At 62.6% G+C, this 55499-nt stretch carries 58 protein-coding genes and 3 pseudogenes (1 of these 61 running past the window's edge); 33 read left to right on the top strand and 28 right to left on the bottom strand.

Translation table 11 applies throughout. The features are described 5' to 3' along the window. Positions 1–20: 20 nt before the first annotated feature. Together RX328_RS20775 and RX328_RS20770 are read right to left on the bottom strand one after the other, a co-directional pair. Positions 21–1196 (bottom strand): DUF2336 domain-containing protein, encoded by a 1176-nt coding sequence (locus RX328_RS20775; RefSeq protein ID WP_213245672.1) that lies wholly within the window; start codon positions 1194–1196, stop codon positions 21–23. A 273-nt stretch (positions 1197–1469) separates the two neighbouring features. Then, complete coding sequence (locus RX328_RS20770; RefSeq protein WP_213245674.1) at positions 1470–2495, bottom strand: transglycosylase SLT domain-containing protein; 1026 nt, start codon at positions 2493–2495, stop codon at positions 1470–1472. Positions 2496–2769: 274 nt separating this feature from the next. On the opposite strand from RX328_RS20770, the gene mddA reads away from it, so the two are divergent. From mddA to RX328_RS20755, 3 genes are all read left to right on the top strand, one after another. Continuing rightward, positions 2770–3555, top strand: a complete 786-nt coding sequence (mddA, locus tag RX328_RS20765; RefSeq protein ID WP_249725973.1) for a methanethiol S-methyltransferase — start codon at positions 2770–2772, stop codon at positions 3553–3555. A gap of 134 nt (positions 3556–3689) precedes the next feature. Further along, positions 3690–4307, top strand: a complete 618-nt coding sequence (locus RX328_RS20760; RefSeq protein ID WP_213245676.1) for a TetR/AcrR family transcriptional regulator — start codon at positions 3690–3692, stop codon at positions 4305–4307. Between the two features lie 4 nt (positions 4308–4311). Then, positions 4312–6429, top strand: coding sequence for an alpha/beta hydrolase (locus RX328_RS20755; RefSeq protein WP_213245678.1), 2118 nt, complete (start codon positions 4312–4314; stop codon positions 6427–6429). A gap of 21 nt (positions 6430–6450) precedes the next feature. Here the strand turns inward: RX328_RS20755 and hisI are convergent, their stop codons facing one another. Together hisI and folE are read right to left on the bottom strand one after the other, a co-directional pair. Beyond that, on the bottom strand, positions 6451–6879 hold the full coding sequence (hisI, locus tag RX328_RS20750; RefSeq protein WP_213245680.1) for a phosphoribosyl-AMP cyclohydrolase: 429 nt from the start codon (positions 6877–6879) through the stop codon (positions 6451–6453). A gap of 30 nt (positions 6880–6909) precedes the next feature. Beyond that, positions 6910–7647 carry a GTP cyclohydrolase I FolE gene (folE, locus tag RX328_RS20745; RefSeq protein WP_213245684.1) on the bottom strand — a complete coding sequence of 246 codons (738 nt, stop codon included), beginning with the start codon at positions 7645–7647 and terminating at the stop codon, positions 6910–6912. Between the two features lie 244 nt (positions 7648–7891). Between folE and RX328_RS20740 the strand changes: the two genes are divergently transcribed. Further along, entirely contained in the window at positions 7892–8341 is a 450-nt protein-coding gene (locus RX328_RS20740) for an iron-sulfur cluster assembly scaffold protein (protein WP_213245686.1), read from the top strand. Positions 8342–8485: 144 nt separating this feature from the next. Here RX328_RS20740 and RX328_RS20735 read toward each other — a convergent pair whose 3' ends face one another. After that, positions 8486–9427 carry a hypothetical protein gene (locus RX328_RS20735; RefSeq protein ID WP_213245688.1) on the bottom strand — a complete coding sequence of 314 codons (942 nt, stop codon included), beginning with the start codon at positions 9425–9427 and terminating at the stop codon, positions 8486–8488. A gap of 292 nt (positions 9428–9719) precedes the next feature. Between RX328_RS20735 and yidD the strand changes: the two genes are divergently transcribed. After that, entirely contained in the window at positions 9720–10016 is a 297-nt protein-coding gene (gene yidD / locus RX328_RS20730) for a membrane protein insertion efficiency factor YidD (protein WP_213245690.1), read from the top strand. A gap of 34 nt (positions 10017–10050) precedes the next feature. Here yidD and RX328_RS20725 read toward each other — a convergent pair whose 3' ends face one another. Then, the gene (locus RX328_RS20725; RefSeq protein ID WP_213246312.1) at positions 10051–11265 is read right to left on the bottom strand and encodes a hypothetical protein; all 1215 of its coding nucleotides are present in this window, start codon (positions 11263–11265) and stop codon (positions 10051–10053) included. A 2-nt stretch (positions 11266–11267) separates the two neighbouring features. Next, entirely contained in the window at positions 11268–12638 is a 1371-nt protein-coding gene (locus tag RX328_RS20720) for an APC family permease (protein ID WP_213245692.1), read from the bottom strand. A gap of 294 nt (positions 12639–12932) precedes the next feature. Between RX328_RS20720 and RX328_RS20715 the strand changes: the two genes are divergently transcribed. Further along, a complete protein-coding gene (locus tag RX328_RS20715) occupies positions 12933–14243 on the top strand; it encodes an alpha/beta hydrolase (protein WP_213245694.1) in 1311 nt (436 codons plus the stop codon). A gap of 23 nt (positions 14244–14266) precedes the next feature. Further along, positions 14267–15595: a hypothetical protein gene (locus tag RX328_RS20710; RefSeq protein WP_213245696.1), complete on the top strand. Its 1329-nt coding sequence runs from the start codon at positions 14267–14269 to the stop codon at positions 15593–15595. Positions 15596–15744: 149 nt separating this feature from the next. On the opposite strand, the gene RX328_RS20705 is transcribed toward RX328_RS20710, so the two are convergent. The 3 genes and pseudogenes from RX328_RS20705 to RX328_RS20700 form a co-directional block, all read right to left on the bottom strand. Continuing rightward, positions 15745–17463: a TonB-dependent receptor gene (locus RX328_RS20705; protein WP_317258789.1), complete on the bottom strand. Its 1719-nt coding sequence runs from the start codon at positions 17461–17463 to the stop codon at positions 15745–15747. 6 nt (positions 17464–17469) lie between these two features. Then, a pseudogene (locus tag RX328_RS43775) lies at positions 17470–17670 on the bottom strand (TonB-dependent receptor plug domain-containing protein); the annotation flags it as partial. Between the two features lie 493 nt (positions 17671–18163). Beyond that, positions 18164–19297: an MFS transporter gene (locus RX328_RS20700; RefSeq protein WP_409410716.1), complete on the bottom strand. Its 1134-nt coding sequence runs from the start codon at positions 19295–19297 to the stop codon at positions 18164–18166. Positions 19298–19584: 287 nt separating this feature from the next. On the opposite strand from RX328_RS20700, the gene thrS reads away from it, so the two are divergent. Further along, positions 19585–21630 carry a threonine--tRNA ligase gene (gene thrS / locus RX328_RS20695; protein ID WP_213245702.1) on the top strand — a complete coding sequence of 682 codons (2046 nt, stop codon included), beginning with the start codon at positions 19585–19587 and terminating at the stop codon, positions 21628–21630. On the opposite strand, the gene RX328_RS20690 is transcribed toward thrS, so the two are convergent. Beyond that, on the bottom strand, positions 21627–21998 hold the full coding sequence (locus tag RX328_RS20690) for a type II toxin-antitoxin system HigA family antitoxin (RefSeq protein ID WP_213245704.1): 372 nt from the start codon (positions 21996–21998) through the stop codon (positions 21627–21629). The two genes, thrS and RX328_RS20690, sit on opposite strands and share 4 nt — an antisense overlap. A 214-nt stretch (positions 21999–22212) precedes the next feature. Between RX328_RS20690 and RX328_RS20685 the strand changes: the two genes are divergently transcribed. Next, entirely contained in the window at positions 22213–22776 is a 564-nt protein-coding gene (locus RX328_RS20685; RefSeq protein ID WP_213245706.1) for a nitroreductase, read from the top strand. A gap of 152 nt (positions 22777–22928) precedes the next feature. Here RX328_RS20685 and RX328_RS20680 read toward each other — a convergent pair whose 3' ends face one another. Beyond that, positions 22929–25412 carry an EAL domain-containing protein gene (locus RX328_RS20680; protein ID WP_213246313.1) on the bottom strand — a complete coding sequence of 828 codons (2484 nt, stop codon included), beginning with the start codon at positions 25410–25412 and terminating at the stop codon, positions 22929–22931. Between the two features lie 246 nt (positions 25413–25658). Further along, positions 25659–26732, bottom strand: a complete 1074-nt coding sequence (locus tag RX328_RS20675; protein WP_213246314.1) for a hypothetical protein — start codon at positions 26730–26732, stop codon at positions 25659–25661. A gap of 235 nt (positions 26733–26967) precedes the next feature. Between RX328_RS20675 and RX328_RS20670 the strand changes: the two genes are divergently transcribed. Further along, positions 26968–28023, top strand: a complete 1056-nt coding sequence (locus tag RX328_RS20670) for a patatin-like phospholipase family protein (RefSeq protein WP_409410710.1) — start codon at positions 26968–26970, stop codon at positions 28021–28023. 85 nt (positions 28024–28108) lie between these two features. Here RX328_RS20670 and RX328_RS20665 read toward each other — a convergent pair whose 3' ends face one another. Next, on the bottom strand, positions 28109–28537 hold the full coding sequence (locus tag RX328_RS20665; protein WP_213245708.1) for a CBS domain-containing protein: 429 nt from the start codon (positions 28535–28537) through the stop codon (positions 28109–28111). A gap of 179 nt (positions 28538–28716) precedes the next feature. After that, positions 28717–29514, bottom strand: a complete 798-nt coding sequence (locus RX328_RS20660; protein ID WP_213245709.1) for a rhomboid family intramembrane serine protease — start codon at positions 29512–29514, stop codon at positions 28717–28719. 269 nt (positions 29515–29783) lie between these two features. Between RX328_RS20660 and RX328_RS20655 the strand changes: the two genes are divergently transcribed. The 6 genes from RX328_RS20655 to RX328_RS20630 all read left to right on the top strand — a co-directional run bounded on the left by RX328_RS20655 (position 29784) and on the right by RX328_RS20630 (position 34196). Beyond that, positions 29784–30077: a GIY-YIG nuclease family protein gene (locus tag RX328_RS20655; protein ID WP_213245711.1), complete on the top strand. Its 294-nt coding sequence runs from the start codon at positions 29784–29786 to the stop codon at positions 30075–30077. 509 nt (positions 30078–30586) lie between these two features. Continuing rightward, positions 30587–31141, top strand: a complete 555-nt coding sequence (locus RX328_RS20650) for a PAS domain-containing protein (protein ID WP_213245713.1) — start codon at positions 30587–30589, stop codon at positions 31139–31141. Between the two features lie 230 nt (positions 31142–31371). Beyond that, the gene (locus RX328_RS20645) at positions 31372–32148 is read left to right on the top strand and encodes a transporter substrate-binding domain-containing protein (RefSeq protein ID WP_213245715.1); all 777 of its coding nucleotides are present in this window, start codon (positions 31372–31374) and stop codon (positions 32146–32148) included. Between the two features lie 16 nt (positions 32149–32164). Then, a complete protein-coding gene (locus RX328_RS20640; RefSeq protein WP_057843872.1) occupies positions 32165–32827 on the top strand; it encodes an amino acid ABC transporter permease in 663 nt (220 codons plus the stop codon). 3 nt (positions 32828–32830) lie between these two features. After that, the gene (locus RX328_RS20635) at positions 32831–33481 is read left to right on the top strand and encodes an amino acid ABC transporter permease (RefSeq protein WP_213245717.1); all 651 of its coding nucleotides are present in this window, start codon (positions 32831–32833) and stop codon (positions 33479–33481) included. Next, a complete protein-coding gene (locus RX328_RS20630; protein WP_213245718.1) occupies positions 33468–34196 on the top strand; it encodes an amino acid ABC transporter ATP-binding protein in 729 nt (242 codons plus the stop codon). The genes RX328_RS20635 and RX328_RS20630 overlap by 14 nt, the downstream gene beginning before the upstream one ends. Positions 34197–34204: 8 nt before the next feature. On the opposite strand, the gene RX328_RS20625 is transcribed toward RX328_RS20630, so the two are convergent. After that, on the bottom strand, positions 34205–34978 hold the full coding sequence (locus RX328_RS20625; RefSeq protein ID WP_213245720.1) for an enoyl-CoA hydratase-related protein: 774 nt from the start codon (positions 34976–34978) through the stop codon (positions 34205–34207). A gap of 155 nt (positions 34979–35133) precedes the next feature. On the opposite strand from RX328_RS20625, the gene RX328_RS20620 reads away from it, so the two are divergent. The 5 genes from RX328_RS20620 to RX328_RS20600 all read left to right on the top strand — a co-directional run bounded on the left by RX328_RS20620 (position 35134) and on the right by RX328_RS20600 (position 38796). After that, positions 35134–35421 carry a hypothetical protein gene (locus RX328_RS20620; RefSeq protein WP_213245722.1) on the top strand — a complete coding sequence of 96 codons (288 nt, stop codon included), beginning with the start codon at positions 35134–35136 and terminating at the stop codon, positions 35419–35421. A 63-nt stretch (positions 35422–35484) separates the two neighbouring features. Beyond that, complete coding sequence (locus RX328_RS20615; protein ID WP_213245724.1) at positions 35485–36648, top strand: CynX/NimT family MFS transporter; 1164 nt, start codon at positions 35485–35487, stop codon at positions 36646–36648. Positions 36649–36744: 96 nt separating this feature from the next. Beyond that, positions 36745–37362: a PilZ domain-containing protein gene (locus RX328_RS20610; RefSeq protein WP_213245726.1), complete on the top strand. Its 618-nt coding sequence runs from the start codon at positions 36745–36747 to the stop codon at positions 37360–37362. A 330-nt stretch (positions 37363–37692) separates the two neighbouring features. Beyond that, complete coding sequence (locus tag RX328_RS20605; RefSeq protein ID WP_213245728.1) at positions 37693–38322, top strand: transglutaminase-like cysteine peptidase; 630 nt, start codon at positions 37693–37695, stop codon at positions 38320–38322. A 261-nt stretch (positions 38323–38583) separates the two neighbouring features. Next, positions 38584–38796 (top strand): hypothetical protein, encoded by a 213-nt coding sequence (locus tag RX328_RS20600; protein WP_213245730.1) that lies wholly within the window; start codon positions 38584–38586, stop codon positions 38794–38796. Positions 38797–38885: 89 nt separating this feature from the next. Here RX328_RS20600 and RX328_RS20595 read toward each other — a convergent pair whose 3' ends face one another. Continuing rightward, positions 38886–39203 carry a hypothetical protein gene (locus RX328_RS20595; protein WP_213245732.1) on the bottom strand — a complete coding sequence of 106 codons (318 nt, stop codon included), beginning with the start codon at positions 39201–39203 and terminating at the stop codon, positions 38886–38888. A 90-nt stretch (positions 39204–39293) separates the two neighbouring features. Further along, the gene (locus RX328_RS20590) at positions 39294–39749 is read right to left on the bottom strand and encodes an Hsp20 family protein (RefSeq protein ID WP_213245734.1); all 456 of its coding nucleotides are present in this window, start codon (positions 39747–39749) and stop codon (positions 39294–39296) included. A gap of 253 nt (positions 39750–40002) precedes the next feature. Here RX328_RS20590 and RX328_RS20585 point away from each other — a divergent pair, with 253 nt between their 5' ends. Both RX328_RS20585 and RX328_RS20580 read left to right on the top strand, forming a co-directional pair. Beyond that, positions 40003–40890 carry an alpha/beta hydrolase gene (locus RX328_RS20585; protein ID WP_213245736.1) on the top strand — a complete coding sequence of 296 codons (888 nt, stop codon included), beginning with the start codon at positions 40003–40005 and terminating at the stop codon, positions 40888–40890. A gap of 154 nt (positions 40891–41044) precedes the next feature. Next, entirely contained in the window at positions 41045–41551 is a 507-nt protein-coding gene (locus RX328_RS20580; RefSeq protein ID WP_213245738.1) for a hypothetical protein, read from the top strand. Positions 41552–42025: 474 nt separating this feature from the next. Here the strand turns inward: RX328_RS20580 and RX328_RS20575 are convergent, their stop codons facing one another. After that, positions 42026–42178 carry a hypothetical protein gene (locus tag RX328_RS20575; protein ID WP_213246363.1) on the bottom strand — a complete coding sequence of 51 codons (153 nt, stop codon included), beginning with the start codon at positions 42176–42178 and terminating at the stop codon, positions 42026–42028. A 350-nt stretch (positions 42179–42528) separates the two neighbouring features. On the opposite strand from RX328_RS20575, the gene RX328_RS20570 reads away from it, so the two are divergent. Genes RX328_RS20570 through RX328_RS20560 form a run of 3 tightly spaced genes read left to right on the top strand, consistent with a single transcriptional unit; the run spans position 42529 to position 43405 of the window. Continuing rightward, complete coding sequence (locus tag RX328_RS20570; protein ID WP_213245740.1) at positions 42529–43026, top strand: hypothetical protein; 498 nt, start codon at positions 42529–42531, stop codon at positions 43024–43026. Continuing rightward, on the top strand, positions 43014–43241 hold the full coding sequence (locus RX328_RS20565) for a hypothetical protein (RefSeq protein WP_213245742.1): 228 nt from the start codon (positions 43014–43016) through the stop codon (positions 43239–43241). Before RX328_RS20570 ends, RX328_RS20565 begins: the two co-directional genes overlap by 13 nt. After that, on the top strand, positions 43238–43405 hold the full coding sequence (locus tag RX328_RS20560) for a hypothetical protein (RefSeq protein WP_213245744.1): 168 nt from the start codon (positions 43238–43240) through the stop codon (positions 43403–43405). Before RX328_RS20565 ends, RX328_RS20560 begins: the two co-directional genes overlap by 4 nt. A gap of 102 nt (positions 43406–43507) precedes the next feature. On the opposite strand, the gene RX328_RS20555 is transcribed toward RX328_RS20560, so the two are convergent. The 3 genes from RX328_RS20555 to RX328_RS20545 all read right to left on the bottom strand — a co-directional run bounded on the left by RX328_RS20555 (position 43508) and on the right by RX328_RS20545 (position 46342). Next, positions 43508–45175, bottom strand: coding sequence for a PAS-domain containing protein (locus tag RX328_RS20555; RefSeq protein ID WP_213245746.1), 1668 nt, complete (start codon positions 45173–45175; stop codon positions 43508–43510). 233 nt (positions 45176–45408) lie between these two features. Next, positions 45409–45939: a gamma carbonic anhydrase family protein gene (locus RX328_RS20550; RefSeq protein ID WP_057843886.1), complete on the bottom strand. Its 531-nt coding sequence runs from the start codon at positions 45937–45939 to the stop codon at positions 45409–45411. A gap of 73 nt (positions 45940–46012) precedes the next feature. Next, positions 46013–46342, bottom strand: coding sequence for a DUF6949 family protein (locus tag RX328_RS20545; protein WP_213245748.1), 330 nt, complete (start codon positions 46340–46342; stop codon positions 46013–46015). 238 nt (positions 46343–46580) lie between these two features. Between RX328_RS20545 and RX328_RS20540 the strand changes: the two genes are divergently transcribed. Further along, entirely contained in the window at positions 46581–47294 is a 714-nt protein-coding gene (locus tag RX328_RS20540) for a hypothetical protein (protein WP_213245750.1), read from the top strand. Between the two features lie 111 nt (positions 47295–47405). Here RX328_RS20540 and RX328_RS20535 read toward each other — a convergent pair whose 3' ends face one another. Beyond that, positions 47406–47624: a DUF3126 family protein gene (locus RX328_RS20535; protein WP_025590201.1), complete on the bottom strand. Its 219-nt coding sequence runs from the start codon at positions 47622–47624 to the stop codon at positions 47406–47408. A 107-nt stretch (positions 47625–47731) separates the two neighbouring features. Further along, complete coding sequence (gene cysE / locus RX328_RS20530; RefSeq protein ID WP_213245752.1) at positions 47732–48559, bottom strand: serine O-acetyltransferase; 828 nt, start codon at positions 48557–48559, stop codon at positions 47732–47734. Positions 48560–48860: 301 nt separating this feature from the next. On the opposite strand from cysE, the pseudogene RX328_RS20525 reads away from it, so the two are divergent. Then, positions 48861–49205: pseudogene (locus RX328_RS20525) on the top strand (hypothetical protein); the annotation flags it as partial. Between the two features lie 44 nt (positions 49206–49249). On the opposite strand, the gene RX328_RS20520 reads toward RX328_RS20525, so the two are convergent. Further along, positions 49250–50002 (bottom strand): alpha/beta fold hydrolase, encoded by a 753-nt coding sequence (locus RX328_RS20520; RefSeq protein ID WP_213245754.1) that lies wholly within the window; start codon positions 50000–50002, stop codon positions 49250–49252. Between the two features lie 59 nt (positions 50003–50061). Then, a complete protein-coding gene (locus tag RX328_RS20515; protein ID WP_213245756.1) occupies positions 50062–51222 on the bottom strand; it encodes a hypothetical protein in 1161 nt (386 codons plus the stop codon). A gap of 249 nt (positions 51223–51471) precedes the next feature. Here RX328_RS20515 and RX328_RS20510 point away from each other — a divergent pair, with 249 nt between their 5' ends. Both RX328_RS20510 and RX328_RS20505 read left to right on the top strand, forming a co-directional pair. Then, complete coding sequence (locus tag RX328_RS20510) at positions 51472–51717, top strand: zinc-finger domain-containing protein (RefSeq protein WP_213245758.1); 246 nt, start codon at positions 51472–51474, stop codon at positions 51715–51717. A gap of 7 nt (positions 51718–51724) precedes the next feature. Then, positions 51725–52927 (top strand): FAD-dependent monooxygenase, encoded by a 1203-nt coding sequence (locus RX328_RS20505; RefSeq protein WP_213245760.1) that lies wholly within the window; start codon positions 51725–51727, stop codon positions 52925–52927. 31 nt (positions 52928–52958) lie between these two features. Here RX328_RS20505 and RX328_RS20500 read toward each other — a convergent pair whose 3' ends face one another. Further along, on the bottom strand, positions 52959–53399 hold the full coding sequence (locus RX328_RS20500; protein ID WP_213245762.1) for a twin-arginine translocation pathway signal: 441 nt from the start codon (positions 53397–53399) through the stop codon (positions 52959–52961). A 414-nt stretch (positions 53400–53813) separates the two neighbouring features. Between RX328_RS20500 and RX328_RS20495 the strand changes: the two are divergent. Both RX328_RS20495 and RX328_RS20490 read left to right on the top strand, forming a co-directional pair. After that, a pseudogene (locus RX328_RS20495) lies at positions 53814–53912 on the top strand. Between the two features lie 101 nt (positions 53913–54013). Then, a complete protein-coding gene (locus tag RX328_RS20490) occupies positions 54014–54613 on the top strand; it encodes a TMEM175 family protein (protein ID WP_249725975.1) in 600 nt (199 codons plus the stop codon). On the opposite strand, the gene RX328_RS20485 is transcribed toward RX328_RS20490, so the two are convergent. Then, positions 54610–55347, bottom strand: coding sequence for a lysophospholipid acyltransferase family protein (locus RX328_RS20485; protein WP_213245764.1), 738 nt, complete (start codon positions 55345–55347; stop codon positions 54610–54612). The two genes, RX328_RS20490 and RX328_RS20485, sit on opposite strands and share 4 nt — an antisense overlap. A gap of 103 nt (positions 55348–55450) precedes the next feature. On the opposite strand from RX328_RS20485, the gene RX328_RS20480 reads away from it, so the two are divergent. Continuing rightward, a protein-coding gene (locus tag RX328_RS20480; RefSeq protein WP_213245766.1) for an alpha/beta fold hydrolase crosses the window boundary here: on the top strand, positions 55451–55499 show its 5' portion. It continues 809 nt past the right edge of the window; only the first 49 of its 858 coding nucleotides appear in the window; its start codon is at positions 55451–55453; its stop codon lies beyond the right edge, outside the window.

The raw sequence follows: 55499 nt of genomic DNA, 5'->3' as shown, positions 1-55499 counted from the left end.
AATGACGGTGAGATCGAGAGCTACGCCGCGATCAGATCGCGCACGGCCGGCACGAACGCTTCGTCGGCGACCAGTTCCTCGCAGAACAGGCGGGCTTCCTCGCGCGCGGACTCGGTTGCGAAGCGCCGCAGCAGGATCAACAGCGGCTCGGCAGACTTGCGGTCGGTCTCGCAATGGGTCAGCACACGCTCGACCATGCGGCGACGCAGTCTCGCGGCGCCGCCGATCGTGTCGACAAAGCCGGTCTCATGGCTGACCTCGAGCGCGATACGGAACGCGCCGAACGTGGATTCGGGAAGGCCCGCGCGGATCAGGAGCGCCTGCAGGCTGGCGCCACCGCGGTCGTGCAGCAGCGCGGTGACGCGGGCCAGCGGCAGGTCGGCGAGTTCGGCAAGCGCCGCATCGAACAGTTCGAGATTGCCCGACAACAGCGCGCGCAGGATCAGGCCTGCGGTCAGTTGCCCGGTGGCACGCAGGTGCCGCACCAGGCCCAGCATGTCGTCGCCGCGCGAACGCGCCGCGATGTTCACGGCCGAGCGCTCGCGCGCCTCGTTCGCCAGCCGGCCTGCCCGGTCGGCGCTCAGCCAGTTACGGGCGACGACGAATTGCGCCAGCGTCTCGGAGAGTTTCGCGACCAGCGCCACGCGGGTGGCGGCGGGCAGGCCTTCCAGCACCAGCATCGATTCCCTGATTGCGGCGAGATGGCCGTGGCGTTCGACGATACGGTCCCAGGAAAACGGCGCCAATTCCGCGTAGGCATTCTCGATCAGTTCGAGCGCCGCGGCCGCCGAGCCGACTTCGGCAATCGCAGCGGAAACCGAGGGCGGCAGGTTGATGCGGCGGGCGATTGCGCATTGCATGTCGCTGTTGCCGGTGGCGACGATGTCGACGAGGTCGGCGTCGATCAGAAGCGGCGAATGTTCGAGGATGGGAAGCGCGATCGAGGGCTGGTCGAGCGAGAGCGCCTGCACGATCGCAGCCGGCGCATCCGAGCTGCGCGCGAAGACTTCCGACATCGCCTGGCGCACCAGTGGCGACGGATCATCGAGCAGCATCAACAGCGCGCCTTCAGCGGCGCTGCGATCGTCCTCGCTGAGATCTGAAATCAACCAGGCCCGCGCCAGTGCCCGCGTCGCCTCTGCCCGCTCGCCTGCCGGGGCGGTACGAATCCAACTGATGAACTGCCGAACGATCATGGTCCTGGCTACGCAACCTGAGACGACACCGTGACGCGGTGCCACTATTAGAAAAAATAAACCATGACGCTTAACAAAGGGTTCACCATAAACGGCTGGTTTTATTGACGTTTTGTTAAGGGTGCGAGGACGGCCTACTGCGTCGTCCTCATCCTGAGGAGCGCGGAACGCGCGTCTCGAAGGATGAAGGCCCGACTGGGGCCGCATGGTTCGAGACGGCGCTAACGCGCCTCCTCACCATGAGGGTCAGCCGTCGAACATGCCGCTGCAATCTCAGCTACTGAACGTGCCGCTGCGGTCGCTGAAAAGATCGAGCCTTCCCGGTGCGCGGACTTCGGGCTTATGTCCCGACAATACGGTGCTCGCGGAGGCAACTGACGCCGACGACGAATTGCCGCCCCACAATTCCTGCACGGCCAGCGAAATCGGCTGCGTGCGTTCACCCGCCTGAAACAACGAGCGGAAGATCGGCTCCGTTGACGCCGAAGCAGCCTGCGACGTCGGGCCTGTCGGCGTCACGGCGCGCGAATCCGGGAAGCTCGAGAGATAGGAGGCGTTGTCGATCGCCATCGCTGCCGGCGCGGCGCTCGCGACCGTGACGCGCCGTGGCAGATCGCCGCCGGCCGCCGCCATCGCCGTGCGCGTCACCGGCGAACTGGCGGCAGCCGCATAGCGCGTGCTCAGCACCGAATAGACCTGCGAGACGCTGCGCGGCTGCCCGGAGCGGTCATAGAAGATCGACTGGTTGGCCGCGGCTGCCGCTGGAAACATTCGCGCCGCAGACGCGTTCGGATTGTCCTCGGCGTTCTGGATCAGCTTGCCGGCGCCGCCGACGCCCATGAAATGCGCCATGTAGAGTTCGGCATCGGTCGGGCGGCGGCCGATCTTGCCGGTCAGTTTGAAACTGTTGGATTGCGTCAGCACCGCCGCCATCGATGAGGCGGCCTCGGGATCGTCGCGCAGCCGCATGATCGCGGCGCGTGCCGCGGGATCGTCGACCGAATAGCTGCCGGACGGATTCTTGGTGATGGCGTCGGCATATTTACCGTAGCCGAGATGGGCACCCGCCTCCTTCACCGTGCCGAGCCAGGTCTGGTCGATGAACTGAAACAGCCCGCGCGCCGACGAGGTGGTTGCGGCGGCCTTCGGGTTGAAATTGGATTCCATCTTTGCGGTGGCGAGCAGATATTCGAAGCTGGCACCGGTGGTGGATGCGGCCTGCTTGATCGAGCCCGCGATCCTCGCGCGCGCGGGATCGACACCTGCCGCAGCCGTGGCGTTTGATGTGTCGACCGCCATATCTGTGGTGCCCCGCTCCTCGCGAAACCTCGCGCGAGCTCGTGAACGCCGCCAATCCGGCGCCTCACCGACCCAGCCTGAGCCATTTATGGTTAATGCCGGGTTAAAATGCCGCATTTCCAACATAAAGCGGAATGAACTTTTCGGTCGTTCGACCGACTGAATATTTGACGTTGGATCTGACCGGCTCGCAAACGAGGAGAAGTTCCGGGCAATCACGACCGTCCGCACTGAAAGCAAGGCTTCCGCAGTGTTCCCAGAGAGGATCAAGATCATGACAGACCATGCACTCCACTCCCCTCCCGCAAAGACCCTAACCGGCGGCTTGACGGCTATGCTGTACGGCACGCTCACGTACTTGCTGTTTCTCGGTACATTTCTTTATGCGATTGCCTTTGTCGGCAACTTGCCGGTACCGAAGACCATCGATAGCGGCACCCCCGGGCCGCTCGTTCCCTCGCTGCTCATCAATGTCGTCCTGCTTGGCTTGTTTGCAATCCAGCACAGCGTAATGGCGCGTCCCGCCTTCAAACGCTGGTGGACGAGAATCGTGCCGCAATCCGTTGAGCGCACGACCTTCGTGCTGTTGGCCAGCCTCTCGTTGCTGCTGCTCTACTGGCAATGGCGGCCAATGACCGGCGTCATCTGGTCGGTGACCGATCCAGTTGCGGCAATTGTGATTGAGACGATCTTCTGGATCGGCTGGGTGGTGGTGCTCGCCAGCACCTTCATGATCAACCATTTCGAGTTGTTCGGCCTGCGCCAGGTGCTGGCGCGGCTTCTCGGGCGCGAGTTGCCCCCGGCCGAGTTCAAAACGCCGATGTTCTACAAGGTGGTCCGGCATCCGATCTATCTCGGCTTCCTGCTTGCGTTCTGGGCGACGCCAGTGATGACGTTCGGTCATCTGCTATTCGCCATCGCCACTACCGGCTACATCCTGATCGGCATCTGGCTCGAGGAGCGCGACCTGATAGCGCTGTTCGGCGACCAGTACCGCCGCTACCGGCAGCAGGTCTCGATGCTGATCCCGCTGCCGCGACACAAGGCGAAGGTTGGATGACATCTGTTTCACGGTGCCCGGCCCAGCTCCGGGCACCGGTTTTGCGACCAGTAGAGGGTTGAAACGGCAAGGCTGGCCTTCTCGGCCGGAATGCATGTAGCGTCTTTGACGCTTCCATCACATCATGAGGTACCATGGCGCGCGCGGCAGTGAAGAAGATCGAAACCAGCACGAGCTTGCTCGAAGCTGCCAAGAAGGTGTTGCGCCGCGCCGGCTATGCCGGACTTTCCACTCGCGAAGTCGCTGCAGAAGCGGCCGTGCCCTTAAGCCAGATCCACTACCATTTTGGCTCCAAGCAGAACATGGTTCTGGAGCTGTTCGAATATCTCAATGCTCAACTGCTCGACCGGCAGAACAGGCTGTTCGAAGATCCATCGCTAAAACTGTCCGAGCAATGGGACCGCGCCTGTGATTACCTCGATGAGGATATCGCCTCCGGTTATGTGCGGGTGCTGCAGGAGCTGATCGCGGTGAGCTGGCATGACCCGGAAGTAGCAAAGGTGATCCGAGCCGGCCTCATGGGCTGGATCGACCTGATCGTAGGCGTGGTACGGAGGACCGAACAGATGATCGGGCCGCTCGGGCCGTTCTCGGCGGAAGAGGTCGGCGCGATCGCCGCCTCCAGTTTCATCGGCGGCGAAAGCCTGTTCCTGCTGGGACTGGAAAAAAAAGGCGCTCCGATAAGGGCGTCGCTGCGGCGCGTCGGAGACCTCATCCGGATTGCGGAAGGATCTTCACCAAAAAAGAGGTGATGCCATGCGCGCAAAATTGCCCGACAGCGAGGGTTTCATCGCCCGCGACGGCGTCAAACTCGCCTACGAAATCTACGGCACCGGCGCAGAAACTATTCTGTTTATCCCGCCATGGAGCATCGTCCACTCGCGGATCTACAAGGCGCAGCTTCCCTACTTCAGCGAACGTTTCCGCTGCATCGCCTATGATGGTCGCGGCAACGGCAAATCCGATCGACCGGAAGACGTCACTGCCTACACGCTCGACAACTACCTCGCCGACGTGCTTGCCGTGATGGACGGCCTCGAGGTGGAGCAAGCTATCCTGGTCGGACTTTCGTTTGGCGGGTTGCTCGCTTCCATTGTCGCGGCCTATCACCCGACGCGTGTGCGGGCAGCCATCCTCGCCGGCACGGTCTCGACCATCGGACCCGCGCACCAGGCGAGATTTGCGGCCTCGCATTTTCTCGCCGAGAGAGACAGTTACGACGGCTGGGACAAGTTCAACCGTGACTATTGGCTGAAGAATTACCCCGATTTCGCGGAGTTCTTCGTTCGCAATATCTGCAACGAGCCGCATTCGACCAAACAGATCGAGGACGGGGTCGGTTGGGCTGCCGAGACGGATGGACCAACCCTGATCAAAACGGTCGAAGCCCGAAACATTCCTCCCCAATTCGACGTCAGCGCGGAAATGTACCGCAGCATCCGCTGCCCGGTTCTGTTCATCCACGGCGACAACGACCAGATTCAGCCCTACGAGCGCGCCAGGGCGGCGCACGCCGCGGTGAGCGGCTCGGAGTTCGTAACGATCAGAGACGGCGGTCATAACCCACTCGGGCGGTATCCGGCAAAATCAAACGCGCTGATCAACGACTTCATCGATCGCCGTCTTGCCATCCGCCCGCCTGCACGTGAGACCTTGCCGCACAGTGCACGGCAAAAGCGCGCCCTCTATCTCTCCTCGCCGATCGGTCTCGGCCATGGCCGCCGCGACATCGCCATCGCCCGCGAGCTGCGCCAGCTTCATCCTGACCTCACGGTTGACTGGCTGGCGCAAGATCCGGTCACGCGTCTGCTCGAGGCCGGCAACGAGCATGTTCATCCACTAAGTGCGAGGTTGGCGAGCGAAACGCAGCATATCGAGCTCGAAAGCGGCGAACACGAATTGCACTGCTTTCAGGCGCTCCGCCGCATGGACGAGGTGCTGATCAAGAACTTCATGATCTTCCAGGACGCCGTCCAGCAAGGCGCTTACGACATCGTGATTGCGGACGAGGCCTGGGATATCGACCACTACTGGCACGAGCACCCCGAGCTGAAAAAGGCAAAACTCGTTTGGTTGACCGACTTTGTCGGCTACGTGCCGATGCCGTCCGGCGGCAAACATGAGGCGCTGCTAACGGCCGACTACAATGCCGAGATGATCGAACATGTCGAGCAGCATCCTGGCGTGCGCGATCGAGCGATTTTCGTAGGCCACCCTGAAGACGTGGTGCCGCTATCGTTCGGGGCGGATCTGCCGCTGATGCGCGATTGGGTACCGAGGCACTTCGATTTCGCCGGCTACGTTATCGGCGAGCACCCCCAAAGCTTCGGCAGCCGCCAATTTCTTCGCGAAGCGCTGGGCTACCGGAACGCCGAGCAGATTTGCATCGTCACCGTCGGCGGCTCGGGGATCGGGGCTCACCTGATCAAGCGCGTCCTGCAGGCCTATCCCATTGTGAAGGCCAAGCTGCCGGCGTTGCGCATGGTGGTGGTCGCCGGTCCCCGCATTAATCCAGCGTCGCTGCCGGCGCCGGAGAGCGTCGAGATACGGTCGTTCGTCGCCAATCTCGACCGGCATCTCGCAGCGTGTGACATGGCGCTGGTTCAGGGCGGGCTCACCACATGCATGGAGCTCACTGCCGCCGGGACGCCGTTTGTCTATTTTCCACTGCGAAACCATTTCGAGCAGAACTTTCACGTCGCCCACCGGCTCCGCCGCTATGGCGCAGGCATCCAAATGGACTTCGCTTCGTCGACCCCCGATATGATCGCCGACGCCATGATGTTGGCTATGTCGAGGCCGGATAGACCGAAACCGGTCGAAGCCGATGGTGCGAGACGCGCAGCCGCTATGATCGGTGAGCTGTTGGCGTGACCAGCCCGGCATCAACGCCAGCTATTTCCGATAAACATTGTTCGGATCGAACTGCCGGTCGGCATCGACGAACGTCAGCAGCGCACCGCCCCCGGCGGCGTCGATCTTGCGGTAGAAGCAGGAATGCCGCCCGGTGTGACACGCAGCGCCCTGCTGCTCGACGCGAATCCAGATGGCATCCTGATCGCAATCAATGCGCAGCTCGACCACGCGCTGGGTCTGACCTGACGTCTCACCTTTTCGCCACAACGCGTTGCGCGACCGGCTGAAGTACCAGGCATCGCCGCTTGCGATCGTCTTGCGCAGCGCTTCCTCGTTCATGTGCGCGACCATCAGCACGTCGCCGGTCGCGGCATCGGTCGCCACACAGGTTACGAGACCGGACGCGTCGAACTTGGGCTGGAAGGTCAGCCCCTCTTCGCGTTCATCGGTCGTTGCGGATGTGGACACGGCAGGGCCTCGCGGAGAATTTCGGCGAGGCTACCGGTTCGGCCCTCGCACCAGGGACAGGAAACGCTGCTGCTCCGCCGGATTGTCGCGGAACATGCCGGTGAACCGGCTGGTGAACGTTATCGCGCCATGCTTGGCGACGCCGCGCACCGACATGCAGGTATGCTCCGCCTCGATCAGCACGGCAACGCCGCGGGGTTTCAACACCTCGTCGATCGCGGCTGCGATTTGGGCCGTCAGGTGCTCCTGGGTCTGCAGGCGGCGGGCGAAGATATCGGTGAGCCGCGCCAGCTTCGACAGCCCCACCACCCGCTCGACCGGCGTATAGGCGATATGCGCCCTACCGTAGAACGGCATCATGTGATGCTCGCATTGCGAGGTGAATTCGATGTCGCGGACCAGGACAAAATCGTCATAGCCGGCGGTTTCGCCAAAGGTGCGGTCCAGCACCTCGGCCGGGCACTGATGATAGCCCTGATAGAGCTCGTCGAAGGCTTCGACCACGCGGCGGGGCGTATCCAGCAAACCCTCGCGATCGGGGTTTTCGCCGATATAGCTTAGCAGCGTGTGCACGGCGTGTTCGGCCTCGGCGCGTGACGGGCGCGGCAGGTCGGCGCGGACGGCAGCGGCCAGAAACTCGGCCGGATCGAGCTCGGCTGAGCGGGTTTCCGGGGCCACGTCGGGCGATTTCACTTCGGAAGGCTTCAAATCGGAAGGCTTGACTTCGGAAGGCTTGCCAGGGCGGAGGGATTTGATCAATGCGTCCATGTCTTCTCCGTTCGACCGGCCTGCAGAGACCGGAGTGTCACCGGGCAGACGGGGCGGTTTTGCCGCCGGGCGCCTGAGTCCCATCCACAACACGCGGACGGCCGAACTGGTTTCCATGTCTGGTCCATGTCCGTCCGCCCAAGGCAAACGGCCGGGCTGTTTTTCCGCCGTTCCTGTCCATATATAGGACGATGAAACCCAGCCGCCAAGGGCGCTTGGATCGCCGCCCGGGACACTGATTCTCATGCTGAACGACATCTACAACAAGCGGATCATTGAACTAGCGGGCAATATCCCCCGCCTCGGCCGCCTCCCCGACCCCCACGCCAGCGCCACCGCCCACTCCAAACTGTGTGGCTCGACCGTCAAGGTCGACCTCAAGATGGACGGGCCTGTGGTCAGCGACTTCGCCCATGACGTGAAGGCCTGCGCGCTCGGACAAGCCTCCTCCTCGATCATGGCAAGCCATGTGGTCGGCTCGACGGCTAGCGAGTTACGTGAATTGCGAGAAATCGTGCGCAAGATGTTGAAGGAAAATGGCAGTCCCCCGCAGGGCAAATGGGCCGACATCGCCCTGCTCGAGCCGGTGCGCGACTACAAGGCCCGCCACGCCTCGACCATGCTGACATTCGACGCCGTGGTCGACGCCATCGGCCAGATCGAAGCCAGGGCAAAGCAGCCGGCGCAGGCGTAAGGGGAACTTCCCGCCCAACCGTATCCTGTCATGCCCGCGAAGGCGGGCATCCAGTACGCCGGGAATTCTCGATCAATTACAGATGCCGCGGCGTACTGGATCATCCGCCTTCGCGGATGATGACACTCTTTAAGCGGATAAAGCCTACTTCTGCGGCTGAGCCGGCTGAGCCGGCTGAGCCGGCTGCGCCGGCGTGGTCGCAGAGCCGGTCGGAACCGCGGCTTCGGCAGTCTTGGTCGATTTACCGGTCTGCTGTTGCGCGTCGCCCTCCATCGCGGAACTGACGAAGCGATCCTGCGGCTTGGAAGGCTTCGCCTCGGCCATCGGTACCGACGCATTGTCCTGCGGGAACACGTCGGCGGCTGCATCGGTCGTCACGAGATTGGTCAGGCGCAATTCGCCGTGTGACAATTTGTGCAGATCTTCCCACGGCGGCACGCTGAGCGCGAGCGACAGCAAATCGCCGGTGCCGCCCATGTCGAAGGTGAATTTCGCAAGCCGACCGATGTCGCGCTCCACGATCATCAGGTCCTGCGCGCTGTAGCTTGCGGCCTTGGCGTCGTCGGCGCGATCGCCCATCCAGATCTGGTGCACCCGGACATGTGCGGCGGGCGGCACGTAACGTGTCTTGCCCGACAGCAGCAGGAACACGCACATCGACTCGCAATAGGCTTCCGGCACGACGCTCACGCGTTCGCCGAGCGGGGTCTTGGTGCGCACAGTTGAGCCGACGGTCGTCAGCGCGCCGAGACTGCGGAACCGCCGGCCAAGCGCGATGGAATCGTTGACCGAGCCGCCGCTGGAATCCAGCACGATGGTCGCGCCGGCGAGCTGGCGACCCTTGGCGAATTCATCGAACTCCCGCGGACTATCCGCTGTGACGATGCCGACCGCCGACACCCAGCCCCTGCAATCCGGCTGGCATGCATTCCACTTGAAATGCATCGGCTGTTTGCGTTCTTCGAGGGTGCCGCCGGCATGAGCCGAATTGCCCAGCATCGTGATCGCGCCAGGCAGTGCGAGACAGAAGGCAGTGGCACCGAGAAGCGCCAGGCCGCGAAATTTCAGCGAAGTCACAAACCTCAATTTGGATCCTTCCCCCAAGCCCCGTCTACGACGGGCGGCAATGGCCCCGTTTTAACGCGAGATGATTCTGTCATCGATCCGTATGAAAACGGTAACTGTGCTGACGTGTGTCGTCCATAATACCTTGGCTTGTTGCGTCAGTTTGCAGTGCGATAATTGCGAACTGTGGCTAAATATCTGCACGAATTGAGTTCCTTGCTTGGGAACTCCCGCGAAACTACGTACATAGTCCCGCATGGCTCCGGCAGATCATTCAGCGTCACAGCGAAAACAATGCACAGATTGTGCCAGCATGGTCCGTCGTCTGCCGCGAAATGCAGGACGCGCACTGATCTGGATCTATCGGCACTCGCTGTCATTGCTGGTCGGTTACAATTGCCGGCATCTGCCGACCTGCTCGGTGTATGGCGATGAGGCGATCGAACGTTTCGGTTTGTGGGGCGGCGGCTGGATGACGTTGGCGAGGCTATTACGCTGCCATCCGTGGGGCACCTCCGGCATCGATAACGTGCCGCTCACCACCCCGCCGGGGGCACGATGGTATCTGCCGTGGCGCTACGGACGTTGGCGCGGCGTCAATCCCTCGTGAATGCGACGCTCGCGGCAAGCCTGGATTCCGCCGCTCAACGCCAGAAGAAAAATCCGGCTCTCGGCTGCGGTCCGACATCCGCCGGCGGTCGCGGCCGGCGCGGACGCGGCGGCGGTGGCGGCGTCTCGGCTGACGGCGTGACTTCGGAGGTGGCCGTGCCGTCATCGGGCAATCTCACCGACAGCAGCACATTGGATTCAGCCGTGCGCCAGCGATAGCCGATGCCGAAATCGATCGGCTGAGCGCGGCGGAACAGTGCGGCGTAGGATTCCTGGTAGCGCTCGGGGAACTCGTCGATCGGTCCCAGATAACGGCCGAACGGGAAGAAGCGCCACTTCTTCTGATTGTAAAAAGCGAGCGGAATTCCAGAATCGTCCTGAATGATGGTGGCGCTGTTGGCGAGCAGGAAGTCGCGCACGGCGGTGAAGTTAGCGGAGTGCAGCAGATAGGACGCGCTTTTGATCAGGCTGTTGCCGGGCGCGAGCGTCGCACAGAATTTCAGAAAACCGCTCGCCTTGACGCCGGAGTTGGATAGATCGGTCGAGAAATAATACAGCGTCTTGTCCTGACCGTCGGGGTCCACGAAGATGATGCGCACGCCGCGCACGGCATTCGGCCCGGGATTTTCGCGTGCGAAATACGCCGCGCCCTTGTCGTCCAGCGAGATCGGACTAACGCTCTTCACCGTCATGCCCGAGCGCGCCAGGAACACGTAAAGGATCGGCAAGGTGCCGCTGATCTGGCCCGCCTGCAGATCGGTCTTCATCTGCTTGGTGATGAAGAAGCTGAAGCTCAGAATCGAACTGAGCGAACGTTCGACATTGTAGAGCGCGGACGCGATGCCGCCGCGCGGCAATCGAGTCAGGTCGGGCACCGAGCCGACCGGCTCGAGCGCACTCAATACGTACGTCGATGCCTTCGAATAAAAGGCGTTCGCGTAGAGAAAGTCCGGGCCTGAGAACATGTAGAACATGGTCGGCTTCGGCGCCGCCAGATTGGTATCCGCCCAGGCGCGGATTCGCGATATCTGGCGCTGCTCGAGTTGGCCGAACGCGGTGTCGAAGAATTTGGCGTGGCGTTGCCAGGCAGGATCTTTGGTGAGCGGCGCCAGCGGCGAGTCCGCCGACGGCATCATGCCCGCGAGAAATTTCGCTGTGTCGTCCTCCGTTGCGGTTTGGGCATGGACGGCAGCCACGGCCGCCAGCAGCATGAAAGCAGCAACCGCCGCCGTTCTCAGACAGTGCAGCATGCTCATTCGCGCCCCGCTGCCGCCACAGGGACTTGATCTGCCCGCGTGCCGAAGACGGCGTAAATCAAGAGACCTGAAAACATGATCAAAAGACCCAGCAGCGACTGCAACGGCCGTTCGGTCAGAAGGTAGTACATCATGAACCCGGTCACGAGCAGGAAAACCACAGGGGTTACCGGGTATCCCCAGGCACGGTAGGGCCGCGGCAGATCCGGCTGCATGATGCGCAGCTTGATCACCCCGAGCACGGTAAAGAATGAGCAGAACAGCAGCGCGAACTGAATGAAGTCGAGCACCGCCTCGAAGCTGCGCGTGAGCAGCATCAGGCTCGCGACCGTAAGCTGAAACAGAATGGCGTAGGCCGGCGCACCGCTGGCCGACCGGCTGGCGAACGGCCGCAGCACCGGAATATCCTCGCCCATAGTCATCATGACGCGCGGCCCGATCCACATCATGGCGCTGATCGAGGAGATCAGCCCGAAGCAGATCATCGCGCCGACGATGCGGCCGCCGAACTCGCCGAAGATGTAGCTGCCGGAGATGCGGGCGACATCGAGCTGGCCCGCAAGCTTGTCGATCGGCGCGGTGTGCAGAAACACGGCGTTGAGCGCGACATACAGCACGAGCACGATCAGTGTTCCGACCAGCATCGCCCGCGGCACGTTGCGCTCCGGCAGCCTCACCTCGCCGATGATGTAGGTTGCCGCGTTCCACCCTGAGAACGAATACATCACAAATACAAGGCTGATCGCGAACGGTGCGCTGACGATATGGGTGAAGTCGGAAGCTGACGGCGCGAACGACACCGGCTGCGCGGTGCCGATCACGAAGCCGCAAACCAGGAAGGCTACGATCAGCACTACCTTCAGGATGGTCGCGACCAGTTGAAAGGTCGAGGAGTGCCTGATGCCGGCGAGTTGCACCAGCGACACCAGCCAGACCACGCCGATCGCAAGTGCCAGCGGCGGCGTGTTGGGCAGCACCGACTTGCCGTACTCGCCAAACGCCATGGCGGCGAGCGCCACTGGCGCTGCAAAGCCGACCGTCGCCGACACCCAGCCCGCCACAAAACCGAAGGCCGGGTGATAGGCCCGGCCGAGGAAGTTGTACTCACCGCTCGAGCGCGGAAACATCGCGCCGAGCTCGCCGTAGGAAAACACCCCGCACAAGGCGACGATGCCGCCGACCGTCCACAGCAGCAGGATGGAAAAGCCCGAGGGGATGTCCTTGACCTGAAAGCCGAGGCTGGTGAAGACGCCGACACCGACCATGTCGGCAACTACGATGGCAACCGCCACCAGGACCGAAACGGTGGAGCCGCTGCCGGAGCGCGAGCCAGGCCAGGCCGGGCTTCCCGTTTCTGATGCCGCCATCTCGGACCATACCTTCAGCGCCCAGCCACGAGCTCATCGTGCAGGCTGACGCCCCTCAATTCAAGCAATGTTAACAAGGGTTTAAATTGAGACTCAAAATAGGTCCTATAATACCTGCCAACGCCACCGTGCCACTACTCGATTGCGAAAACATCGTGGCGTTCCCACAATCGCGACACGATTGCATGGTCTCTTCAGGCTTCCGGATGCGGGGAGTTTTTCCGGACGCTTAACGTCGCCTAAACGCGTGCGAGCATACGCCGGTTGACGGTGGATCTTGGGGCATTGAGGTGGATGGTCGGAGCTAATCCGAAATTCCCAATAGTTGATCGCGCCAGCCGGGCGATGTCTTCGGCCATGCCGCGCCGTGTGCTGCCGCTTCGATGCCACTGGGCTGCGATGGCCGCGCTGGTCGTGCCGCTATCCTTCGTCCTGGTTCAATGCGGTAAGGCGCCGAACCCGGAAATGCTGGCGGCGAACACGGATGGCGCCAAATCCCGGGCCGCCAAGCCGCAGGCTTCCGTCGACACGTTCGACGACCGTTTCCCCCAGCCGCAATTCGTCGACCGTTTTCCGAGAGCGGGTGAAAGCCTGCCGCAAGTCCAGCGCCAGGTCGCACTCGCGCCGCAGCCGCGCGCGGTGCGTACCGAGCCGGTGCGGGTCGCCTCGCTAACGCCAACGCTGACGCTACCCCGCAATGAGCGTGAAGAACTGACCACGCTGGTCAGCATGAAATCCTCCGCCTTCCCCTATTTCGGCACCAATCCGCGCTCTGAAGAACCGTTCCTCAACATCGTAAAAGGCGACCGCAAGGGCCATCGCAGCTATAGCGGCAAGGTCTACTGGCAGGACGAGACCTACAACGATAGCCGTGTGCTGGTGCATGTCCCCGAGACGTTCGATGTCAGGAAGCCGGGTGTGATCGTGGTGTTCTTCCACGGCAACGGCGCGACGCTGGAACGCGACGTCCGCGACCGGCAATTGGTGCCGCAGCAGATCTCCGATTCAGGCGTCAACGCCGTGCTGCTCGCCCCGCAAATGGCGGTCAATGCCGCCGACTCCTCGGCCGGCAAATTCTGGCAGCCGGGCGGCTTCAAGCGCTTCATTGAGGAGTCAGCAAGCCACCTCGCCCGCCTCTACGGCGATCCGAAGTCGGCGCAGGCGTTCGCCAATATGCCGATCGTGATCGTCGGCTATAGCGGCGGCTTCCTGCCGACGGCGTGGAGCCTCGAAGTCGGCGGCCTTCCCAACCGGGTCCGCGGCGTGTTCCTGCTCGACGCCGTCTATGGCGAACTCGACAAGTTCGCGTCGTGGATCGAGAAAAACCGGACCGGCTTCTTTGTCAGCGCATACACCCGCTACACCAAGCGGCACGATCTGGAGCTGATGCAGATGCTCCGCGACAGGGGCATCACTGTCACCGAGAGCATGGACGGGCCGTTGAAGCCCGGCAGCGTCGTGTTCGTGCAGACGCCTGATGGCGTCACCCATCGCGATTACGTGACGCAGGCCTGGACCGAGCATCCGGTCAAGGACGTACTGGTCAAGATGGCCGCAACGCCCGCCTTGACCCGCCTCGCCGGTGCGCCTTACGCCAATCGGTAACGGCCTCGGCGCGATGTCGCGGCGTGCCGGCCATCATCCCCATCTTGATCACGCGTGACCTGTGCCAAGCATCTTGCCGCTTGCACCTGTTACGTTATAACGTTGCATATCCTCCATCTTACAGGACAGCGATGCGCCGACTTCTTGCTATCGCGGTGGTTCTTTGCGGAATGTCCAGCGCAACCAGCGATGCGCACGGCCCCGCCGTCGAACATCGCACCCACGCTGGGGGCACCGCGCAGGCTTTCCGGCTCGTGGTTGCCGATGCCAAGGCGGCGGCGCTCAAGATCTTTGATCTCGAAAACGGCCAATTGCTTGCCGCACTGCCCCTGGCCAGTCCGGCGCGCCTCCACGCGGGAGCCTCTGGCCGTTATGCGTATGCCGTGCAGCCCGACGCGGATGAAGTCGCTGTCATCGACACCGGCATTGAACGGGGGAGCCACGGCGATCATGCCGACATAAAGATTTCTGCTCCCGCGCTTTTGTCTTCCCGGCTTCGCGGCTTGCGGCCTTCGCACCTCGCGCACGACAACGTCCGCGTTGCCGTGTTTTTCGATAGCGACGGAACAGCCCAGATTTTCAACGAGCAAGATTTCGTCGCGGGCCGCATGGAACGCATTCAGCGTGCCGAAACCGGCATCAAGCATCACGGCGTGGCTGTTCCGGTGGCAAGGCGTTTGGCCGTCACCATTCCACCCGCAGGCGAAGGCCTTCCGGATGCGATCGAGCTCCGCAGCAAGGACACGCCAAAGCCGCACCGGGTTGAATGCCCAAGCTTGCACGGCGAAGCGGCGACCAGCCGCTTCGTCGTGTTCGCATGTGCGGATGGTGTTGCGATCCTCGAGATGGCACGCAACGGCGTCGTCAGTCGCCAACTCCCCTATCCAGCTTCGCTACCGCCTGGACGCATGATCCGCCGCATGACCGGCGCAACCGGATTTACATTCGTTGCCGGTGATTTCGGTGTCGACGGCGTGGTCATCGTCGATCCTTCTGCTGCGGATGGGGACTTCCGCTTCATCGCTCTGCCGGCGCGCAGGATGGACTTCAATCTCCATCCGGAGTCGGGAGACCGGCTCTTTGTCATCATTGAGGACGGTACCCTTCTCGGCATCAACCCGTTGACCGGCACGACCGAAGCCCAAACACGCGTTACCGAGCGCTATGCGATGGATCAGAGCACCGTCCGCCCGCGGATCGCTTCCATCGGCCCGTATGTCGCCGTCTCCGACCCGCGTACCGGCGAAGTGGCAATTCTCGACGCAACAACCCTGGCCGAGCGACAGCGTATCAAGGTAGAGGGCGTCCCCTCGGACCTGCTTGCGATCGGAGGGGATGGCGTGAGCCATTGAATGATGGCGCCGTGAATGATTGGCGCCGTGCGTTCGGATCGCCGGCGTCCCCGTGTTCCGGGCACGAACGCTTTGCCGGCCTCGGAAACCGTCCGCGTCGCAGCTGGCGCAGCACGACGCCTGCTGCAAACGAGCATTCCTGGGCCTGCCTACCAGCGCGTACGGAGAGAAAGTTCGAAGGTCCGCGGCGCGCCAAGAATGACGTAGTTCGCGTCCGTGGCCCACGCTGCATAGACCGCGTCGGTGATATTGCGAACGCGGAACGTCAGGTCGGCGTTTTGCGCAAAGCGGTAGGTGGCAAAAACATCCGCGGTGGTGGCAGACGGCAACGTCACGAGGTTGGTATCGTCAGCCTTGATGGAGGCCTTGTGATTGATCCACCCGCCAACCGCCCAGTTTGTGAACGGCTGCCATGTGGCTCCAAAGTTCGCCACGACCTGCGGCACATTCGGCGGCGTATTGCCCGTGTAGTTCGCGGTCGCACTGGTTCGATATTCGTCATACCGGGCATTCACGTAGGCAAAGTTCGCCTCAAGGCGCAAAGTCTCCATCGGGCGATAACTGCCGGAAATCTCAAAGCCGCGGGATGACTGCTTGCCCACCTGAACCGTGAATCCCGTCAGAGGATCGGTCGAGGGGATATCGGTCTTTTCGATGTGATAGACGGCCGCCAACAGCTCACCTCGTCCGTTCGCGAAGGCGTGTTTGATACCGCCTTCCACCTGGCGCGCATTGGTGAGGCTGAAGGGAGTATCGCTGACGCCCAATGTGAACAGAGCGAAGCGCGGTTCAACCGCAGTTGCATATTGCGCGTAGAGCGTCGTGTCGGCGCGAATGTCCCACAGTGCACCCATGCGGTAGGTGCTGGGTTCGAACGTTTTGCTGTAGAGCTGGTTCGTCGGCTGCCGATTGTAGTCCACCTCCATTTGATCGACCCGAAACCCGCCAACAATTTTGACTCCTTTGAGCACCTCCAGGCGCGCCTCGCCGAAAACCGCCTTCTGCGTCAGATCCGCGCGCACGTTTTGTGTCCGTGCAGTGCCTCGCGTGAAGAAATCCGTCGGTGCGGGATTATAGGGATCGACGAGTTGAAGCGATGTCACCTCGTTGCGCGGACTGTCCCATCGCGTGCTTGCAACCTCAACGCCGATGACCGTCGACAGCGGCATCGCTCCCAAGCTGCCGTTCCAGTTCACGTCGAAACGATCGCCAATGAAGCGATGGTCGTAGCCGAGATTCTCCCACGTTTGCCGGCAGACTTGGTCCGTACCGGTGTTGTTGAGGAGGCTCTGCCCGCGGAAAGAGCAGGTGCCGCCTGCGGGAATATAGGCAAAGCGGTACGTGTTGATCCAATCGCGATCGGATTGATAAGACCAGAAGCGATTGCGGATCTTTAGCTCCTCGGTGTCATACGTCGTGTTCCAGCGCAGCCACAGCACACTGTCGTCGTATTTATTGTTCGGCAGGTTGTTGTAGTTGACCTCGCGGAGATCGGAGCGGATTTGCCCTCGCACCAGGGGCGTGCCCCAATACGCGTTCTCGATTTTCGATTTCATGTAGTCAAAATCGACGGTCGATGACAATTGCGGCGTCACGTCCCAGCGCAAGGCGCCTGCGACGTTGCCGTATTTAACCTGGTTGTCGTCGACCGGGCCGTTGTATCCGTTGACGACGCCGTCGAGCCGATAGGAGAAGCCGTTCCCCAGCGGACCTCCCTTTCCTGCGGCCTGACGGACGCCTTCGCGAGTGGTGAGCGAGGAGATTGTTTCCCACGGCTCGTTGACCCCGCTCGGTTGCTTGCGAACGAGATTGACGGCACCGCCGATGGCGCCTTCACCGTAAAGGACCGACGCCGGTCCGCGCAGCACGTCTACTCTATCGAAAATGAAGCTGTCGTAGTTGCGCGTGCTGATCGTGGTGTTGGTGACACGGATTCCGTCATAGAGCACCGCGATGCCGTTCTCGACGAACCCGCGCGTCGATGCGACGCCGGCAGCTCCTGGCCGGACGGCGGACGTGAAGCCGGTCAGGCCTTGAACGGCGTCCACCCAACTAGTCTTGCCTCGCTCCTGCATCGTCGCCTGATTGATGCTCTCCACGCTGGCGGGGATGTCGCGAGCCCTGCCCGGCAGTCGCGATCCGGTCGCATTGGGTACGTTGAGATCGGTCGTCGAACGGATGTGGTCGCGCGGCAAGCCTCCTGGCCATCCGTCGATTGGGCCTTGCGGTGCTCGATCCGCGCCGGTCTGCGCCTGGCGCGCGACGGACGCAGCCCGCATCTGCGAGCGCTTGCTGGTTCGCTGCTTTTGCTTGGTGGCTGGCCGTCCTTCCACCGTAATCGCAGGCAGGACAGCCTGAGGGACGGCTTGAGCAATCGCGGGCCGCGCACCGTCCGCGGCAAAGGATGCTGCGGCCAGAACTGCCAAGAACCGCGTTCGGCGTCCGATCCGCCTCCTGACTTCATGCCAATTGCCAATCTTTTCCATCGCTTACAGCCCCCATGCGTAATGTTATAACATTACGTATTTATGGAACTCGCGTAAGGATGTCAAAAGCCTCGGGCCGGCATCAGTGCGGTGCGCTTCCCTGGACTTTTTTCGGCTTGGTTAGAATCACCGTCACCAGCGCCAACGCGACAAAGGCCGCTCCGACGTAGCCACTGGCGAAAAGCAAATCGCGCGCGTACAGAAAACCGCCGATGGCCGAACCAATGGCCTGTCCGACGTAGAGCACGGATGTGTTGAGCGATACCGACGCGGACGCAAGCGCGGGCGCTGCGCCGACCAACCTCACCTGCTGCATCGAATTGGTGGAAGCAAATCCAATACCCCAGATCGCGACCGAGACAGCCATCAGGGAATAGATGCCGGCGCTGAGCGCCCATCCGCCCATGCCTGCCAGCAACACCGACGTGAACAGCATCGAGGTCTTCCAGGCGCCCCAGGAATCCACGATGTGGGTCCCGATGGCAGTGCCGATGACGCCGCAGACGCCGTAGACCGCGAATACCACGGCGATTGGGTCCGGGCCTGCGCCCGTGAGCCGCGCCAACAACGGGCCCATATAGGTGAACACCACGAACTGGCCGGACATCTGCGCGGTCGTGATCAACAGCAGCAGCAGGATCATCCGGTTGCGGCCGATTGCTGCCCAGGTCTTGAGGTCGACCGGCGCACCCATCAGCCCGCGGGGCAGGCGCCACGCCAGCAGGAGGAAACTCAGGCAGCTCATTGCACCGATGGCGCCATAGACTGCCTGCCAACTATAGCGGCTAGCGATGAAGGTGATCGCCGGCAGGCCGACGGCCGCAGCCAGAGACCAGCCGAGAAAGATATAGGCGATGGTGCTGCCGCGCCTTTCTTCAGGCACGATCAGCGCGGCCGTTCCCGCCGCCTGCGGCGTGTAGAGCGCGCCGATTGCCAGCATCAGCAGGCGAATGACGAGCAGGCTCGCGTAGTCAGGCGCAAAGGCGGAAGCAATGTTGGAGAGCGCCAGCACCGCGAGCGTCGCCACTAGCAGGTTGCGACGATCGATCCTGGAGGTCAGCCACGCCGTAACCGGCGAGCCGATGCAGAGCATGATCGCGCCAAAAGTGATCAATAGCCCCGCGGTGCGGATACTGATGTCGAGACCGGAAGACAACTCTACCAGCATGCCCGCCGGCGCCAATACCGAGCAGCCGGTAACAACATTGCCGAGCATCAATGCGGTGGGCGCAAAGCGGCGTTCGATGAGGGCGGGCACCGGCACATGTTTCATGCAGATGCATGTAGGCCGCTCCGCGCGCCAAAAAAAGGACGCGATACCGGACTATTTGGCATTCGCTGCATGAGATTTATTGATTTGACGGCGCCAGGGCTCCTGTCGGCCGCGGTTTATCGCGCCCTTGTTTTGGCAAATTGACCGATTGCGGGAGCCGAATCCCCTGCTATACCGCTGCTTCCCGCTTACCTGCGCTCGTTCGCAGGAGTGAGCTCAAGGAGATGCCAATGCCTGACAGCAATGCCCCCGCATCGGGATTCCAATTTGGCCTTGCGAATTTGAAACCGGCCGAACCCGTGCACAAAATCACCCTCACCTTCCCCGACGGCGCGAAACGCGAATTCGCCAAGGACATCACCGGGCTCGACGTCGCCAAGGGCATATCGCCCTCGCTCGCCAAGCGCACGGTGGCGATGGCGCTGGACGGCATGGTCACCGATCTCAACGATCCGATTTCGCACGATGCGAAGATCGAGCTCATCAGCCGCGAGGACCCCCGCGCGCTGGAACTGATCCGGCATGACTGCGCGCATGTGCTGGCGGAAGCGGTGCAATCGCTGTGGCCGGGCACGCAGGTGACGATCGGCCCGGTGATCGAGAACGGCTTCTACTACGACTTCTTCCGCAACGAGCCGTTCACGCCGGAAGATTTCGCGGCGATCGAAAAGCGGATGCGCGAGATCATCGCGCGCGACAAGCCCTTCACCAAGGAAGTGTGGGATCGCGAGAAAACCAAGCAGGTGTTCCGCGACAAGGGCGAGGCCTTCAAGGTCGAGCTGGTCGACGCCATTCCCGGCGACGAGCCGATCAAGATCTACTTCCAGGGCGACTGGTTCGACCTGTGCCGCGGCCCGCACATGAGTTCGACCGGCAAGGTCGGCAACGCCTTCAAGCTGATGAAGGTGGCGGGCGCCTACTGGCGCGGCGATGCCAACAACCCGATGCTGACGCGCATCTACGGCACGGCGTTCGCCAAGCAGGAAGAGCTCGATGCTTACCTCAAGCAGATCGAGGAAGCCGAGAAGCGCGACCATCGCAAGCTCGGCCGCGAGCTCGATCTCTTCCACTTCCAGGAGGAAGGCCCCGGCGTGGTGTTCTGGCACCCGAAGGGCTGGACCATTTTCCAGGCGCTGATTGCCTATATGCGCCGCCGCCTGACCGGCGACTATGACGAGGTCAACGCGCCGCAGATCCTCGACAAGGCGCTGTGGGAAACCTCGGGCCATTGGGACTGGTACCGCGAGAATATGTTCGCGGCGCAATCGGCCGGCGACGAGGCGGAGGATAAGCGCTGGTTTGCGCTGAAGCCGATGAACTGCCCCGGCCATGTGCAGATCTTCAAGCACGGCCTGAAGAGCTACCGCGACCTGCCGCTACGCCTTGCGGAGTTTGGTGTGGTGCATCGCTATGAGCCCTCGGGCGCGATGCACGGCCTGATGCGCGTGCGCGGTTTTACGCAAGACGACGCACATGTCTTCTGTACTGAGGCGCAACTCGCCGAGGAGTGCCTCAAGATCAACGACCTGATCCTGTCGACCTACGCCGATTTTGGCTTCGAGGGCGAACTCACGGTCAAGCTCTCGACCCGGCCGGAGAAGCGCGTCGGCACCGACGAGATGTGGGATCATGCCGAGCGCGTGATGGCGACCGTGCTGGCGGAAATTCAGGCCAGCGGCAGTAACCGCATCAAGACCGAGATCAATCCGGGGGAAGGCGCGTTCTACGGGCCAAAGTTCGAATATGTGCTGCGCGACGCCATCGGCCGCGATTGGCAATGCGGCACCACGCAGGTCGACTTCAACCTGCCGGAGCGCTTCGGTGCGTTCTATATCGATGCCGATGGCTCGAAGAAAGCGCCGGTGATGGTGCATCGCGCGATCTGCGGCTCGATGGAACGCTTCATCGGCATCCTGATCGAGCACTTTGCCGGCAATTTCCCGCTCTGGCTGGCGCCGATCCAGGTCGTGGTCACGACCATCACCTCCGAAGGCGACGAATACGCCAAGGTGGTCGCGGCTGCCGCGCGACGGGCCGGCCTGCGTGTCGAGATCGACCTCCGCAACGAGAAGATCAACTACAAGGTCCGCGAGCACTCGCTGGCGAAAATCCCTGCCCTGCTCGTCGTCGGCAAGAAGGAAGCCGAGACCCATTCGGTCTCGATCCGCCGGCTCGGCAGCGACGGGCAGAAGGTGATGCCGACCGACGAGGCGCTGGCCGCCCTCGTCGAGGAAGCGACGCCGCCGGACGTGAAGCGGGCGCAGGCGGCGGTCTAGGCGGCCTTATTTTGCCCGATCTTGATGAGGGACTCGGCTGGAATGTCGAGCCCCTCATGCAGTCTTCGGATCATATTGAGAGTCAACTCGCGCCGCCGATTGAGCACCTCGTGTACTCGGTTTCGGCTGCCTATAGAGGGTATGAGATCGCGCGGTTGCAATCCGCTCTGCTCCATGTGGTACCTAATCGCTTCCACCGGATCCGGCAGATCGAGCCTGTAATGTTTGCGCTCCCACGCTTCCACCAGCGTGACCAATACATCGAGCCGATCTCCTTCGGGCGAGTTGCGCCGGGCATACATCAGTCCCTCGATCTCCCTGAGAACCCGGCGATAGTCACGATTGGATTTGATCGGTGCGATATTCATGACTGAACCTCAGACGCTCTGTGCATCGATTGCATCGTATTGCCGATGCGTCCCGATAAACCTGATATAGACCACGCGGAGCGCCCCCAAACGTAACAAGCATGAAGTCGGGCAGACGCCTCATCATAATCCATCTAAACCGGCTTTTGCTGGCTTCGTCGGCAACCTATCTTCGTGTTAGGCAATCCCACACCTTATCCAATGAGAGACCCTTGTGCCCGACGCCATTGAACTCCTGAAAATCCGCCGTTCGGTCAAACCGCGCGAGATGAGCGGGCCCGGCCCGACGGCGGCCGAACTTGAGACCATTCTGACCATCGGCGCGCGGGTGCCCGATCACGGCAAGCTGACGCCGTGGCGCTTCATCGTGTTCGAGGGCGACGGGCGCCTTCGCGCCGGCGAGGTCATCGCCAAGGTGTTTGCACGTAAAAATCCGTCGGCGCCGGCCGCCGATATCGAGATCGAGAAGCGCCGGCTAATGGACGCGCCGCTGGTGATCGGTGTCGTCAGTTTCACCAGGCCGCATCCAAAAGTACCGCCCTTGGAGCAGGAACTGTCCGCCGGCGCCAGCGCGATGAACATCGTCAACGCAGCCACCGCGCTTGGTTACGGCGCGTGCTGGCTGACCGGCTGGTTCGCCTTCGACCGCGATGTGCTCGACGGGCTCGGATTGAAAGCAGATGAAAAACTCGCCGGCTTCATCCATATCGGCACGCCGGCCAAGCCTGCCGAGGACCGCCCGCGCCCGGCGCTGTCGGATATCGTGACGCGGTTTTGAACCAACACCTCATCCTGAGGAACGGCGTCTTCGCCGCGTCTCGAAGGATGCAGGCCCGGCTGTGCCCCTCATGGTGCGAAGCATCGTCCGGAGACGGCGCTAGCGCTCCTCCTCACCATGAGGGGGTTCGATCGGGATTGCCCTCAGCCAACTCACGCCGCCTTCGATGCGCGGGCGCCAAAGCCGGACAGCAACGCCTCGAGTTCGGATGCCGGCTTCGCCGCGCTGAACAGAAAACCCTGCACCTCGTTACAGCCTTCGGCGCGCAGCCAGTCGAGCTGGTCCATGGTCTCGACGCCTTCAGCCGTCGTCGTGATATTCAGGCTCCGCCCGAGGCCGGAGATGGCGCGTACGATCGCAACGCAATCGGTACGCTCGGCGAGGTCCTTCACGAATGATCGGTCGATCTTGATCTTGTCGAACGGAAAGCTCCTGAGATAGCTCAGGCTCGAATAGCCGGTACCGAAATCGTCCATGGATATGCTGACGCCGAGCTCGCGAAGCTGATGCAGGATCGCAAGGTTGGCTTCCGTCTCGGCCAGGAAGACCGACTCGGTGATTTCAAGCTCGAGCCGCCGCGGCGAGAGGCCGGAATGCGCCAGCGCCGAAATCACCGCTTGAACCAGATTGCGGCTGCGGAACTGGACCGGCGACAGGTTGACCGCGACCTTGATGTCATCCGGCCAGTTCACAGCTTCCAAACAGGCCTCGCGCAGCACCCACTCGCCCAGCGCCACGATCAATCCGATATCCTCGGCGACGGGAATGAAATCGGCCGGAGAGATCATGCCCTTTTCCGGACTGCGCCAGCGCAACAGCGATTCGAACCCGCTAATGCGGTTGGCGGCAATATCCACCAGCGGCTGAAAATGCAATTCGAATTCGCCGCTCGCGAAGGCACGACGCAGGTCGCGTTCCATATCGCGGCGCTTCTGTGCCTGGCGGTCCATCTCGCGCTCGAAGAAGCGATGAACGTTGCCGCCATCCGACTTGGCCCGATAGAGCGCCATGTCGGCGTTGCGCATCAATTCCTCACAGCTTGCACCATCGCCGGGCGATAGCGCGATGCCGACGCTGGCGCCGACGACGACGTCGATGCCGTCGAGTTCGTAGCGCGCGCTCAAGACCCCGATCAACCGGTCGGCAAAGTCGCTCACCTCGTTCGGCGACACTTCAGAGACCAATACGATAGCGAATTCGTCGCCACCCAGCCGCGCGACGAGATTGTCGCCGCGAACCTCTGACTTCAACCGCTCGGCTACCTGCTTCAGCAGACGGTCTCCCATCGGGTGGCCGAATGAATCGTTGACGTGCTTGAACAGGTCGAGATCGACGCACAGCACCGCCACGCGCCTGTTGCCGGGCTGTGCCCGTTCGAGCGCCTGGCGGAGGCGTTCCTGGTAGAACTCGCGGTTCGGCAGGTTGGTCAGGCCGTCGTGATGGGCCATGTGAGCAATCCGCGCTTCCGCCGCGCGGCGCTCGGAGATATCGACGACCGCCACCAGATAGCCGTCGCGCCCGTCGAAGGCGACGCGCCGTCCGAACGTCAGCACGTGGATTTCGCTGCCGTCGGCCTTGAGATGCCGCCAGTCGCGACTCGAATTGTAGACCTCGCCCACCTGCCGCAGCGCCTGGCTGTGACTGGCCCATTCATCCTCCGGCCAGATCTGGCGAAGCTGCATCTGCAGGAATGTTTCGCGGGGGTAGCCGTAATGGCGCACGGCCGCGTCGTTGACGTTCAGGAATTGGGTCGTTTCGGCATCGAACACCCACATCGGCATTGGATTGTTGTCGAACAGCAGGCGGAACGAAACCTCGCGTCGCTTCAGCGCCGTGACGTCGGAAACCGTCAACGAGAGCATGTCGCCGAACGCCGTCACGCCCAGTCGCAGGCAGCGGTCCTCGCTGTCGATTTCGATCTGATCGCCACTGCCGCTGACGACGATGTCGCGCAAGCGACGGATCACCTCCGGTGTGCCCAAAAGGTTTCCGCCCGTGGCGAGCCGTCGCCACAGCAATTCCGTCGACGGCTGCCGCAATAGCCGCGCCGCTCCCTGATTGAGGTGAACGATCTGAAAATCGGACGGGCAGCCATTCGCATCGCGAATTGCAGCCAGCGAGAGCATGCCTTCGTCGGTCGCCGAGAAGATCGTGTCCAGCAGGTTGAATTGCGCGGCGCGCTCGTTGACGTAGACGCCGATCAGTGTGCCGCCCCAATGCGACGACGTCGGCAGTGCCAGCACGTCATAGGTGCGCACCAGCCCGTCGCGCACGCAATGCGCCGCAGCAAGGTACGGGCGACCGTTCTGCAGCGCGTGTGATGCCGCCTCCCCCAGCGCGGTCGCGCAATCCGGCGGCAAAACGCTCAAGGGAACGTCCCATCGATCTTCGTTCAGCCATTGCTGGACGTACCGGCCGCTATACGAGAGAGCGAGCGCGCCGTCGTCGTCCCGAAGCAGCACGACGTGATCCGCCAACCGGCCGAGGCTGCCCAGCATGACGTCTTCATAGCGCGGAAGCTTCTGGCCCGGCCGCAGTGCAGCCTGCCATTTGCGCCTCAGAACCGGGAGGTCGGCGAACATCTCGGTATCGAACTTCTGCGACGATTTTTTCGATGATCTGTTGGCCGCAACCATGCCCTGCCCCGCTACGCGCACTTGATCCCGGGGCATCCAATGCAGCCGGGTTTAAGGCCGTGTGAAAATTGCGGCAGCCGTACGCCGATGCGGTGATTATGACAGTTTTAAGTTGTGCGATGGTTAGTGGGCATTAGAGACTATGACAGTCGAGGGCCGACCTTATTTGCCGCGTTTTCTTTACGCGAACCGGAGGCCACCCCCGGATCAAGTCCGAGGGCATGCTTCGCTCGAAAACGCTATGGTCTAGCGCGCCACGACCTCGACCTCGCCGTCGACGCCGTTGACGACGTTGAAGGGGCGCTCGAACACCTTGCCTTCGTTCTTGGCAATCGCCCGGTATTCGCCTTCGGACAGCACCACGCGCGGAAACGCGCCGATCGATTCCTTGATGACGTCGCCGCCCGGCGTAATCACCGACCATGCGGTGTTGGCGAGCGCCTCCCCGCCCCTGTCGCTGACGAGTTTTAGCGTAATCACCGCCGCACGGTGGGAGACGGTCACGTCGGTCAGCTTGCCGGCCTGGACGCGGATGTCGGAGCGCACCACCGAGTTGGCGTCGCCATAGTTGGAGATGATGTAGTAGGTGCCCTCCGGCAGCAGCGCGACGTCGCCCGCGGCGACGTTCGGAAGCAGCGGGCTGCGTTCGGAGCCTTCGAACTGGCTGCCCTTGTAGATCGCGAACGAGATCTGGTTCGGGGGAATCTTGCTGGTGCCGACGCGGCCTTCGATGCGCAGTCCGCCGGCCGGAAGCACGAAACCCACGCGGTCTGTCTCCGCTTTCAGGCTCACCGCCCGCACCGCGCTGACCAGGCCGAGGGCCACATGGACGACGTAATTACCGGGCGGCAGCACGATGTTCGGCGTCGCGCCGCGCTCCTCACGGATCAGCTTGAACGTGCCGGTATCGTCGGGCTTGTCGGCAAATACCCGCCACACCAGCCCGCCGTTGATAACCGGCAGATCCTTGCCGTAGCGCGCCGTGAGCGACAGCACTGCCTGGCCTGCAGTCGCCGCACCCGGCGGCGGTACCACCGGCGGCACGGCGGTGACTTGTGGCTGAACGATGGTCGGCTGGTTCAGCGGCGCGGCAAGCGGTGGAATCGCCCCCGTCCCCGACGGCGGCGCCAGGTTCATGGCAGGCCCGGTCTGGGTGTCCGGAACCACGGCGGGCGGCACCGGTGGCGGGCGATCCGAGAACCACTGGGCCGAGACCGGGGCTGGAAGAAGCAAAGCAACCAGCGTGAAGGCAACCGCCAGCGCCGGGAAGGGCCATCCGCCCCGCCCGAATCTACCGATACCGTTACCGCCCGAAATCATCGCCATGCTTTTCACTGAAAACGCGGCAAATTCAAGCCTTCGTGGCCGAAGTTTGGCCAGCGGCGCTGGAGGAACCCGCACCGGCACCCAGTGTTAATGCTGCGGTCGTGGTCCAGTCACATTCCCTGCCTACGCCGGCCATTCGCCGGGCATAAACCATGCATCCGGATTGGAATGGACAATTCTGGCGCGGCCGCGCCGCGGCGAATATCGTTGCAGCCGCAGGAGAGTTTGCGTGTTGGATAGCTGGATGGGCCGTGGCCAAAAAAGCTCCGATGCCCAGGACAAGGTAGGGCTCGGCAGCATCCGCCGGCCGGTGATCGGATTGGCGTTGGGTGGCGGCGCCGCACGCGGCTTTGCCCATATCGGCATCGTCCGGACGCTGGTGGCTCACGGAATCATGCCCAACGTCGTGGTGGGAACGTCGATCGGCGCCGTGGTCGGCGGCGCCTATGCTGCCGGACATCTCGACACGCTGGAGGAATGGGCGCGCAGCCTGCAGCCGCGGACGGTCCTCTCCTATCTCGATATCCGCCTGAACGGCTCCGGCCTGATCGGCGGCGCCAAGTTGGCGGCCCAACTGGAGGCGGCGCTCGGCCAAAGCCTGATCGAGGATCTGCCGGTGAAATTTGCCACCGTCGCGACCGAAGTGCGCACCGGCCACGAAATCTGGCTGACCCATGGCCCGATGGTGGACGCGATGCGCGCCTCCTACGCGCTGCCGGGAATCTTCTCGCCGATCCTGGTTGGCGACCGCTGGCTGGTCGACGGCGCCCTGGTCAATCCGGTGCCGGTATCGGCGGCGCGCGCGCTCGGGGCGGAAATCGTGATCGCTGCCAATCTCTCCAGCGACGTCTTCGCGCACGCCACAACGATCTATTCCCACGGTCCCACGGCCGGCATTTCGGTATCGGTAATGCCGGAAGCGCTGCCCGAACCCGAACCGCGCAAACGCGGCATCGGAAAATTCTTCTCCGCCGAGCGCACGATGAAGCGTGAATTCTTCGGTGGCGGCGGACGGCCGGGCATCTCCTCGGTCATGGTTGATGCCTTCAACATCATGCAGGACCGCATCACCCGTGCTCGGCTTGCCGGCGATCCTCCGGACCTCCTGATCTCGCCCCGCGTCGGCAAGATCGGCTGGTTCGATTTTCATCGCGCTGACGATCTGATCGCCCACGGCGTGAGAGCGGCCGAGCGGGCGATCGACTCGATCCAGGAGGCGATCCATATCCTGGCGCCGCCGCAGATCGAAGCCGAGAAGGCGCTCGAAAAGCCTGACAAGGAATAGCGTAGCGTTTTCAAGCAAAGCATGCCCTCGGACTTGATCCGAGGGTCGTCACCGGTTCACGCTAAGGAAATGCATCAAAACAAGCTCATGCCGTCTTGATGTAGTCGCGCAGCGCTTCCTGCTCGGCCTCATATTCCTGGACACGGCGCTTGACGACGTCGCCGATCGATATCAGGCCAACCACCTTGCCGTCCTCAATCACCGGCAGATGCCTGAACTTACCGAGCGTCATCATTTCCATGATGCCGGCGACGGTGTCGGACTCCCGGCAACTCACGACCTTGCGCGTCATGACCTCGCTGACCGGCTCCTCACACACCCGGGCTCCGCGCTCCCCCAGCACGCGGACAATGTCGCGCTCGGAAAGAATGCCCTCGAGGCGTCCCTGGTTCATCACCAGTACCGCGCCGATCTTTTTCTCGCCCAGCAGCTTGATCGCAGCCGAAAGCTTGGCGTCGGGCTCGACGCTCAAAACGTCATGACCTTTGGTGTCGAGAATTGCACGTACCGTCATTGTCGCCTCCTGAATCGGTTCGCGCCCGCAAGGGCCCGACTTGTTCGCGAGTCTTCAATCAACAGTTCCGCGCCGGTTTCTTCTCGGGGCGCGGTCAGCAAGCAAAGTGGTGATGCACGTGCCTCGGCTTGCAGTTCGCGATGATGATGAATGAAATCGCCCTGACCCGCAAGCGGCGATCAGACGCGGCTAGATTCGTCCGGCGATGAAGCATCCGCAGCATGCGGCGTCGCACGCGGCACCGGATCGAACAGCGAAAACAACATCAGGCCGGCGAGAAATCCGCCGATATGCGCCTGCCAGGCAACGCTGGCACCCTCGGTGCCAATCGAAATCGCCCCGAGGCCGAAGATGATGTTGACGCCGAACCACACGGCGAGAAATCCGACCACGCGAGGGTTGCGCAGCGCCCGGGCAAGCGACAGCGCCGGAACCTTCGCGGCAGCATCCGCATCGCCCCGTCTGAACGAAAGAAAACTTCCCCGCACGAAGGCAAAGCGAATGGCGGCGGCCATGGCGCCGGATACCGAGGCCGAGGCGCCGATCATCGGCGCGATGGCGTGCTCATGGGTAACGAGATGCGCCAGTGCGCCCGCCGCGGCCGTCACCGCCATAAAGACGAAGAATCTGGCAGGACCAAACCGGCGCGCCAGCGCGCTGCCGAACGGCAACAGCCACAACACGTTGAAGCCGATATGGCTGAGATTGGCATGCAGCAGCGAATAGGTGACGAAGGTCCATACCTTGGCGCCGGCTCCGCCGGGAAAGGTGATACTGAGCAAGGTGGAGTCGTAGCGCTTCGGAATGAAGCCGAAGACGTCGATCGTCCAGTTCTCCAGCTCAACCGGCAGCAGCATCCGCACATGAATCGCAGCGATCAGCACGATATAGGCCGTGAGCGCGCCCGGTAGCGTCAAGATTGGCTCGTGCGGGGCGTCCGGCGGCTCGACCGGGGATGAGTAAGACTGGGATTCCAAGGGGTCCAGGACCTTAGCTGGTGGCTTCGAGGCTTATGGGCCCAGATAGGCGGCTTTGCCCGCCCTGTGCAAGTGCACAATCGCAGCTATCCGTGTCCCGGACGCGGCGCAGCGCCCCTCGGCGGTGCGACGCAGAGCCGGGACCCACTGCAGCCACTTGGGTCCCGGCTCTGCGGAGCAGCGAAGAACGCTACACCGCGTCCGGGACATGAAATGTCACCTCTATGGTACTATACCCTAGGTTGCTTACGATCAGGTCTGATTACCACATGGACGGCCCGTTTTTCGTCTACATCCTCGCAAGCAAACGGAGGGGGACGCTCTACGTCGGCGTCACCAATAATCTCGGGCGTCGGATGCTGGAGCACAAAGGCAAGCTCGTCCCGGGGTTCACCCGAAAATATGGCGTCGATCTGCTCGTATACTTTGAGATGTTCGATTCGATTCTTGAAGCGCGTGCACGGGAACACTCGATGAAGCGCTGGCGGCGAGCCTGGAAGGTCAAGCTCATCGAGGAGTTCAATCCAGATTGGGATGATTTGACCGCCAAACTGAATTCGTGACGCCGAGGGATGCTCGTGTCCCGGACGCGGCGCGGCACGAAGTGACGCGACGCAGAGCGGGACCCACCACGCAGTCTGTTTGGGTCCCGGCTCTGCGGCGCACCGCCAAGGGGCGCTGCGCCGCGTCCGGGACACGAGGCCCAACGAAAAAGGGAGGATGCTGAGAACATCCTCCCCCGTCTTGCTGGCCTTTTCGCGCCCCGGAGCCGGGACCACATCCCCGCCCCTCCCCGCGCGATGACCAAACTGTTTGATGCCACCTGTGTACCAACCGCGCCGGACAGATAAGCCGGAGCCGCCTGATGCGTTCCACATTACGCACGCCGCAGCGCCAAGGCCAACCTCATAGTTAATTTAACGTTAACAACGCAAAGCCGCGCCCCACGCGGCCAAATCGCGTCCCCGGCATGGACGCTGCACAGCCTGTCCTGCACAACGAACAAGGGAAGGCGTGTTGCGCAAAAGCGGGACAGATGTGTCCCGCCTAGGCAAGCCGGGAAAAGGTAGGCATGAAACACCCATCGAGCCGCGAGTTCTTCGCCTATTGGGACGCGAAACGCGGCGACGCGCGGGCGCCGGACCGTAGCGAGATCGAACCCGATGCGGTGCGCGAACTGCTCGGCGACATCTTCGTGCTGTCCTACGACAACGGGGCCGGCTATCCGTTTCGTGTCGCGGGGACGCGGGTCTGCGCCCTGCTCGGCCGCGATCTGAAGGACACGAGTTTCTCGGCGCTGTTCGCTCCGGAGAGCCGCCACGAGGTCGAGGACATCATCAGCTATGTCGCCGAAGAAATGCTGGCGGCGATTGCAGGCATCACCGCGACTTCGCAAGATGGCGTAACGGCGCATCTGGAGTTGCTGCTGCTGCCATTCAACCACCGTGCGCATGCGCCGATCAGCCTGACCGGATTGCTGGCGCCGTTCGAAAGCGACCTCGGCACGATCAGGGACTTCAGAGTGACCTCATGGCGCTATCTGCACCGGCCGCAAAAGCTCGTCCCGCGCGCCTTGCGCAAGCTCGCGATCGCGCGCGGCTTCATGGTGTATGAGGGCCTGCGGTAGTCACGAACCACCGGGTATATATCGAACGCTGCAGCACAACGCATGGTCGCGTGATCATGCTCGAAAACACCCACAAAGAGCCTTCAAAAAAAGCACGGCCAAGCATTGCCTAAATGCGAGGCGTCAGGCAGGGTCGAACCGCGACGTGGAGCCGGGCCACATCAGCTGAATGAGACGCACCGAGACAAATCTCGGACGCGCGTATTCGCCGTAACCTCGGAGATCCAAGAATGCTGTTGAAGAGATTGATGCTTGCCGCCGCACTGGCCACTGCCGCGGTGGCGACGCAGGCCCATGCCGACGCCCTCGATTCGATCATGAAGTCCAAGGTGATCAAGATCGCGGTGCCACAGGATTTTGCGCCGTTCGGCTCCGCCGGGCTCGATCTCAAGCCGCAGGGCTACGACATCGACATGGCCAACCTGATCGGAAAGGAACTCGGGGTGAAGACCGAGATCATTCCGGTGACCAGCGCCAACCGCATTCCCTATCTCCAGACCAACAAGGCCGACCTGGTGATTTCCAGCCTCGGCAAGAACGAGGAGCGCGAAAAGGTCATCGACTTCTCGATCGCCTATGCGCCGTTCTTCTCCGGCGTGTTCGGCACCAAGGCAATCGCGGTTGCGAGCGCGGCCGACCTCAAGGGCAAGACCATCGGCGCCACCCGCGGCGCGATCGAGGAGCAGGCGCTGACCGCCTCGGCCCCGGACGCCACCGTCAAGCGCTTCGAGGACAACAACGCGACCATCGCCGCCTTCGTGTCCGGCCAGGTCGACCTGATTGCCACCGGCAACACAGTTGCGGCTGCGATCGCCGAGAAGGTCCCTGCCCGCGCACCGGCGCTGAAATTCGTGATCAAAGACAGCCCCTGCTATGTCGGGCTCAACAAGAACGAGCCGGCGCTGCTCGCCAAGGTCAACGAGATCATCACCAAGGCGAAGGCATCTGGCGAGATCGGAAAACTGTCGGAGAAGTGGCTGAAAGCACCGCTACCGCCCGGCTTCTAAGCGCAAGGCTGGGGCAGTGTCCTATAAGCTGCAATTCGCCGAACTGCTGCCCTACTGGAACGTGCTGCTGTACGGGCTGGTCTTCACGATCGTGCTGACGATCGTGTCGACGGTCGTTGGCATCGCGGTCGGCACCGCGGGCGCCGCAGCGCGCACCTTCGGCCCCGGCTGGCTGGGCCGCATCGTCGCGGTGTACGTCGAATTGATCCGCAACACGCCGTTCATCGTGCAGTTGTTCTTCATCTTCTTCGGCCTGCCGGCGCTCGGGCTGAAACTCAGCGAGACCACCGCCGCCTTCCTCGCCATGGTGATCAATCTCGGCGCCTACTCGACCGAGATCATCCGCGCCGGCATCGAAGCGGTTCCGAAAGGCCATATCGAGGCCGGCCTCAGCCTCGCGATGAGCAAATGGGAGGTGCTGCGCCATATCGTGCTCAACCAGGCATTTCGAAAAATCTACCCGGCGCTTTCGTCGCAGATCATCATTGTGATGCTCGGCTCGGCAGTGGTGTCGCAGATCTCGGCGGAAGACCTCACCTATGCCGCGAACTATGTGGCGTCGCGAAATTTTCGCAACTTCGAGGTCTACCTACTGGTCGCGCTGGCCTACCTCCTGCTGGCGATGCTGACGCGTTCGCTCTTGCGGGCGCTCGGCCGCGTCATCTTCAAGGCGAGGTGAACCATGCTGCAGTTCAGCTTTTGGGACATCCTCTCCAACCTCTTGATCGCCACGCAGTGGACCATCGTGCTGTCGCTGATTGCGTTCGTTTGCGGCGGCATCGTCGGACTGGTCCTGCTGTTCATGCGCACCTCGCGGATCGCGCCGCTGGAATGGTTCACCAAGATCTACATCGAGTTCTTCCAGGGCACGCCGCTATTGATGCAGTTGTTCCTGTTCTTCTTCGGCATCGCGCTGTTCGGCGTCGAGGTCTCGCCGTGGATGGCCGCGACGCTGGCGCTGACGTTCTGGACGAGCGCGTTCCTGACCGAGATCTGGCGCGGCTGCGTCGAAGCGATCCCGAAGGGCCAGTGGGAGGCCTCGTCCAGCCTCGCCCTTAGCTACATCGAACAGATGCGCTACGTCATCCTGCCACAGGCCTCGCGCATCGCGGTGGCGCCGACCGTCGGGTTTTCGGTGCAGGTGATCAAGGGCACCGCGCTCGCCTCGATCATCGGCTTTGTCGAGCTGACCAAGGCCGGCACCATGCTCAACAACGCGACCTTCCGGCCGTTCCTGGTCTACTCGCTGGTCGCGCTGATCTATTTCTGTCTGTGTTTCCCGCTGTCGTGGTGGGCGAAGAAAATCGAGGGCCGCCTCAATGTCGCTCGTTAGCATCCGTGACGTCAGGAAGAGTTTTGGCCCGAATGAGGTGCTGAAAGGCGTCTCGCTCGACATCGCCAAGGGCGACGTGGTGGCGATCATCGGCCGCTCCGGCTCCGGCAAGAGCACCCTGCTCCGCTGTATCAATGGGCTGGAGACTTATCAATCCGGCAGCATCGTCGCTGATGGCATCGAGGTCGCCGGCGCCAACACCAATTTGCGCGAACTGCGCCGCCATGTCGGCATGGTATTCCAGCAGTTCAACCTGTTTCCGCATCTGACCGCTGCCGAGAACGTTATGCTGGCGCCCACCGTCGTCAACAAGGTATCGAAGGCCGAAGCCCGCGCCACCGCCGCCGAAGTGCTGGCCAAGGTGGGGCTTTCGGAAAAGATGGACGCCTATCCGAGCGAGCTTTCCGGCGGCCAGCAGCAGCGTGTCGCCATCGCGCGATCGCTGGCGATGCGGCCGAAGGTGTTGCTGTGCGATGAGATCACGTCAGCCCTCGACCCCGAACTGGTCAACGAGGTGCTGCGCGTGGTCGAGCAATTGGCGCGCGAGGGTATGACGCTCATTCTGGTGACGCACGAAATGCGCTTCGCCCGCGACGTCGGCACCAAGCTCGTCTTCATGCACCACGGCAAGGTGCATGAGGAAGGCGTGCCGAAAGACGTCTTCGCCGCCCCGCGAACGCCGGAACTGCAGCAGTTTGTCGGCCAGGTTGGTTGAGCTTCTGCTCAGCGTCCGGTGAACACCGCCGCGCGTTTCTCGAGGAAAGCGTTGCGCCCTTCCACCGCGTCCGCACTCTGGCGGATCTCTGCCTGCGTCTCGATCTCGCGGCGGAATTGATCGGCATAGCTGGCGTGTTCGCTCTCGTCGATCAGGCGGCGCGTCGCGACCAGCGCGCGCGTCGGGCCATCAGCGAGCCGGCGCGCCAGCCCAAGCGCCCCGTCCCGAAGCGCCGCATCGTCGAACACTTCGCGGACCAATCCCCACTCCTTCGCGAGATCGGCAGACAGCGGCTCGTTGGTCATCATCAATTCGAGCGCTCGCTGCCGGCCGATGAGGCGTGGCAACAGCCAGGTCGAGCCAAGATCGGGGACCAGCGCGATGCGGCTGAACACCTGAATGAAGCGCGCCGAACGTGCGGCAACAATCATGTCGCCCGCCATCGCAAGGCTGAATCCGCCGCCCGCCGCCACGCCGTTAACCGCGACCACGACCGGCACGCGGCATTCGCGTAGCGCTTTGAACGCCGGCCAGTAGTACTTCATCACGCCGGCTGCGATGTCGTCGCCCAGGATTTGCGCCGCCTTGAGGTTCTGGCCCGAGCAGAAGCCACGCCCGGCGCCCGTCAGCACCAACGCCCTCACCTGCGGATCATCGTTAATCTCGCCGATGGCTGTCGCGAGATCGCCCAGCAAATCGGGCGTCATCGCGTTCAGGGTCTCGGGTTCATCCAACGTCAGCACGCTGACGTTGCCGTCGCGTTCCCGCTTCACTCCCGGCATTCGGTTCCTCCGTCTGCTGACGTTTTGGGCCGGCCCGGCCGGGCGCGACAGGTAACCCTGATCGTACCGAAGCAGCGATGCGAAGCACAATGGCCTCTCGCAGACTTGACCGAAATCCCTGTTGCCAGAGATACTTGGCCCATTGGATGTGAGCTATGTTTGAGATCGGTATTTTCTGCGTAATTTTTCTCGCACTATCCTATTGGGCGATCCTCTGGCTGATGGGACGGCGCAATGACGTGTTGCATGGCGAGTTCGTCAAAAGCGAGCCGCACGCTGAAGAACCTGTGCGTTCTGTAGTTCCGAGGCGTCCGCAGGTTCGAACCGCTATGCGTGCGCGTCCGGTTGAAGTTGCTCCGGAGCAACTTGCATTCCGGCAAAAACGGTTGGAGTCGCTGCTGAACACAATCAAGCAGGACCTTAATCAACTGGTACGGAAATAGGCGACCCGCAATAACTGCGCCAGCATCGACGCAGTGTCGGTCTACCCGGTCGAGGAGCGAGCGTTGAGCAATCGCTGGGGCATTCTGGCCGTTCTGTTCACCGTGCGGCTCACCATGGCGTTCCAGTTTCAGAGCGTCGCTGCGGTTGCGCCGCTGCTCGGCACCAAATTCGATGCCACCCTTGCCGATATCGGACTCCTGATCGGCCTCTATTTCACGCCGGGAGTCGCGCTTTCGCTGCCGGGCGGCGCGATCGGAAAAAGGCTTGGCGACAAGGCCACCGTGTCAGGTGCGCTGGTGCTGATGTTGATCGGCCAGGTGGTCATGGTGGTCTCGGAGTCCTGGGGCTGGCAGATCGCAGGACGGCTGATCGCCGGCGGTGGCGGCGTCTTGCTCAACGTCTTGCTGACGAAAATGGTGACCGACTGGTTCGCCGGCAGGGAAATCGCGACCGCGATGGCCATCTTCGTCAATTCGTGGCCGGCCGGCATCGCCATCTCGCTCTTGACCTTGCCCGCGATTGGCACCGCCTATGGCGTCGGCGCAGCCTATCTTTCGATTGCCTCGCTGATCGGCCTCGGCATGCTGCTTCTTGTTGTGGTCTATCGATCGCCGTCAACTGCTGCAGCCGCGCCTTCGGCCGCCTCACGGCTCGACCGCAACACCCTCTTTGCCGTGATCATCGCCGGTCTGACCTGGGGCCTCTTCAACATCGGGTTCGCGACGATTTTCAGTTTCGGCCCTACCCTGCTGGTCGAACGCGGCTGGACGATCACGGCGGCGGGCTCGGCCATCAGCATCGTGCTGTGGCTCGCGGCGCTCGGCGGAACGGCCGGCGGATTTCTGGCCGATTGGACCAAGCGACCGCAATCGGTGCTTGTCATCGGGTGCGTCGTGTTCGCGCTCTTGATGCTCGTGCTGCCTCGCAGCACGGCAGTGCTTCCCCTCGTAATCATGATAGGCTTGATCAGCGCCCTGCCCGCAGGGCCGATCATGAGCCTGCCCGCACGCGTGTTGCAGCCTCAGACGCGTGCGATCGGGATGGGCATTTTCTATACCGTCTTTTACGCCGCAATGATGCTCGGCCCAGCGGTTGCCGGCGCCATCGCCAAATGGAGCGGCAGCGCCGCGGCGGCATTCGACTTCGGGACGGTGGCCCTGCTTGCCTGTCCAGTATTGTTGTGGGGATACAACCGGATTACCTCGCCGCGACCGCAGGCCGCGTGAGTGCCTGCGCCTCATGCCACCGCCGCTAACACATCGTTAACCCTGTCGGCCGTAGGGTCTTCCTGACGCCGAAGGACCGGCTGTCTGGTGGCGAAGATGTCGTTTGCGCAAAAGAAAACAACCATTGTGCCGTCCGCGGAGGAGCGGCGGCGCTTCCAGCGCGTCAAGGTTCACTTGCTCGGCCGCTACATGCTGCCGGATCGCCGCGAATTTCCTTGCCAGATCATTAATATGTCGCCGGGGGGACTGGCGCTGCTGGCACCTGGCATCGGCAATGTCGGCGACCGCGTGATCGCCTATCTCGACCACATCGGCCGCGTCGAGGGAAAGATCACCCGCATCATCGACAACGGCTTTGCCATGACGGTCGGCGCCACCGCGCGCAAGCGCGACAAGCTCGCCGCCCAGCTCACCTGGCTCGCCAACCGCGATATCCTCAATCTGCCGGAAGACCGCCGCCACGACCGCATCGTGCCACGCAACCCGATTGCGCTGCTGACCCTCGAGGACGGTAGCAAGATGACCTGCCGCATCATCGACCTGTCGCTGTCGGGCGCTGCGATCGCCGCGGAGAACCGCCCGCCCCTGAAGTCGCTGGTCATGCTCGGCAAGGTGCAGTCCCGCGTGGTGCGAAACCTCGAAGAAGGCTTTGCGCTCGAGTTCGTCCACGAGCAAGTCGCCGAGGCGCTCGAAGACGCGGTTACCGCGCGGTAAAGCACCAGCCGCCAAAAATCCCCGACTTTCAACCTCAAGAGACGGTATCCGGGTTGCCGGATGCCGCCTTTTCGCCGTCCGGCACCGGCCAAAGTCGGTTAATGTGGGGGGTTTTTGCCCGCGCCATCCCTACTACTGTAGCGTTACAAGCGTTAATCCATAAAATTTGAATCAATTGCAGTTGTTTCAAATTTTATTCGAATTAGATTCAAGTATAGATCGAATTAGCCGCCAGCTTTACTAGTATTCGCGTCAAATGTACTTGCCTGACTTAGCGGCGGCGCAAATCCTTTGTGCGAAACGTGGTCCCAACAAGAAACGGGGGCCACAATGTTGTTCAGGGGACAGGGGAAGGGACTGGCGGTGATCGCCGTCCTGTTGGGAATGAGCGCTTCAATGTGCGTCCCGGCGAAAGCCGGCGACGCAGTCTATGCCAGCCTTGGCGATACCGCGCGCTCGCCGATCGGCTGGGTCGAATTCTGCGCCGAGAACGCGGGCGAGTGCCGCGGCGGCGCTTCACAGCCGCGCGACATCGTCATGTCGCAGACGGCGTGGCGCGATCTGCTGCGGGTCAACAAATGGGTCAACGAGGCCATCAAGCCGATCACCGACATGGATCATTGGGGTGTGATCGAAAAGTGGTCGTTGCCGGCGGACGGTTACGGTGACTGCGAGGACTATGTGCTTCTGAAGCGCAAGATGCTGATCGACGCCGGATGGCCGCGCGAGGCGCTGCTGATCACGGTGGTGCGCGACAAGAAGGGCGAAGGCCACGCGGTGCTGACCGTGAAGACCGACAAGGGCGAGTTCGTTCTCGACAACCAGAACGAAAACGTCCTGGCCTGGACCGAGACCGGCTACCGCTTTGTCAAGCGTCAGTCGCAGAGCGACCCGAACATATGGGTCTCGCTCGGTGACAGTCGCCCGGCGGTCGCCACCGCCTCGTCACGCGATCGATAACGAGAGAAGGATTTTACGGACCCGCGACCCGGTCACATCCCCACCCCTCCCCGTCCCAGACCGGTTCGCGCGCGGCCAGGCTTCCCCCAAAGCCTGGCCGCACCTTTTTTGCGGCGCCGGTGGGTATGTTGATAATGGATGACCTTAGGCCTCCGGAAGTTGCGAGCATTTAAAATCGCTTATATGCCCACTAGCAGACAGACAGGACCGTCGGCTTGTCGCTCAAATTAGTCCTCTATTTTCGCCGCTTGGAGGCCCAAGATGATCCATGTGGACGACCGTACCGCAGCAAATCTGGATGTGGTTCTGGAAGAAGCCTGCAGGGGATTGAAACACGGTGGCGACCACGAAACCCGAAAAAAGATTGCCATGAAACTCATTCAAGCTGCCAGGAAGGGAAATACCACTCTTGGCGGCCTGAAGGCTGTGGCTGATCGAGTCCTGACGGAGATAGCCCACCGCAAATCGGCCTGACAGCGATTTCGACGGGCGCAAGCGATGGGCGACGGCCCTAGGGGCCGCCGCGCCCTGTCATATTTTGTTCTGACGATTTTTTCTGACGACTACGCCGCCAGCGCCACGCGCGAGGTCGATTTTTGCCGCATCGGCTTGCCGCCTGGCGATCCCGGCGGTTTGCGGTCGAGCATCGAAAGCGCTTCGAGAACCTCATCGATGGTCACGACGCGCCTCGCGCCCGCCAGTTCACGCAGGGCGGGATTCGACGTCACCGCCGCGGCATCCGAGGCCCAGGATGCCAGAATCGCGCGCTTTTCGCTCAGCGACAGCGTCGCGTCGGCGACCACATCGCGCGGGTGATCAAACACGGTCGCCGGATGCAGAACGGCATTCAGATCAAAAATATTGTCCGCCTGATCGATCATCGGTTCATCCTCCCCAAAAGGTAAAAATCGCCTCCCGCCCGCAATGCCCGGGCGGGAGCCTCCGGTCCTTTCGCGCGGTGCGAGCCGGCCTTAGGCCGCCTTCGCCTCGATCTGCTGAACGTTGCTCGGCGTCACGCCATTGATGGCGATGCGGCGTGGCTTCATCGCTTCCGGGACCTCCCGGAACAGCTCAATCCGCAGCAAACCGTCCTCGAACGACGCGCTCTTCACCTGCACATGATCGGCAAGGCTGAACTGGCGCTTGAAGGGACGCGCAGAGATGCCCTGGTAGAGATATTCGCGCTGGCCCTTGTCGGCCTTGCGGCCCTCGATCGTCACCGTGTTCTGCTCGGCGGTGACCGAAATCTCATCGGTCGAGAAGCCGGCGACCGCGAGCGAGATCTGGTAGCGGTCTTCGCCCAGACGTTCGATGTTGTAGGGAGGGTAGTTATCCTCGCCCATGCGTTGCGCGGTTTCAGCGAGGTCGAAAAGGCGATCGAAGCCAATGGTCGAACGCCAAAGCGGCGTAAAGTCGTAGGTGCGCATAGCCAAATCCTCCATGGAGCAAGTTGGATACGAGCGGCACCGGACACGACCGGTGCCCGTCCCAGGACCGGGCCCCAAAGGCGCCCGGACCGCCGCCTATCGGCGGCAGCAAAAAAATTGGAAAACCGCGATTTGGTTTCAAGGGTGCGGATAAAAATTTTTGGCGGACCGGCGCGGCCTGGCCGGCCTTGTCGATCTTTTGCACCGCACGACCGATGTGCAATGATGGACCGCCGCGGCCGGAGAACGTACCTTGGCTCACAGCGAGATCGACGCCATCCGTGCATTGCTGGGTTCGAAGCCGCGGCCGGTCGGATGGGCGGAACGGCGGCAGCGGCTCGACGAAGTCGGATCGACCTGGCCGGTGGCATCCGACGTGGAATGCGAGCCGGTCGATTGTGCCGGCGTCGCCGGCGAGTGGTCGATCGCGCCGGGCAGCGACACATCGCGTGTGCTGCTGTACTTCCATGGCGGCGGATACTGCTCCGGCTCGATTGTCAGTCACCGCCGCCTGGTGACGGAAGCCGGACGCGCGGCACGCACCCGCACCCTCGCGATCGACTACCGGCGCGCGCCCGAACACCCCTACCCCGCCGCCCACGAAGACGCACTGACCGCGTGGCATTTTCTGCGCAAGCAAGGCATCGCCGCGGCAAGCATCGCGGTCGGCGGCGACAGCGCCGGCGGCAACCTGACGCTCGGGCTGCTTGATCGGCTGCGCGCCGCCAGCGAGGAATTGCCGGCGTGCATCTGGCTGGTCTCGCCCTGGACCGACCTCACGATGTCAGGCAAGACGCTTCTAACCAAGGACGCAATCGATCCGCTGATCCGCAAGGCCTATCTGGCCGAGCTCGCGAATGCCTACGCGCCGCCACCCATCGACCGCCGCGATCCACTGATCTCGCCGCTATTCGCCGATCTCACCGGCTTTCCGCCGTTCCTGATTCAGGTCGGATCAGCCGAGACCTTGCTGGCGGACGCCACGCAGCTTGCCGAGGCCGCGGGGGCGGCCGATGTCGATGTGACGCTGCAGATCTGGCCACACATGATCCACGCCTGGCCGGTCTGGAATGCCAAACTCGAAGACGGGCGCCGCGCGCTGGCCTGCGCCGGGCAATTCATCAAGTCGCATATCCGATAGCACTGAACATCCGGCTCCGATGGCCGCCGCCAGGAAAGCCTGATTCTCAAGGGCTTGACCGGAATTCCTCACCCGCCCGGCAAATCCCGGTTTTGTGCGGCCGCGCGGCTGTGCTATTTGAGGACATTGAAATCACGTCCGGATTTGCAGTCGCATGATCGAACTCGCCCCCCGGAGTGCCAGCCCCGTCGCGCGTTTCGGCGGCCAGCCGATTGCGATCGCTGCTGCGGCTCTCGTCATTGTCGTGCTTGGCGTAAGCTCTATCGCCCTGTGGCGCGCCTATACGGGCAGCGCCCCCGAAACCGATCGCGCGGCCGCGACCCGCCTGTTGCAGGCGCGCGCCGCGCAAGCCTCCGAGCAACTGGTCGAGAAGACCAAGGGCTTGGAAGCGACCCAGCAGGAATCGATCGACCAGTTGCAGGTGGTGCAGGACCAGTTGCAGACCGTGCGCCGCCTGCTCGCCGCGCAGCAGGCCGATACCAGGAAGCTTTCCGAGCAGGTCGGAACGCTGACAGAAGCGATCGATGGCTTGCGGCAATCCTTTGCCAGCGCGCAGGCCTCCGAACCCGCCGCGGCTGCCGCGCCCCGCAACCGGTCAGCCAAGGCAAAGCCCCGCGCGGCCCGAAGCGCAAATCGCAGCCGCGCCAAGGCGCGGGGCTGACCGGTCTGGTCGGCGTTTGACGGCTGGCGCGACCGCCGATGCCAACGCGATCCGCACCGCTTGCTTCCGGCAATCCGACGATATTGCCCTTAAGCATAGGGACCAGCCCCACCGCATTCCGCCGCGCGGCTGGCTGACGGGACATTTTCCATCGCTTCGGCCCGTCCTGCCGCAAGTTTTTTCCGCCTTTGTGAACTGGTTCACACATGGCCGGAAAAATCCCGGGCATCCTGTAATTCACCGGATGGCGTGAGCCGATTTCAATATCCGGGGCTGGCAAGGTCGTTGACGGTATACTGCGTCGACGGCCTTGTTCTTTTGTGCCCCCTTCAACGGCCGCCGCTGCAATCCAATAGCTCACCGACGCCCGCACCGATACGCGCCAGAATCCAGGCCTGGCTGTGCAGCCCGCTGTGATGGCAGGCCGCAGAGATCGCGTGCAACATGACTGCGCGCGATCCTGTCGAAAATCAGCTATCCGGCGCGACCGCTCTTGCGATACGGCTTGGACATCTGGCGCGGCTTGGCCATCCTCTGTTCGAACTCCCAGAACATCCAGACGAAGGCCGCACCCAGCCCAACCACGATACAAAGGAATAACAACGTCAATGCTGGGACTGTGAGCATGTTCAACATCCCTGATGCGATGCCAGCGGCATATCAGCGGATGGATCGAAATACGGCGTCGGCTCTGGAAAACGCCCGAGCGTATCGCCCCCGCGATTTGCCCTTGAAGTGCTCGACGCTGTCCGCGTCGGATCCTCGCGGATCCCGGGTCAAATCTAGAGCGGGTTCTCGGAGATAGCTGGTGCTATTTTGCTCGTTGCCCTGCGACCGGACGTCGCTCTGGCACCGATTAACAGCCGCGGCAAATGCCCTTTATCTTGCGATCGATCGTCTTGTTTTCTTCGTTGATCACAGCGTCATCGCCGGTCTGCGGGCCCGTTACGTCCGTTCCCCTTCCTGCCGATCTTCCCGTGCCCGTCGTTACGCCGCTGCCTGACGACTGGGCGGTCCCGGCACTGTTGGTGCCCGGTGCAGGCGGCGACGCTAGCCTGGGCTGGTTCGCCGCGCCGCTTGGATCTTCGCCCGCATTGTTCAACCCGCCGGGGCTGGCCGGACCTGGCGGCACGCCTGTGACACTTTGCGAGCCCGCGCCCGCAGAGCCCGCGTTCGGAGAACCAGCGGCGGTGCTGCTACCAGTGGTAGGACCACTTGCCGCACCGCCTGCACTGGCGCCGCCGGTGCTTGCACCTCCGCCGGCGCCGCCGCTGCTCTGTGCAAACGAAGTGACCGGCGATATCAGGATTGTGATGGCCGCAACTGCGGCGGCCGCAGATGATAGCTTCATCGGAAATCTCCTTTACGAAGCAACGACCGCACCCGTACCCTTGTTCCTCCCGGAACGATTCCCCTGCCCGATCATTCATTCACATCCGCTCGACGCCGGACTGGCCACGATTTGCGCAAATTGATTGCCTTCGACGATGACACGCTCGACAAGCTCAAGCAGCTTGCGCGCGACCGGATGGCGACGTTTCAGGAATTGGCCGACGAGGCCTTTGCGGATCTGCTCAAGAAGCACGGCATCCCCATCGACCTCAAGGATGCGCTGAAAAGAAGCGCCGGGCTCTCGAAGGCTGGGACGGCGCGGAAGACGAGATCGAAAACCGGAAGGACGCCATCATGAATTCCGACCCGGACCCTTTCGAGCAAGGCCAGCGCGCCGCGCGCCTGAACATTCCGGCCGAAGCCAATCCATATCAGAATGGCAGCGAGGAGCATGCGCTCTGGGCCGCGGGCCATGAAAAGGTCGCCGGCCCTCGCGAGGCGAACGAAAGTGAAGGCGGCTGAGCCGCCTGGAACGTTTGCGATCGTTAGAACGTTTCGCGTCAAGAAAACGCGTCAAAACAAAGTCTAAAGCCCGGCTCTGATTCAATCAGAACCGAAAAGCTTCTACGCCGCAGCTTCGGTCGGGGCCGCAATATCGGTCTGGCCGGTCCGGTCCTCGACCATGCTCACGAACAAATGGGACTCGCGTTCGGGCCCGCCGATCTGAAGCCGCCGCACCGCAATGGTGCGCCGGCCCTTGACGGGGTTGTCGACGGTATCGACGATCGTTTCGAGTTGCTGTTTGCGCTCCAGCAACTGCCGATCCCGCCGTTCGATCAATTCGGCAGCCGACTCCGGAAACAGCTCGCGGGGTGTTTTCCCCATGATCTCCGCACGCGACATGCCGATCATCTCCTCGGCTGCCTTGTTGACGAACAGGTACCGCAGATTGCGCGCGTCCTTGACGAGAATCCCCTCGGGTATGTTTTCGACGATCGCGGCCAGAAACTCTTCCGTCCGCTCCAGAATGGCTTGACCTTTCCTTTGTGCGGTAACGTCTTCCTGCACCGACACCCAGCCGCCGCCGTCCATCGGACGCTCGTGGATCTTGATCCCGCGGCCGTCGGTGAGGCTGATTTCGTAGCAGGTCGGCTGCCGTTTTCCGATGCGATCAATGATCGCTGCGAGATATTGCTTGATGTCGCCTTTGAACAATCCGCTGTCGACCCGATGCTGCAGGATCTCCTCCAGCGACGATCCGGCCTTGATCTTCACCGGCAGGCCGTAGAGTTTTCGATATTGGTCGTTCAGCGCCAGGACCTGCGCCTTGCCGTCGAGCATGACCAGGCCCTGCGGCATGCTGTTGATGGCCGCAGTCAGTTGCCATTTGGTGGCTTGATACTTGTCGTTGAACCTGTCGCGCTGATCGATGGCAGCATCGCGCTGCTTCGCGGTACCGGCTTTGAGCTCCTCGAGCTCGAAGTTGCGGCTCACGACGTCACGAAAATTCTGAACGGCGTAGGCCAGACGCCCGATCTCGTCGGCACGGGCGTAATGCGGAATATAGCTATTGACGTTGCCGGCGGCGATGCGGTCGGTCGCCTCGGTAATTTCCTGCAACGGCTGGACGACAGAGCGTCGCATCACGAGTACGTTGAGTGCGGCAAATATCAGAGCGCCAAGTCCGAGCGCGAACAGATAGAAGGCAGCATAGCGGCCCTGGTCGCCGAGCGCCGCGGCCTCGACGGTGCGTTCGTTGTAGATCCGCGTCAGCGCCTCGAGGTCGTTGCTGAGCTGCGTACGCGGCGCACGGTTGGCGTCGTTGTCGCCCCATTCGCGGCCAGCCGCCGGGCTGATGTCGACCGCGCGTCGTACGAGCTCCTTGCGGAATTCGATAAACTGGTCAATGCGTCGCTTGAAAGCCGTGAACTGCTCGACGTCGTCAGCGCGGACCGTTTGCTTCCACCGCTCCATCACGCCGGTCAGTTCGCGGTTGCGCTTTAAGAGCTCGTCGCCGTACTGCTTCACCTTCGCCCGGTCGGTGGACATGTAGATGCCGCGCGATTCCATGACGATGGCGTAGATGAGACCATTGGCTTGGCTCACGTTGGCTGCGGCCTGGGCCGACGATGCCTGCAGGTGCCGATATCCGGTTTGCAGCCGTACCGACTGGATCGACATCACCATTAGGACGGTCGTGACGACCATCAACCCGGCGGCGATGCCATAGATTTTCTCGGTAACGCTGAGATCGCTCGTCCAACCGACGAGCCCAGCCATCATTCTTTTCATCGATCCGGCCTCCGGCAGTTGCGAGGTCGGGCTTCAGGGTTGGTGCATCCGTCGGCCATCGCTCCCGAACGATAGAGCCTAAGGCACCTGCGCTATCATAAGCTTAAGGTTGCAACCGCGGGCTACGGCCATGGATGGTTCCCCTGCATGACGGTTAGCGAAGCGTCAGCGAGATACTCCTCGGAGGCCCCGTTCTCGCGAAACCGCCGAGACGGAACCGAAGAGGACTGTCTTCACCCGATCTTCTTCAGTCCGTTTTTAAACCGCGGCCCGTTGAGCGCATAGAATTTCGCAGCACTTCCCATCGCCGTCACCTGCTCGGGTGACAAAGTGCGGATCACGCGCGCGGGCGAGCCGATGATCAGGGAATATTCGGGATATTCCTTGCCTTCGGTGATAACCGATCCCGCGCCGACGATGCTGCCGCGGCGTATCTTCGCGCCGTTCATGACGATCGAGCCCATGCCGACCAGCGCGTCGTCTTCGAGCGTGCAGCCGTGCAGGATGACATTGTGGCCGACGGTGCAGTTCTTGCCGATCGTGAGCGGAAAGCCGCGGTCGGTATGGCAGGTCGAATTGTCCTGGACGTTGGAGCCTTCGCCGATTTCAATCCACTCATTGTCGCCGCGCAGTACTGCGCCGAACCACACGCTGGCGGAATCCAGCAGGCGCACCTTGCCGATCACGACGGCGGTGTCTGCGATGAAATAGTTTCCGTTTGCGGGGAGTTCAGGCCCCTGTCCGTCGAGTTCGTAGATCGCCATAACAAAAAGGTCTCCGTTGGCAGAGACCTTGGCACAGCCGCTGGCGCGGGATCAAGCGAACAGGCCGCCAGCCTCAGGCCAGCACGCCCGCGGCTCGCAGCGTCATCAGGAAGAACGTGCCGGACATCATGCTCCAGAAACCTGAAAGCACGGTCGCCATCATCACGAATTCGAAGCGGCGGCGCTCGATCTTCGCGCCGCGCAGCGTGTTACGCATGATGATGAAGGGTGCGGCGAAAACCAGAAACGGCACGGCCGCAAATGTCTTCGGCGCCACGCCTTCCTCAAGCAGCCCGAATCCCGCCGGCCGCGCCGCCATTGCCTGATAGCCGCTGGCGAGCGCGCCTGCGAGCGCAAAGCCGATGCACAGGGAGAACAGGGAATTCAACGCATCGGGCGACATGACAACTTCCCGTACTCGACAAACCGCGCCCCTGCTTTCGCAAAATTGGGCGGCGGCCGCCACAGCATCCTTAAGGAAGGGTTAACAACGATCCGCCAGGACCTCGTTTGCGCATAGCTACAGCAGCCGAACTCCCGCGAAATCATGCGGAAATCGCGCTGCCCATGGCATATTCGCGGAATGATTCGCCTAGCTCTCGGGATCGTGCCCGAGCCTCGAACCCACCGATGCTTCCTTCATGACCCTGCTTTCGACGGCCCAGCACCTCGCCCGCGACACCCGCAGGGATCCGCGCTCGCACATGATGCTCATCATGGTCGCCGTAACCATCACCGCGGGCGCCGCTGCACTTGTCGCTTACTTGCTGTGGCCAACCTGGGTAGCGCGGCCCGCCAGCGCTCCGGGCCGGTTGCCGGTCAGCGTCGGCGCCACGCTCTTCAATGTGCCGACAGCAGCAATCCGCCGCAAGATCCAGCGCCACTCCGGGCCGCAGGAGCGGGTCGATCTCAGTTTCGTCTTCCCGTCGCTTGAACCACCGGATGCGCCGAAGCACGTCAGCGCCGATACGATCGAGGAGAAGGTGCAGCCGATCGACCGGATCTTCGTCTCGATATCGGCCCACCACGACACGCTGCCGCCGGATACGCGGGTGCGCACGATCTACCCGCGCTACCTCGAACAGAAGACAACACCGATCGACGACGGATTGACGATGCGCGCCTTCCGCGACGGCTCGCCCTACGCCAACGAGGATCTGTTCTCGGCCGGCGCTCCTAGCCTCAACGCGCGCTGCACGCGCGATGGCCTGACGCCCGGCATGTGCCTGAGCGAGCGTCGCGTCGACGGCGCCGACCTGACGTTCCGCTTTCCGCGGAGCTGGCTGTCGCAATGGCGCGATGTTGCGAATGCGATGGACCGCCTGACGGCGCAAATGCGCGGTCCGAAGGACTAGGCTCGATTTCGCAGCCTTGTAGGGTGGGCAAAGGCGCAATTTCGTAATTCACGACTAAGAAAACAAGTTGGTGGGCACGCTACGCTTTGCCCACCCTACGCCGCACGCACTCTATCCGACGTCGGCGAGATCTTCTTCGAGGATCGCCATCTGAAACTGGAACGAGCGATCGTCGTCCTCGTCATCGACGAACAACACGCCGATGAATTCCTCGCCGATATAGACTTCGGCGGAGTCGTCTTTTTTCGGCCGCGGCACGACGCGGATCTTTGGATTGCCGAATACGCGCTTGAGATAGGCGTCGAGCTTCCTGACTTCCTGAACGTCCACGGCGGTCTCCAATCGGATTCTTTAAATTTCCGGGAGGTTTTTAGGACGAGACGGCGCAGACTACCAGCCGTAACTTCACAAATACGGCTGGCAGAAAGTGAGGAAAATCAAAGCCCGATAGCGCCGAGCATCTGATCCATGGTGCGCGACGGCTCGGCACAGCCCGCCTCGCCGACGATCTTGGCGGGGACGCCGGCGACCGTGACGTTGTGCGGCACCGGCTTGACCACCACCGAGCCCGCGGCAATGCGCGCGCAATGGCCGATCTCGATATTGCCGAGAATTTTGGCGCCTGCCCCGATCAGCACGCCGCGGCGGATCTTGGGATGACGATCCTCATTCTCCTTGCCGGTGCCTCCCAGCGTGACGCCGTGCAGGATCGAAACGTCGTCGTCGATCACGGCGGTCTCGCCGCAGACGAAGCCGGTCGCGTGATCGAGGAAAATGCCGCGGCCGATTTTGGCGGCAGGGTTGATATCGGTCTGAAACACCGCCGACGAGCGGCTCTGCAGATAATAGGCAAAATCCTTGCGGCCCTTTTGATAGAGCCAATGCGCCAGACGATGGGTCTGCAGCGCGTGAAAACCCTTGAAGTAGAGCAACGGATCAATAAAGCGCGAGGTTGCGGGGTCGCGGTCGTAGACCGCGACCAGATCGGCGCGGAACGCATTGCCGAGATCGGGCTCGTCGCGCAGCGCCTCATCATAGGTCTGCCGGATCAAATCGCCCGATAGCGCCGAATGATCGAGCCGCTCGGCGAGACGATGCACGACCGATTCCTCCAGGCGATCGTGGTGCAGGACGGTCGAATAGATGAAGGAAGCTAGCTCCGGCTCGCGGCGGACGATGTCCTCCGCCTCGCCCCGCACCCGGTCCCAGATCGGATCGAGCGCGGCGAGCTTCGATGCTTGCGGATTGACCTGATGCACTGCCATGGTTGCTCTCGCAAATTCGCTGATTTCGTTACTATTATAGCACGGCGGGCGGACTTCTGTCCCGGGCAGGCGCAGGCCAAAGTAAACCGCCTCCGAATGCCGTGGGGTCAATTCAAGGTGGTCAGCGATAGCAGGAAATCAAGCCGGCGGGGCCTGCGACTATTGGTGAATTTCGGCGGACCTGCCATTCGGCGGATGCTGGCCCAAAATGGGGGGAAGCCACATCAGCACGCAGATATTGCGGGCGCGTACTGCTGCGAATTCGCGCTAGGCCTCGATCGCCGCCATCGCCATCCCATTGATGTTGCTGGCCCCTGCCCTGTGGAATGGCTATTCCCTGCTCCAGTGGGACACCGGCGGCTATCTGGCCCGGTGGTACGAGGGCCACCTGCTCCCCAGCCGCTCCACCACTTTTGGCCTCTATCTTCATTTCGGCGAGGATTCGAGCTTCTGGATTAACCTCGGGATCAACGCGCTGGCGACGCTGTGGATCCTGCAGCTGACGCTCCGCGTGCTCGGTATCTCCGAGCCGTTGCGGCTCCTGGCCATGAGCTTCGTGCTGGCCCTGACCACCTCGCTGCCTTTTCTTGCCAGCACGCTCCTGACCGACATTTTCGCCGGGCTTGCAACCACGGTGGCGCTGATCGCGGCGATCAGGCATTTCACCGCTGAGGATCATCGCGCGACCGCTCATTGCCGTCGCGACAGGAAATCGATGACACCGACCTTGTAGACCTTGTCGCCCACCGCGCGCATGTGATCGCGGTTCGGAATGTCGAGCACCTCCGCGCCCGGAATGATCCTTCCGAGCGCCGCGGCTGAGCCGGCAATTTCATCCCTGGTGCCGACCGCAATCAGGACTGGCACGCGGATCCCGGCGGCTTCATCCGATGTCATCAGCCGCCGCGAGCCGCGCAGGCAGGCGGCAAGCGCGCGGCGGTCGGATCGGGTCTGATCGGCGAAGGCGCGAAAGGTGCGGCCGACCGGATCGGTGACGTCCTCCAGCGACGGCGCTTCCAGCGCGATGGCCACGTTCTCGCCGGGACCGCCGCCCTCGATCAGTCCGATCCCGATGCCGCCGAGAATCGCCGAGCGCAGCCGCTGCGGCTGCTCGCGCGCCAGGATCGCCGTCATTCGCGATCCCAGCGAATAGCCCATGATGTCGGCACGCTCGATTCCCAGATGATCCAGCAGCGCAATGACGTCGCTCGCCATGATCGCAATTTCGTAAGCAGCGGAATCGTAGAGCTTTTCGGAATCGCCATGGCCGCGATTGTCGAGCGCGATCACGCGGCGGCCGTCTTTCCTCAGATCGGAAACCCAGGTCGGATAAACCCAGTTCACGTTCTTGCTGGAGGCAAAACCATGCACGAGGACGATCGGATCGCCCTCGCCTTCGTCGAGATAAGCAATTTCGACAGCGCCGTTGTGAAAACTCGGCATCATCAGTTCCATTTTTCGGGGGATTGGAAATGGACGGGGGCCTTGCAATGGCCGCAAGTCTAGCCGTGCGCGGCAGCGCCCGCCAGCGCCGGAGCGGCCGGCAAGCATGCTGCCGCCGCCTTCTTTCTCAAGCGCCGCACTTTCTTGCGGCGAAGCCACGCTTCGGTCGCCCGTTCGGTGGTCGCCTTGATTGACGACAGAAATCCGAACAGCGCCAATAGCGCGCCGAATACCCACATCGTCAGATTGAACGTGCCGGCAGCCAGCAGCAGCGCGCCGCGGCCGAGCACTTTCAAAATCGCGCGGGTCTGGCCGCCTTTGGATTCGGCAAGCCGCGCGGCGCGGGCGATATCCTTCGGACCTTGCGCGATGCGCAGTGCGTCGAGCGCGCCACGCGTGCCGGCCTTTTCGCCGACGCGTCCGACATCTTTCGCCAGACGCACCAACGCGCCGGCCTTCTCGGCCCGGAAGGCCGCCTTGATTGCGCTGATGGTCTGGCCGGGCCGCAGCACCGAGCCCTTCGCGACCGCCTGCTGCAGCACCGGCGCATCGACGACCTCGCGCGCCGAGCGGCCGGCCCATTGCGTCAGCCCCTCGCCAAGACGTCCGACCTTGCGGGCACTCTTGACCATGCTGAGGCCGGCGCGCACCGGACCAGCACCGCCGACCGATACATAGGTCGCGGCGGTCACTGCGAGGCCGACCGTCGCAAGGCCCAGCACCAGCCGGTCCACGTCCTCGCCCGTCGCGAGGTGCTTGCCTTCGCGAACAACGTCCCTGATATCGCCGTAGACGAAGAGATCGCCGGCAACCGTACCCGACAGGCTTGCGACATCATCGGCATTGCCGACCACGAAACCCGTGGCAAAGCGTTTGGCAAAATGCGACGCCGAACCTGCGTCGATAACGGCATCGCTGACCCGCTTCGATAGTTCGTCGCTCACGGCAATGCCTTTGTCGCGGGCGAGTTCGACGAAGCTGTGGGCGAGATCGGGATCCCCCGCCGCGAGCGCTGCCTCGATATTCTCGGCGACCAGCGCGTGGTTAGCCCGCAACGCGGAGTTGATCTGGATGTCGGACAGTGTCGCGGGATCGTCCTGCGCGGCCAGGATGGCGCCGGCCTCGCGGGCGTGCGGCCACAGCGCCGCGCACACCGCCACGCTGAGCGCCAAGCATCCCAGCGCCCCTGCCAGAGCCGAACCGAACCGCAACCGCCTCATCCAAAAAAGTCCAATGTTTTCGTCTTTCTCAAGATGGTATGCCGTTTTTAAGACACAACTGCCCCGACGAAAGAAGGGCTTTTCTCCGACGACAAGATTGTGTCGAATTTGCATGAGCAAATGTGCGGCGGGGACATCCCGAATCGGCTCTAGGAATCATCGGCACCCCCCACTATGGTGCGCGGCATTTCGAAGCTGCCGCGTCGCGTTGATTGCGTGCGCTCATCGTTGAAATCCAAGGTGAAGCTGATGTCCGACCATGTCGTCCCGCATTTCCATAACGACGCCGGAGTCTCCGTGATCGAGATCGGCTCGCAGGAATTCATGTGCGTGGGCGCCAATCCGCCGTTCGATCATCCGCACGTATTTCTCGACCTTGGCAACGACAACGAGATCATCTGCCCCTACTGCTCGACGCTTTACCGCTTTGCCCCCGACCTCGCCGCAGGCGAAGCCCGCCCGCCGGAATGCGTCCTGAGGGACAAGGTCGCCTGACGTTTCGGTGGCCGCCGCGCGCACCATCATCGTTGCTGGTGCCGGGATCGGGGGACTGACGGCAGCGCTTTCGCTCGCAGCCAAAGGCTTTCGCGTCATCATTCTGGAAAAGGCCGAACGGCTGGAGGAAGCCGGCGCCGGCCTGCAGCTTTCGCCCAACGCCAGCCGGATCCTGATCGACCTCGGCTTGCGGCCACGGCTTGCGCCAAGCGCCGTGACACCCGAAGCCATTAGTATCGTGAGCGCGCGTGCGGGCGGTGAGATCGCCCGCCTGCCGCTTGGCGAGGCCGCCGGTCTGCGCGCCGGCGCACCCTATTGGGTGATGCACCGCGCCGATCTGCAACGCGCCCTGCAGGCGGCGGTAAACGACCATCCGGACATTGACCTGCGACTTGGTTGCCAATTCGAAGACGTGACCTCGCACGCCAAAGGGCTGACTGTAGTGCAACGCCACGGCAATGCACGTCAGCAGGAGTTGGCAGGTGCGCTGGTTGGTGCCGACGGCATCTGGTCCACGGTGCGGAACCATCTGTTCCCGGACGTGCAACCGCAATTTTCCGGCCTGATTGCCTGGCGCGGAACCCTCGATGCGACCGCGCTGCCGCGCGAATATACCGCCGCCCGGGTGCAGCTCTGGATGGGGCCGGACGCGCACCTGGTCGCCTATCCGATCTCGGCGGCGCGCCAGATCAACGTGGTCGCTATCGTGCCGGGAACCTGGAACAGGCCGGGCTGGAGCGCGCCCGGCGATGCCAACGAACTGAAGAACGCATTCGCCTCGCAGCGCTGGCCCGCGACTGCGCGGATGCTGATTGGGGCCGTCGACGAGTGGCGGCGCTGGGCGTTGTTCACGCTGCCTGGTATCCGCGAATGGACCGACGGCGCGATCGCGCTGCTCGGCGACGCCGCGCACGCGATGCTGCCGTTTGCCGCGCAAGGCGCAGGAATGGCGATCGAGGACGCCGCCGTGCTCGCCAAATGCTTAAGCGAAAACCCGGGCGATCCTATTGCAGGCACCCCGGCGGCACTGAAGCGCTATGGCCGGCAGCGGCGCGGCCGCGTGCTGCGGGTGCGGCGTGCGGCCCGACAACAGGGACGCATCTACCATCTCACCGGACCGCTGGCCCTGGCGCGCGACCTCGCGATCAAGGCGATGGGCCCGGAGCGCATGCTGGCGCGGCAGGACTGGATTTACAATTGGCGGGTGTAGAGCGAAGTTCGAGGCCGCAACCGATAGCATTCTAATTTGCCGCCGGGCTTGCCTTCGTACGGCTCTTGGCAGCGGGAGCCGGTGCGATCGATGGCGGGACCGGCGCCGGCCTGGCTTCCGGTTTCGATTCCTGGCACCGGTTTTTCTGCCAGGCTTCATCGGCCAGCTTCGATTGTCCGCGCAACGCGATGTAGTCGTTGCGGTAGGCGAGCTCCGCCACCACGGGACCGGCGACGCCGGTTTCGGCCTTGGTCATCAGCCCCTGCAACTCCGCGGTGCGCGCCGCGAGGTTCTTGCGCTCGGGCTCGAGCTGCTTGCAATCGTAGAGATCGTATTTGGCGGGATCGGCAAAGGCCGGCGAAATGGTGTCGCTCATCCCGGCGCAACCGGACAGGCCGGCGCCGAGCGCAACCAGCGCCAGCGCCGCGAGGCTGCGCGAGAATAACCGGCGATGGGACAGCGAGTTGGGCATCGGACCTTCGTTAAGCGGATTATCTTGAGATTGCCTAAAGCTTGCCGCAGGTAAACACCCCAAGTGTCCGCATTGAGGCTTTGCTTCTGCGCGCGCGCTCACTTAAAGGTGGGGAGCGTTCGGGCCGGAGATTATCCCAATTCCACCTCTCCGGAAAACGCGCTAAGTATCTGATTTGGTAGTGAAAGCGGGCGTGGCGAAATGGTAGACGCAAGGGACTTAAACGCTTGAGTGCTCTTGGGGAAACCCAAGCTGTAGAACTGCTCAAAGTCGGGGAAACCTTTCACATGGCAATCCCGAGCCAAGCGCCCAGACCTCACGGTTCGTGCGAAGGTGTAGAGACTAGACGGGCAGCACCTAAAGGCGCGAACGCACCAATGGTGAAGGTATAGTCCAGACCACAAACGAGCCAGCGCGGATGTCCACGCTGGCGAGGCGGCGAAAGCCGTAGCTGGTAAGAAAATCCCTCGGAGGGTGACCTCTGTGCCGGTTCGAGTCCGGCCGCCCGCACCACGCTTCGCCCTGACGGGCTACGCGTGGCGCAGCCACGCGAAGGCCGCCAGGCCGAAGCGTGTCCGGCGTAGCTTGGGTGTGGCGAAAGCGAAGACGGACTGATGATGCAAGGGGCCAAGTTGCCGCAAATCCATCTGTTCGAAATGCGCCGGCTGGAGATGCTGAGCAACACGATCTTCGGCGTTGCCATGACGCTGCTCGCCTATGACCTGCCAAAGGCCTCTAGTTTCACGCAAGCGCCCGATTGGCACGACGTGCTTCGCGTCTACGCCCAGCCCGTCATTGCGCTGACGATCAGCTTCGTGGTCGCCGGCGTGTTCTGGTTCAGCCATCACCGGCGGCTGGCGGTGGCGCCGGAAGGCGGGCGCGGCGTGGTATTTCTCAATCTGCTTTTCTTGCTGTCGATCATCATGCTGCCGGTGACCAACGGCCTCTACGGTGTCTACCGGCTCGATGGTGTGATCGCGGTGATCTACGGCTTTCACCTGCTGGCGATCGCAGCGGTGAACGCGGTGTTGTGGGTTCTGGCGCTGCGGGGCCGCCACGATCCGCAATTGCTGGTGACGGCGCTGTTTCCGGTGTTCGTGTTTGTGCTTGGTGTCATTGCTGCCTTCGCCGCGCCGGGGGTTGCGCAGTTTGTCTGGTGCCTGGCGTTTCTGGCGCCCCTTGCTGGCTGGCTTGCTGCGCGTCGCGCGGGCTAGCGCGAAACCTTCGCCTCGCTCAGCGTGAGCAGCCGGCTCGCCTCCTCCGCAATCATCCGCTCCATCTTTTCCTGAAAGTCCTTGCGCGGCAGGCCCGGCGCGATCGGCGGCAGGAAGGACAGCGTGATGGTGCCGGAGTGCATGATCAGGGTCTTCTTGCCCCAGAACAGTCCGGAATTGCACGCCGCCGGAACGACTGATATGTCGAGGTTGGTGTAGAGCGCCGAGATGCCTGCGGACTGGAATCTCATCTGCTCATCGATCGCCTGGCGGGTGCCTTGCGGAAACAGCAAGACCTGACGGCCCTCGCTAGCCGCTCGCCTGGCTTCATCGACCATCTGGCGCAGCGCATGGCGGCCCGCCGAGCGATCGACCAAAATCATCGGATAGCGCTCCAGGAACCAGCCGACGAACGGCACCTTGCGCAGCTCTTTCTTGGCGACGATGCTGGCGTCCGGGAAAAGCGCGCAGAGCGCCGCGGTTTCCCACAGCGACTGATGATTGCAGGCAATGACGCAGGGACCGTCGGGCACGTTCTCGCGCCCTCGCACCGTGTAGTCGAGACCTACGACATGCTTCATCAGAAACATGATGCCGTTGACCCAGACTTGCGAGACCGCGCGCACAGTCCGGCTGCTGGCATTGAACAGCCACATGAACGGCACCGTCAGCGACACGGCAAGCGTCAGAATTACCACCGCCGTATCGAATATGATCGATCTCAAATAGTGCAACGATTGTCCCCTTGGGCACTTTGTGGCCACCCAATACAGCACTTTCCCGCCGTTGCACAATTGCGCCATCGGCCGGCCGGAATTGCCTCGTTAGGTTCGCCGCATGCTGGCGTCAGAGCAAATCACCATCGCCCCGCATCTCACCTTCGATG

It is taken from the genome of Bradyrhizobium sp. sBnM-33 (assembly GCF_032917945.1).
Taxonomy (GTDB): Bacteria; Pseudomonadota; Alphaproteobacteria; order Rhizobiales; family Xanthobacteraceae; genus Bradyrhizobium.
Note: the sequence above shows the minus strand (reverse complement) of the source record. Positions and strands in the feature narration are given on the sequence as shown.

Excerpts from the sequence above, each read along its gene's own strand:
- RX328_RS20580 (WP_213245738.1), top strand. The coding sequence starts at position 41,045 with ATGATCGAACTCGCCCCCCGGAGTGCCAGCCCCGTCGCGCGTTTCGGC.
- RX328_RS20650 (WP_213245713.1), top strand. The coding sequence starts at position 30,587 with ATGAAACACCCATCGAGCCGCGAGTTCTTCGCCTATTGGGACGCGAAA.
- RX328_RS20540 (WP_213245750.1), top strand. The coding sequence starts at position 46,581 with ATGACCCTGCTTTCGACGGCCCAGCACCTCGCCCGCGACACCCGCAGG.
- RX328_RS20725 (WP_213246312.1), bottom strand. The coding sequence starts at position 11,265 with ATGCTGCACTGTCTGAGAACGGCGGCGGTTGCTGCTTTCATGCTGCTG.
- RX328_RS20610 (WP_213245726.1), top strand. The coding sequence starts at position 36,745 with ATGTCGTTTGCGCAAAAGAAAACAACCATTGTGCCGTCCGCGGAGGAG.
- RX328_RS20715 (WP_213245694.1), top strand. The coding sequence starts at position 12,933 with ATGGTCGGAGCTAATCCGAAATTCCCAATAGTTGATCGCGCCAGCCGG.
- RX328_RS20700 (WP_409410716.1), bottom strand. The coding sequence starts at position 19,297 with ATGCTCGGCAATGTTGTTACCGGCTGCTCGGTATTGGCGCCGGCGGGC.
- RX328_RS20630 (WP_213245718.1), top strand. The coding sequence starts at position 33,468 with ATGTCGCTCGTTAGCATCCGTGACGTCAGGAAGAGTTTTGGCCCGAAT.
- RX328_RS20520 (WP_213245754.1), bottom strand. The coding sequence starts at position 50,002 with ATGCCGAGTTTTCACAACGGCGCTGTCGAAATTGCTTATCTCGACGAA.
- RX328_RS20545 (WP_213245748.1), bottom strand. The coding sequence starts at position 46,342 with ATGTCGCCCGATGCGTTGAATTCCCTGTTCTCCCTGTGCATCGGCTTT.
- RX328_RS20635 (WP_213245717.1), top strand. The coding sequence starts at position 32,831 with ATGCTGCAGTTCAGCTTTTGGGACATCCTCTCCAACCTCTTGATCGCC.
- RX328_RS20555 (WP_213245746.1), bottom strand. The coding sequence starts at position 45,175 with ATGAAAAGAATGATGGCTGGGCTCGTCGGTTGGACGAGCGATCTCAGC.
- RX328_RS20515 (WP_213245756.1), bottom strand. The coding sequence starts at position 51,222 with ATGAGGCGGTTGCGGTTCGGTTCGGCTCTGGCAGGGGCGCTGGGATGC.
- RX328_RS20680 (WP_213246313.1), bottom strand. The coding sequence starts at position 25,412 with ATGGTTGCGGCCAACAGATCATCGAAAAAATCGTCGCAGAAGTTCGAT.
- RX328_RS20510 (WP_213245758.1), top strand. The coding sequence starts at position 51,472 with ATGTCCGACCATGTCGTCCCGCATTTCCATAACGACGCCGGAGTCTCC.
- RX328_RS20760 (WP_213245676.1), top strand. The coding sequence starts at position 3,690 with ATGGCGCGCGCGGCAGTGAAGAAGATCGAAACCAGCACGAGCTTGCTC.
- RX328_RS20755 (WP_213245678.1), top strand. The coding sequence starts at position 4,312 with ATGCGCGCAAAATTGCCCGACAGCGAGGGTTTCATCGCCCGCGACGGC.
- mddA (WP_249725973.1), top strand. The coding sequence starts at position 2,770 with ATGACAGACCATGCACTCCACTCCCCTCCCGCAAAGACCCTAACCGGC.
- RX328_RS20500 (WP_213245762.1), bottom strand. The coding sequence starts at position 53,399 with ATGCCCAACTCGCTGTCCCATCGCCGGTTATTCTCGCGCAGCCTCGCG.
- RX328_RS20690 (WP_213245704.1), bottom strand. The coding sequence starts at position 21,998 with ATGAATATCGCACCGATCAAATCCAATCGTGACTATCGCCGGGTTCTC.
- RX328_RS20625 (WP_213245720.1), bottom strand. The coding sequence starts at position 34,978 with ATGCCGGGAGTGAAGCGGGAACGCGACGGCAACGTCAGCGTGCTGACG.
- thrS (WP_213245702.1), top strand. The coding sequence starts at position 19,585 with ATGCCTGACAGCAATGCCCCCGCATCGGGATTCCAATTTGGCCTTGCG.
- RX328_RS20590 (WP_213245734.1), bottom strand. The coding sequence starts at position 39,749 with ATGCGCACCTACGACTTTACGCCGCTTTGGCGTTCGACCATTGGCTTC.
- yidD (WP_213245690.1), top strand. The coding sequence starts at position 9,720 with ATGGTCCGTCGTCTGCCGCGAAATGCAGGACGCGCACTGATCTGGATC.
- RX328_RS20645 (WP_213245715.1), top strand. The coding sequence starts at position 31,372 with ATGCTGTTGAAGAGATTGATGCTTGCCGCCGCACTGGCCACTGCCGCG.
- RX328_RS20595 (WP_213245732.1), bottom strand. The coding sequence starts at position 39,203 with ATGATCGATCAGGCGGACAATATTTTTGATCTGAATGCCGTTCTGCAT.
- RX328_RS20720 (WP_213245692.1), bottom strand. The coding sequence starts at position 12,638 with ATGGCGGCATCAGAAACGGGAAGCCCGGCCTGGCCTGGCTCGCGCTCC.
- RX328_RS20620 (WP_213245722.1), top strand. The coding sequence starts at position 35,134 with ATGTTTGAGATCGGTATTTTCTGCGTAATTTTTCTCGCACTATCCTAT.
- RX328_RS20550 (WP_057843886.1), bottom strand. The coding sequence starts at position 45,939 with ATGGCGATCTACGAACTCGACGGACAGGGGCCTGAACTCCCCGCAAAC.
- RX328_RS20675 (WP_213246314.1), bottom strand. The coding sequence starts at position 26,732 with ATGATTTCGGGCGGTAACGGTATCGGTAGATTCGGGCGGGGCGGATGG.
- RX328_RS20560 (WP_213245744.1), top strand. The coding sequence starts at position 43,238 with ATGAATTCCGACCCGGACCCTTTCGAGCAAGGCCAGCGCGCCGCGCGC.
- RX328_RS20665 (WP_213245708.1), bottom strand. The coding sequence starts at position 28,537 with ATGACGGTACGTGCAATTCTCGACACCAAAGGTCATGACGTTTTGAGC.
- folE (WP_213245684.1), bottom strand. The coding sequence starts at position 7,647 with ATGGACGCATTGATCAAATCCCTCCGCCCTGGCAAGCCTTCCGAAGTC.
- RX328_RS20740 (WP_213245686.1), top strand. The coding sequence starts at position 7,892 with ATGCTGAACGACATCTACAACAAGCGGATCATTGAACTAGCGGGCAAT.
- RX328_RS20655 (WP_213245711.1), top strand. The coding sequence starts at position 29,784 with ATGGACGGCCCGTTTTTCGTCTACATCCTCGCAAGCAAACGGAGGGGG.
- RX328_RS20605 (WP_213245728.1), top strand. The coding sequence starts at position 37,693 with ATGTTGTTCAGGGGACAGGGGAAGGGACTGGCGGTGATCGCCGTCCTG.
- RX328_RS20600 (WP_213245730.1), top strand. The coding sequence starts at position 38,584 with ATGATCCATGTGGACGACCGTACCGCAGCAAATCTGGATGTGGTTCTG.
- RX328_RS20490 (WP_249725975.1), top strand. The coding sequence starts at position 54,014 with ATGATGCAAGGGGCCAAGTTGCCGCAAATCCATCTGTTCGAAATGCGC.
- cysE (WP_213245752.1), bottom strand. The coding sequence starts at position 48,559 with ATGGCAGTGCATCAGGTCAATCCGCAAGCATCGAAGCTCGCCGCGCTC.
- RX328_RS20775 (WP_213245672.1), bottom strand. The coding sequence starts at position 1,196 with ATGATCGTTCGGCAGTTCATCAGTTGGATTCGTACCGCCCCGGCAGGC.
- RX328_RS20770 (WP_213245674.1), bottom strand. The coding sequence starts at position 2,495 with ATGGCGGTCGACACATCAAACGCCACGGCTGCGGCAGGTGTCGATCCC.
- RX328_RS20575 (WP_213246363.1), bottom strand. The coding sequence starts at position 42,178 with ATGCTCACAGTCCCAGCATTGACGTTGTTATTCCTTTGTATCGTGGTT.